General features: G+C 47.7%; 58 protein-coding genes, 2 tRNA genes, 1 rRNA gene and 1 riboswitch (1 of these 62 cut by a window edge). Of the genes, 41 read left to right on the top strand and 20 right to left on the bottom strand.

The window, feature by feature from the left end; translation table 11 throughout:
• The 14 genes from rrf to AC0YNT_RS29605 form a co-directional block, all read left to right on the top strand.
• Positions 1-96: ribosomal RNA gene (gene rrf, locus AC0YNT_RS29540) — 5S ribosomal RNA — on the top strand; the annotation flags it as partial.
• Between the two features lie 122 nt (positions 97-218).
• Positions 219-1,403: a GNAT family N-acetyltransferase gene (locus AC0YNT_RS29545; RefSeq protein ID WP_475807784.1), complete on the top strand. Its 1,185-nt coding sequence runs from the start codon at positions 219-221 to the stop codon at positions 1,401-1,403.
• Between the two features lie 166 nt (positions 1,404-1,569).
• Positions 1,570-3,027 (top strand): IMP dehydrogenase, encoded by a 1,458-nt coding sequence (gene guaB, locus AC0YNT_RS29550; RefSeq protein WP_167282930.1) that lies wholly within the window; start codon positions 1,570-1,572, stop codon positions 3,025-3,027.
• A 280-nt stretch (positions 3,028-3,307) separates the two neighbouring features.
• Positions 3,308-4,594 (top strand): D-alanyl-D-alanine carboxypeptidase family protein, encoded by a 1,287-nt coding sequence (locus AC0YNT_RS29555; RefSeq protein WP_475807785.1) that lies wholly within the window; start codon positions 3,308-3,310, stop codon positions 4,592-4,594.
• Positions 4,595-4,769: 175 nt separating this feature from the next.
• Positions 4,770-5,651, top strand: coding sequence for a pyridoxal 5'-phosphate synthase lyase subunit PdxS (gene pdxS, locus AC0YNT_RS29560; RefSeq protein WP_167282933.1), 882 nt, complete (start codon positions 4,770-4,772; stop codon positions 5,649-5,651).
• Positions 5,652-5,682: 31 nt separating this feature from the next.
• Positions 5,683-6,270: a pyridoxal 5'-phosphate synthase glutaminase subunit PdxT gene (gene pdxT, locus AC0YNT_RS29565; protein ID WP_167282935.1), complete on the top strand. Its 588-nt coding sequence runs from the start codon at positions 5,683-5,685 to the stop codon at positions 6,268-6,270.
• A gap of 36 nt (positions 6,271-6,306) precedes the next feature.
• Positions 6,307-7,590, top strand: a complete 1,284-nt coding sequence (gene serS / locus AC0YNT_RS29570) for a serine--tRNA ligase (RefSeq protein WP_167282937.1) — start codon at positions 6,307-6,309, stop codon at positions 7,588-7,590.
• Between the two features lie 80 nt (positions 7,591-7,670).
• A tRNA-Ser gene (locus AC0YNT_RS29575) sits at positions 7,671-7,759 on the top strand.
• 242 nt (positions 7,760-8,001) lie between these two features.
• Positions 8,002-8,346, top strand: coding sequence for a hypothetical protein (locus AC0YNT_RS29580; RefSeq protein ID WP_475807786.1), 345 nt, complete (start codon positions 8,002-8,004; stop codon positions 8,344-8,346).
• Between the two features lie 12 nt (positions 8,347-8,358).
• Positions 8,359-8,541, top strand: a complete 183-nt coding sequence (locus tag AC0YNT_RS29585; protein ID WP_167282941.1) for a hypothetical protein — start codon at positions 8,359-8,361, stop codon at positions 8,539-8,541.
• A gap of 25 nt (positions 8,542-8,566) precedes the next feature.
• Complete coding sequence (locus AC0YNT_RS29590; protein ID WP_167282943.1) at positions 8,567-8,716, top strand: small acid-soluble spore protein P; 150 nt, start codon at positions 8,567-8,569, stop codon at positions 8,714-8,716.
• Positions 8,717-8,836: 120 nt separating this feature from the next.
• Entirely contained in the window at positions 8,837-9,892 is a 1,056-nt protein-coding gene (locus AC0YNT_RS29595) for a hypothetical protein (RefSeq protein ID WP_475807787.1), read from the top strand.
• 22 nt (positions 9,893-9,914) lie between these two features.
• On the top strand, positions 9,915-10,640 hold the full coding sequence (locus AC0YNT_RS29600) for a DsbA family oxidoreductase (protein WP_475807788.1): 726 nt from the start codon (positions 9,915-9,917) through the stop codon (positions 10,638-10,640).
• Between the two features lie 38 nt (positions 10,641-10,678).
• Positions 10,679-11,104 carry a NucA/NucB deoxyribonuclease domain-containing protein gene (locus AC0YNT_RS29605; RefSeq protein WP_475807789.1) on the top strand — a complete coding sequence of 142 codons (426 nt, stop codon included), beginning with the start codon at positions 10,679-10,681 and terminating at the stop codon, positions 11,102-11,104.
• Between the two features lie 57 nt (positions 11,105-11,161).
• Here AC0YNT_RS29605 and AC0YNT_RS29610 read toward each other — a convergent pair whose 3' ends face one another.
• Positions 11,162-12,484: a nucleotide sugar dehydrogenase gene (locus tag AC0YNT_RS29610; protein WP_475807790.1), complete on the bottom strand. Its 1,323-nt coding sequence runs from the start codon at positions 12,482-12,484 to the stop codon at positions 11,162-11,164.
• A 132-nt stretch (positions 12,485-12,616) separates the two neighbouring features.
• On the opposite strand from AC0YNT_RS29610, the gene AC0YNT_RS29615 reads away from it, so the two are divergent.
• From AC0YNT_RS29615 to AC0YNT_RS29625, 3 genes are all read left to right on the top strand, one after another.
• Positions 12,617-13,381, top strand: coding sequence for a glycosyltransferase family 2 protein (locus tag AC0YNT_RS29615; RefSeq protein WP_475807791.1), 765 nt, complete (start codon positions 12,617-12,619; stop codon positions 13,379-13,381).
• A 97-nt stretch (positions 13,382-13,478) separates the two neighbouring features.
• A complete protein-coding gene (locus tag AC0YNT_RS29620) occupies positions 13,479-14,255 on the top strand; it encodes a methionine ABC transporter ATP-binding protein (RefSeq protein WP_475807792.1) in 777 nt (258 codons plus the stop codon).
• Positions 14,248-14,910, top strand: coding sequence for a methionine ABC transporter permease (locus AC0YNT_RS29625; protein WP_475807793.1), 663 nt, complete (start codon positions 14,248-14,250; stop codon positions 14,908-14,910). The genes AC0YNT_RS29620 and AC0YNT_RS29625 overlap by 8 nt, the downstream gene beginning before the upstream one ends.
• Here AC0YNT_RS29625 and AC0YNT_RS29630 read toward each other — a convergent pair whose 3' ends face one another.
• The 3 genes from AC0YNT_RS29630 to AC0YNT_RS29640 all read right to left on the bottom strand — a co-directional run bounded on the left by AC0YNT_RS29630 (position 14,911) and on the right by AC0YNT_RS29640 (position 16,919).
• Complete coding sequence (locus tag AC0YNT_RS29630; protein WP_475807794.1) at positions 14,911-15,429, bottom strand: DinB family protein; 519 nt, start codon at positions 15,427-15,429, stop codon at positions 14,911-14,913.
• A 376-nt stretch (positions 15,430-15,805) separates the two neighbouring features.
• The gene (locus AC0YNT_RS29635) at positions 15,806-15,982 is read right to left on the bottom strand and encodes a hypothetical protein (RefSeq protein ID WP_475807795.1); all 177 of its coding nucleotides are present in this window, start codon (positions 15,980-15,982) and stop codon (positions 15,806-15,808) included.
• A gap of 118 nt (positions 15,983-16,100) precedes the next feature.
• The gene (locus AC0YNT_RS29640; RefSeq protein WP_475807796.1) at positions 16,101-16,919 is read right to left on the bottom strand and encodes an SDR family NAD(P)-dependent oxidoreductase; all 819 of its coding nucleotides are present in this window, start codon (positions 16,917-16,919) and stop codon (positions 16,101-16,103) included.
• Positions 16,920-17,097: 178 nt separating this feature from the next.
• On the opposite strand from AC0YNT_RS29640, the gene AC0YNT_RS29645 reads away from it, so the two are divergent.
• Together AC0YNT_RS29645 and AC0YNT_RS29650 are read left to right on the top strand one after the other, a co-directional pair.
• Complete coding sequence (locus AC0YNT_RS29645; protein WP_475807797.1) at positions 17,098-17,673, top strand: TetR/AcrR family transcriptional regulator; 576 nt, start codon at positions 17,098-17,100, stop codon at positions 17,671-17,673.
• A 117-nt stretch (positions 17,674-17,790) separates the two neighbouring features.
• Positions 17,791-18,516 carry an MBL fold metallo-hydrolase gene (locus AC0YNT_RS29650; RefSeq protein WP_475807798.1) on the top strand — a complete coding sequence of 242 codons (726 nt, stop codon included), beginning with the start codon at positions 17,791-17,793 and terminating at the stop codon, positions 18,514-18,516.
• 192 nt (positions 18,517-18,708) lie between these two features.
• Here the strand turns inward: AC0YNT_RS29650 and AC0YNT_RS29655 are convergent.
• A tRNA-Arg gene (locus tag AC0YNT_RS29655) sits at positions 18,709-18,786 on the bottom strand.
• 284 nt (positions 18,787-19,070) lie between these two features.
• On the opposite strand from AC0YNT_RS29655, the gene AC0YNT_RS29660 reads away from it, so the two are divergent.
• Complete coding sequence (locus AC0YNT_RS29660; RefSeq protein WP_167282964.1) at positions 19,071-19,262, top strand: aspartyl-phosphate phosphatase Spo0E family protein; 192 nt, start codon at positions 19,071-19,073, stop codon at positions 19,260-19,262.
• Here the strand turns inward: AC0YNT_RS29660 and tadA are convergent, their stop codons facing one another.
• Positions 19,263-19,733: a tRNA adenosine(34) deaminase TadA gene (gene tadA / locus AC0YNT_RS29665; RefSeq protein ID WP_475807799.1), complete on the bottom strand. Its 471-nt coding sequence runs from the start codon at positions 19,731-19,733 to the stop codon at positions 19,263-19,265.
• A gap of 213 nt (positions 19,734-19,946) precedes the next feature.
• On the opposite strand from tadA, the gene AC0YNT_RS29670 reads away from it, so the two are divergent.
• Genes AC0YNT_RS29670 through rluF form a run of 3 tightly spaced genes read left to right on the top strand, consistent with a single transcriptional unit; the run spans position 19,947 to position 23,287 of the window.
• Complete coding sequence (locus tag AC0YNT_RS29670) at positions 19,947-21,815, top strand: ATP-binding protein (RefSeq protein ID WP_475807800.1); 1,869 nt, start codon at positions 19,947-19,949, stop codon at positions 21,813-21,815.
• Positions 21,816-21,832: 17 nt separating this feature from the next.
• Entirely contained in the window at positions 21,833-22,579 is a 747-nt protein-coding gene (locus AC0YNT_RS29675; protein ID WP_475807801.1) for an NAD-dependent epimerase/dehydratase family protein, read from the top strand.
• 6 nt (positions 22,580-22,585) lie between these two features.
• On the top strand, positions 22,586-23,287 hold the full coding sequence (rluF, locus tag AC0YNT_RS29680) for a 23S rRNA pseudouridine(2604) synthase RluF (protein WP_475807802.1): 702 nt from the start codon (positions 22,586-22,588) through the stop codon (positions 23,285-23,287).
• 55 nt (positions 23,288-23,342) lie between these two features.
• Here rluF and motB read toward each other — a convergent pair whose 3' ends face one another.
• Together motB and motA are read right to left on the bottom strand one after the other, a co-directional pair.
• Entirely contained in the window at positions 23,343-24,167 is an 825-nt protein-coding gene (gene motB / locus AC0YNT_RS29685) for a flagellar motor protein MotB (protein WP_475807830.1), read from the bottom strand.
• Positions 24,151-24,948, bottom strand: coding sequence for a flagellar motor stator protein MotA (gene motA, locus AC0YNT_RS29690; protein WP_167283042.1), 798 nt, complete (start codon positions 24,946-24,948; stop codon positions 24,151-24,153). Before motA ends, motB begins: the two co-directional genes overlap by 17 nt.
• Before the next feature lie 170 nt (positions 24,949-25,118).
• Here motA and AC0YNT_RS29695 point away from each other — a divergent pair, with 170 nt between their 5' ends.
• Together AC0YNT_RS29695 and AC0YNT_RS29700 are read left to right on the top strand one after the other, a co-directional pair.
• Complete coding sequence (locus tag AC0YNT_RS29695; protein ID WP_441896958.1) at positions 25,119-25,412, top strand: hypothetical protein; 294 nt, start codon at positions 25,119-25,121, stop codon at positions 25,410-25,412.
• Between the two features lie 24 nt (positions 25,413-25,436).
• Entirely contained in the window at positions 25,437-26,678 is a 1,242-nt protein-coding gene (locus AC0YNT_RS29700; RefSeq protein WP_475807803.1) for an EAL domain-containing protein, read from the top strand.
• Between the two features lie 5 nt (positions 26,679-26,683).
• On the opposite strand, the gene AC0YNT_RS29705 is transcribed toward AC0YNT_RS29700, so the two are convergent.
• Positions 26,684-27,202, bottom strand: a complete 519-nt coding sequence (locus AC0YNT_RS29705) for a GNAT family N-acetyltransferase (protein ID WP_475807804.1) — start codon at positions 27,200-27,202, stop codon at positions 26,684-26,686.
• Positions 27,203-27,305: 103 nt separating this feature from the next.
• On the opposite strand from AC0YNT_RS29705, the gene AC0YNT_RS29710 reads away from it, so the two are divergent.
• Positions 27,306-28,523: an MFS transporter gene (locus AC0YNT_RS29710; protein ID WP_475807805.1), complete on the top strand. Its 1,218-nt coding sequence runs from the start codon at positions 27,306-27,308 to the stop codon at positions 28,521-28,523.
• A gap of 127 nt (positions 28,524-28,650) precedes the next feature.
• Here AC0YNT_RS29710 and AC0YNT_RS29715 read toward each other — a convergent pair whose 3' ends face one another.
• The 3 genes from AC0YNT_RS29715 to AC0YNT_RS29725 all read right to left on the bottom strand — a co-directional run bounded on the left by AC0YNT_RS29715 (position 28,651) and on the right by AC0YNT_RS29725 (position 32,469).
• Entirely contained in the window at positions 28,651-29,118 is a 468-nt protein-coding gene (locus tag AC0YNT_RS29715; protein ID WP_475807806.1) for a C40 family peptidase, read from the bottom strand.
• A gap of 5 nt (positions 29,119-29,123) precedes the next feature.
• A riboswitch (cyclic di-AMP (ydaO/yuaA leader) is annotated at positions 29,124-29,280 on the bottom strand.
• 310 nt (positions 29,281-29,590) lie between these two features.
• Positions 29,591-30,412, bottom strand: a complete 822-nt coding sequence (locus AC0YNT_RS29720; protein ID WP_475807807.1) for a hypothetical protein — start codon at positions 30,410-30,412, stop codon at positions 29,591-29,593.
• 50 nt (positions 30,413-30,462) lie between these two features.
• Positions 30,463-32,469 (bottom strand): M1 family metallopeptidase, encoded by a 2,007-nt coding sequence (locus AC0YNT_RS29725; protein WP_475807808.1) that lies wholly within the window; start codon positions 32,467-32,469, stop codon positions 30,463-30,465.
• Between the two features lie 104 nt (positions 32,470-32,573).
• On the opposite strand from AC0YNT_RS29725, the gene AC0YNT_RS29730 reads away from it, so the two are divergent.
• The 5 genes from AC0YNT_RS29730 (at position 32,574) to AC0YNT_RS29750 (ending at position 36,164) form a co-directional block, all read left to right on the top strand.
• Positions 32,574-33,098: a YwhD family protein gene (locus tag AC0YNT_RS29730; protein WP_441896946.1), complete on the top strand. Its 525-nt coding sequence runs from the start codon at positions 32,574-32,576 to the stop codon at positions 33,096-33,098.
• Between the two features lie 61 nt (positions 33,099-33,159).
• Entirely contained in the window at positions 33,160-33,801 is a 642-nt protein-coding gene (locus AC0YNT_RS29735; RefSeq protein WP_475807809.1) for an RNA polymerase sigma factor, read from the top strand.
• On the top strand, positions 33,798-34,352 hold the full coding sequence (locus AC0YNT_RS29740; protein WP_475807810.1) for a zf-HC2 domain-containing protein: 555 nt from the start codon (positions 33,798-33,800) through the stop codon (positions 34,350-34,352). Before AC0YNT_RS29735 ends, AC0YNT_RS29740 begins: the two co-directional genes overlap by 4 nt.
• A gap of 34 nt (positions 34,353-34,386) precedes the next feature.
• The gene (locus AC0YNT_RS29745) at positions 34,387-35,535 is read left to right on the top strand and encodes a hypothetical protein (protein WP_475807811.1); all 1,149 of its coding nucleotides are present in this window, start codon (positions 34,387-34,389) and stop codon (positions 35,533-35,535) included.
• The gene (locus AC0YNT_RS29750) at positions 35,532-36,164 is read left to right on the top strand and encodes a hypothetical protein (RefSeq protein WP_475807812.1); all 633 of its coding nucleotides are present in this window, start codon (positions 35,532-35,534) and stop codon (positions 36,162-36,164) included. The genes AC0YNT_RS29745 and AC0YNT_RS29750 overlap by 4 nt, the downstream gene beginning before the upstream one ends.
• Positions 36,165-36,326: 162 nt before the next feature.
• Here the strand turns inward: AC0YNT_RS29750 and AC0YNT_RS29755 are convergent, their stop codons facing one another.
• The 7 genes from AC0YNT_RS29755 to AC0YNT_RS29785 all read right to left on the bottom strand — a co-directional run bounded on the left by AC0YNT_RS29755 (position 36,327) and on the right by AC0YNT_RS29785 (position 43,881).
• On the bottom strand, positions 36,327-37,055 hold the full coding sequence (locus AC0YNT_RS29755; RefSeq protein ID WP_475807813.1) for a peptidylprolyl isomerase: 729 nt from the start codon (positions 37,053-37,055) through the stop codon (positions 36,327-36,329).
• Between the two features lie 115 nt (positions 37,056-37,170).
• Complete coding sequence (gene cyoD, locus AC0YNT_RS29760) at positions 37,171-37,497, bottom strand: cytochrome o ubiquinol oxidase subunit IV (protein WP_167282996.1); 327 nt, start codon at positions 37,495-37,497, stop codon at positions 37,171-37,173.
• Between the two features lies 1 nt (position 37,498).
• On the bottom strand, positions 37,499-38,125 hold the full coding sequence (gene cyoC / locus AC0YNT_RS29765) for a cytochrome o ubiquinol oxidase subunit III (protein WP_475807814.1): 627 nt from the start codon (positions 38,123-38,125) through the stop codon (positions 37,499-37,501).
• Positions 38,126-40,102, bottom strand: a complete 1,977-nt coding sequence (locus AC0YNT_RS29770; protein ID WP_475807815.1) for a cbb3-type cytochrome c oxidase subunit I — start codon at positions 40,100-40,102, stop codon at positions 38,126-38,128.
• 24 nt (positions 40,103-40,126) lie between these two features.
• A complete protein-coding gene (gene cyoA, locus AC0YNT_RS29775) occupies positions 40,127-41,116 on the bottom strand; it encodes a ubiquinol oxidase subunit II (protein ID WP_475807816.1) in 990 nt (329 codons plus the stop codon).
• 222 nt (positions 41,117-41,338) lie between these two features.
• The gene (locus tag AC0YNT_RS29780; protein ID WP_475807817.1) at positions 41,339-41,647 is read right to left on the bottom strand and encodes a hypothetical protein; all 309 of its coding nucleotides are present in this window, start codon (positions 41,645-41,647) and stop codon (positions 41,339-41,341) included.
• Between the two features lie 140 nt (positions 41,648-41,787).
• Positions 41,788-43,881 carry a transglycosylase domain-containing protein gene (locus AC0YNT_RS29785; protein ID WP_475807818.1) on the bottom strand — a complete coding sequence of 698 codons (2,094 nt, stop codon included), beginning with the start codon at positions 43,879-43,881 and terminating at the stop codon, positions 41,788-41,790.
• Positions 43,882-44,033: 152 nt separating this feature from the next.
• Between AC0YNT_RS29785 and speE the strand changes: the two genes are divergently transcribed.
• The 4 genes from speE to argS all read left to right on the top strand — a co-directional run bounded on the left by speE (position 44,034) and on the right by argS (position 47,763).
• The gene (gene speE, locus AC0YNT_RS29790) at positions 44,034-44,861 is read left to right on the top strand and encodes a polyamine aminopropyltransferase (RefSeq protein WP_475807819.1); all 828 of its coding nucleotides are present in this window, start codon (positions 44,034-44,036) and stop codon (positions 44,859-44,861) included.
• A 169-nt stretch (positions 44,862-45,030) separates the two neighbouring features.
• Positions 45,031-45,558: a DNA-deoxyinosine glycosylase gene (locus AC0YNT_RS29795; protein WP_475807820.1), complete on the top strand. Its 528-nt coding sequence runs from the start codon at positions 45,031-45,033 to the stop codon at positions 45,556-45,558.
• Positions 45,559-45,637: 79 nt separating this feature from the next.
• Complete coding sequence (locus AC0YNT_RS29800) at positions 45,638-46,078, top strand: YwiB family protein (RefSeq protein ID WP_475807821.1); 441 nt, start codon at positions 45,638-45,640, stop codon at positions 46,076-46,078.
• A gap of 5 nt (positions 46,079-46,083) precedes the next feature.
• Complete coding sequence (gene argS / locus AC0YNT_RS29805; protein WP_475807822.1) at positions 46,084-47,763, top strand: arginine--tRNA ligase; 1,680 nt, start codon at positions 46,084-46,086, stop codon at positions 47,761-47,763.
• 643 nt (positions 47,764-48,406) lie between these two features.
• On the opposite strand, the gene AC0YNT_RS29810 is transcribed toward argS, so the two are convergent.
• Positions 48,407-49,537: a S8 family peptidase gene (locus AC0YNT_RS29810; RefSeq protein ID WP_475807823.1), complete on the bottom strand. Its 1,131-nt coding sequence runs from the start codon at positions 49,535-49,537 to the stop codon at positions 48,407-48,409.
• Between the two features lie 365 nt (positions 49,538-49,902).
• On the opposite strand from AC0YNT_RS29810, the gene rpoE reads away from it, so the two are divergent.
• The 6 genes from rpoE to AC0YNT_RS29840 all read left to right on the top strand — a co-directional run.
• The gene (rpoE, locus tag AC0YNT_RS29815) at positions 49,903-50,484 is read left to right on the top strand and encodes a DNA-directed RNA polymerase subunit delta (RefSeq protein WP_475807824.1); all 582 of its coding nucleotides are present in this window, start codon (positions 49,903-49,905) and stop codon (positions 50,482-50,484) included.
• Positions 50,485-50,858: 374 nt separating this feature from the next.
• Complete coding sequence (locus AC0YNT_RS29820) at positions 50,859-52,463, top strand: CTP synthase (RefSeq protein WP_475807825.1); 1,605 nt, start codon at positions 50,859-50,861, stop codon at positions 52,461-52,463.
• 132 nt (positions 52,464-52,595) lie between these two features.
• Positions 52,596-52,994, top strand: coding sequence for a response regulator (locus tag AC0YNT_RS29825; protein WP_132312442.1), 399 nt, complete (start codon positions 52,596-52,598; stop codon positions 52,992-52,994).
• Between the two features lie 288 nt (positions 52,995-53,282).
• Positions 53,283-54,542, top strand: coding sequence for a UDP-N-acetylglucosamine 1-carboxyvinyltransferase (locus tag AC0YNT_RS29830; protein WP_475807826.1), 1,260 nt, complete (start codon positions 53,283-53,285; stop codon positions 54,540-54,542).
• 97 nt (positions 54,543-54,639) lie between these two features.
• Entirely contained in the window at positions 54,640-56,004 is a 1,365-nt protein-coding gene (rho, locus tag AC0YNT_RS29835; RefSeq protein ID WP_441896913.1) for a transcription termination factor Rho, read from the top strand.
• Between the two features lie 24 nt (positions 56,005-56,028).
• Positions 56,029-56,935, top strand: the 5' portion of a protein-coding gene (locus AC0YNT_RS29840; protein WP_475807827.1) for a radical SAM family protein. It continues 347 nt past the right edge of the window; 907 of the gene's 1,254 nt are visible here — the first part of the coding sequence; the start codon lies at positions 56,029-56,031; its stop codon lies beyond the right edge, outside the window.

Consider the following 56,935-nt stretch of genomic DNA (forward strand, 5'->3'; position numbering starts at 1 on the left):
GAACCACGCGTTCCCATACCGAACACGACCGTTAAGCCCTCCAGCGCCGATGGTACTTGGACCGCAGGGTCCTGGGAGAGTAGGACGTCGCCAAGCAATAAAGAGCCTGTCACATTTATGTGGCGGGTTTTTTGTTATACTTTTTCTTTCGTTGCTCAGTCTTAGATAGCTGTGCCATAATGTGTATATTTAGAGGCTAATTCGAGAGGAGCACGGTGATGACGAAAGAGATACGTTTGCTAACGTTAGATCAGTATGAGGATATGATGGAACTAAGTCAATTTGCTTTTCAGTATGAGATTCCGCCTGCTAATTTTACAGATGCAAGGAATCGTTTTGAGCATGAGGAAGCAGAACGATGGGGCATTTACCTGGATGGTAAGCTAGCTGCACAGCTTGGGCTGCTTGAGTTCCATACCTATATTGGGGGTAAGCGTTTTGCAATGAGCGGCGTGGCCGGTGTGTCTACATGGCCGGAGTTCAGACGTCAGGGTCTGGTCGCGGAACTTCTCCATCATTCTCTTGTGCAGATGAAGGAGAAAGGGCAAACGCTATCTTTTCTTCATCCTTTTTCGGTAAGCTTTTATCGCAAGTTTGGATGGGAGCTCTATACAGATCTAAAGACTTATAAAATAGATACAAGCTTGATGCCTCCTAGAACATCTTACAACGGAACGATTAAGAGAGTTGCGATCGATTATGAATTATTAAATCCGATCTATCAGGTTTATGCAAAAAGAATTAATGGTGCCCTCGATCGGTCTGAGGCATGGTGGAATTACCGAATCAAGTCGAGTAAGAAGGGACAAACTGTTGTTTACTTCGATACAGCAGGTGAGCCGCAAGGATATGTCATTTATGTGGTGAAGAATAGGGAACTTCTCGTACATGAGTTTATTGATCTGACGGAAGAAGCACGCCTTGCTTTGTGGTCATTCCTCTCCCAGCATGATTCGATGATTGATCAATTGGAAATGAAGGTAGCTGCTGATGATGGACAAGCTTATTTGCTTGCTAATCCAAGAATTAAGCAGGAGATCATGCCTTACTTTATGGCACGGATCGTAGATGTGGAAGCTTTCCTTAGAGAATATCCATTTGAAGCAAGTGGAGAAGAAACCTCCATTGTGCTAGATATTCAAGACGAACATGCACCGTGGAATGAGGGGATTTATCAGATTTCGATTGGTTTAGATGGGACGGCGAATGTACAGCGTTTATCGGGAGAGAATAACCAGGAAACGATTCAGACAGGAATTGGAGCATTAGCTGCCATACTGACAAGTTATAAACGCCCGACAGAGCTGCTTCGTTATGAACAGATTCATGGCAATCGCCATTTTGTAGAGCAACTGGAGAGACGAATCCCGGTTCGTACAACGTTTCTACCTGACTTTTTCTAGAGCATATATTGTCGGATTACCTATAGCTGGGTATTAAAAGGCTTACTTTCCTTCTTAAGGGAACCATTCCACCTATAAACCTAACATCCTTGACAGCCCCTACCCCCTCTGATAATATTGCAATAATATGCGTGAGAGGTATCAAAATTAAGGGAGGAACTTACTCGTGTGGGAAACGAAATTCGCCAAAGAAGGCCTGACATTCGATGATGTACTGCTCGTACCGCGGAAATCAGTTGTATTGCCTCGTGAATCGGACGTATCTACAAAACTTAGCGAAGGCATCAAATTAAATATTCCGCTTCTAAGCGCAGGAATGGACACTGTTACGGAGTCGGCTTTGGCGATTGCTATAGCTCGTGAGGGCGGTGTCGGCATTATTCATAAAAATATGTCGGTAGCGCAGCAGGCAGAAGAAGTTGATCGTGTTAAACGTTCGGAGAGCGGCGTTATTACTAATCCATTTTCGCTAACGCCTGATCATCATGTATATGATGCAGAAGAGCTGATGGGCAAATACCGTATCTCTGGTGTGCCGATCGTTGACAGCGAACAAAAACTGGTTGGTATTTTGACAAACCGTGACCTACGCTTTGTTCATGATTATTCGATAAAAATTCACGAAGTAATGACTCGTACTGATCTTGTAACGGCACCTGTAGGAACGACTTTGCAAGAAGCAGAAGGTCTTCTTCAAAAGCACAAAATCGAGAAGCTTCCACTCGTTGATGAGAACAACATCCTTAAAGGTCTCATTACCATTAAAGATATTGAAAAAGCAATTCAATTCCCTAATGCGGCGAAAGACAAGCATGGTCGTCTGCTTTGTGGAGCTGCAGTTGGTATCGGCAAAGACACAGCTGATCGTGCTGATGCACTCGTACAAGCTGGTATCGACGTACTAGTGGTTGACTCGGCGCATGGTCATCATATTAATATTCTTGATGCGGTTCGTAAGCTTCGTGCTAAGTATCCGGATCTTACAATCATCGCGGGTAACGTGGCAACAGGTGAAGCAACTCGTGATCTAATCGAAGCAGGAGCATCCGTTATTAAAGTCGGTATCGGTCCTGGTTCGATCTGTACGACACGTGTTATCGCTGGTATTGGTGTACCACAAATTACAGCTATCTACGATTGTGCTACAGTAGCTCGCGAGTACAATGTACCTGTTATTGCAGACGGTGGCATTAAGTATTCCGGTGACATTACGAAAGCAATCGCTGCAGGAGCAAGTGCGATCATGATCGGCAGCTTGTTCGCTGGTACAGCTGAAAGCCCAGGCGAAACAGAAATCTTCCAAGGCCGTAGCTTCAAAGTATACCGCGGTATGGGCTCGCTTGGCGCAATGAAAGAAGGCAGTAAAGACCGTTACTTCCAAGAGAACGAAAGCAAGCTTGTTCCAGAAGGTATCGAAGGACGTGTTCCTTTCAAAGGTCCTCTTGCTGATACGGTTCATCAACTGCTTGGTGGTCTTCGCTCGGGTATGGGTTATTGCGGTACAAAAAATCTTGATGAACTGCGTAACGATACGCAATTTATCCGGATTACAGGCTCCGGTCTTCGTGAGAGCCATCCGCATGACGTTCAAATTACGAAAGAAGCTCCAAACTACTCGCTGTAAGACCCGATTAACGGGAAACGGCAGGCAAGAGACTTAGTCTCTTGCCTGCTTTTTTTATCGAAAGACATCGATAGATGTCTTCTAAATAGATAAGAATTTTCTAATTTCGACTATTAATAGTACTTATCCATTCCAATAAAACGCTGATCTGTCGCCCGAGGATGGCAAAGCCGACTCTATTTATACCAGAATGTAGAATCACCCCCCATCGGTTTAACTCTACCTCCCCCTGTGTTACAATGAAATTCAAACGACTTAGGGATGAAAAGGGGAGAAAACGTTGAAAGTATTGCCGGTAAGACTACGGTCGGTAGTAGTAGCTTTTGGAGCAGTTTTGGTAGCATTATCGTTAGGAACGTCCTCGGTAAATGCAGCAGGTACGCCGGGCGGCGAATGGGTGGAAAACTCCCTTGGCCTTGAGTTAAGTTCAGGCATCTTGATCGACGCAGACACTGGCCAGGTTGTATATGAAGTTAATGCGGACGAGCCTCGTCCACCTGCAAGTATGACAAAACTGATGACAGAGTATATCGTCCTGGAACAAATTAAGAATAAATCACTTTCGTGGGATGAAATGATCACTGTTAGTGAAGAAGCAGCAAGTACACCAAAAGACGGCTCACAGGTATATCTTGCGCAAGGTGAGCAGTATAAGGTGAAAGACCTTTATATGGCTATGGCTGTAGGTTCTGCGAACGATGCTACGATTGCCTTGGCTTCCGCAATTGGCGGCAGCGAGCAAGGTTTTGTAGAGAAAATGAATGAAATGGCTCAAAAACTCGGACTTACTTCCGCTCATTATACAAGTGCAACAGGTTTGGCTGATACAACATTGATTTCGGCGAGAGACCAGGCAAAGCTGGCTCAAACGATTATCAAGGATGATCCTGAGTTTCTGGAGTATGCTTCTACGACAGAATACCAGTTCCGTCCTCGTGATGACAAACCAATCGTTAATATAAACTGGATGCTTGCTTCTAACAAGAATAACACTTATCTGAAAGCTTTTGCTTATGACGGCGTTGATGGTATGAAAACAGGTTATATTTCGGCTGCCGGCTATACGTTTACAGGAACAGTTAAACGTGGAGACCAGCGTTATATTAGTGTAGTTATGAATACAAAGTCGAAGGAAGCACGTTTTAACGAGACGGCGAAGATGTACAACTACGCTTTTAACTCTCTGGAGAAGAAAACAATTATTGCAGCGAAATCTGTGGTAGAAAAAGCAGAATCGGTTAAGATTAAAAAAGGTGTAAAAAAATCGGTTCCGGTTATTACAGAATCCGACATTTCGCTTATTGTGAAAAAAGGAACTGAGCCAAAAATCGAGCTTGCTGGCTTTGAACTTAAGAAACCGGAAGAGCTTGTTGCTCCAATTAAAGCCGGTCAAGTTGTAGGCACTGCAACGTACAAATATACCGATGACCAAGGCAAAGCACTCGAGAAAACAGTCAATCTGATCGCCAGCAAAGATGTGAAGAAGGCAGGTTGGTTTAGCCTGATGTTCCGCGGAATCGGTGGCTTCTTCTCTGGTTTGTTTAACGGTATTGTTGATTTGTTCTAAACTCGCATCAGACTTGCTCTAATCTGTGGAACAGGCGGTAAATCAAGGGTTGTCGATTAATGGCCCATCCTGTAAAATTAATGGTTAGAGTAAGCGGCTATGCTTCAACTAAATAAGCGATTAAGCGCAAATACCCCATAGAGGGCTGCGCTCCATTTTGAGGAGGATTTCTAGCATGGAAACAGGAACTTCGCGCGTAAAACGTGGTATGGCAGAAATGCAAAAGGGCGGCGTAATCATGGACGTTATGAACGCCGAGCAAGCTAAAATTGCGGAAGCAGCAGGTGCTACGGCAGTTATGGCACTGGAACGTGTACCTTCCGATATTCGTGCAGCAGGCGGCGTTGCCCGTATGGCTGACCCTACAATTGTAGAACAAGTTATGAAAGTCGTTTCCATTCCGGTTATGGCGAAAGCTCGTATTGGTCATATTGTAGAAGCACGTGTTCTTGAATCGATGGGCGTAGACTACATTGACGAGAGCGAAGTACTGACTCCTGCTGATGAAGTGTTCCATATCAGCAAGAATGATTACACTGTTCCTTTCGTTTGTGGTGCTAAAGACTTGGGCGAAGCTCTTCGTCGTATCCAAGAAGGCGCAGCTATGCTTCGTACTAAAGGCGAGCCAGGAACAGGCAACATCGTTGAAGCTGTTCGTCACCTTCGTCTGATCAATGGCCAAATCCGCAAAGTGCAAAACTTGTCGAAAGATGAGCTATACCATGAAGCAAAAGTACTCGGCGTTCCTTATGAGCTGCTTCTTCAAGTTGCAGAGAACGGTAAACTTCCAGTTGTTAACTTTGCAGCAGGCGGCGTTGCGACTCCATCTGATGCAGCACTGATGATGGAACTAGGCGCTGACGGCGTATTCGTTGGTTCCGGTATCTTCAAATCGGACAGCCCTGAGAAATTCGCGCGTGCAATCGTGGAAGCAACAACGCATTACAAAGATTACAAGCTGATTGCTGAAGTATCCAAAAACTTGGGTACTCCAATGAAAGGTATTGAAATCTCGAAGCTGAATGCTAGTGAGCGCATGCAAGACCGCGGTCTGTAAGAAGCGGCATATATAGAAAGGCGTGTAGGCGATGAAAATAGGTGTACTTGCGCTTCAAGGCGCAGTAGCAGAGCATATACGCAGTTTGGAGGCGGCGGGCGCGGAAGCGGTCGCCGTTAAACGAATCGAAGAGCTTGAAGAGCTGGACGGTATCGTTATTCCAGGCGGCGAAAGCACAACAATCGGCAAACTGATTCGCAAATATGGTTTCCTTGAAGCTCTCAAAGAGTTCTCCAAGCAAGGTAAGCCACTCTTTGGAACATGTGCGGGTCTTATTGTTTTGGCGAATAAGATTGATGGTCAAGATGATGCGCATTTGCAATTGATGGATATGGTCGTTGCCCGCAATGCGTTTGGCCGTCAGCGCGAAAGCTTCGAGACGGATCTTCCGATCAAAGGAATTGAAGAAGCGATCCGTGCAGTGTTCATCCGTGCTCCCCTCATTAAAGAAGTTGGCAGTAATGTAGAGGTATTGTCCGTGTACAACGATGAGATTGTGGCAGCAAGACAAGGGCATCTGCTCGCTTGTTCCTTCCATCCAGAGCTGACGGATGATTATCGCTTGCATGCGTATTTTGTCGACATGGTGAAAGAAGCGGCTGAATCAATTACGAAGTAATTGTACTTCGGAAGCATAAGAGAGGGGTCTACTTTCGTGTTGGACGTGAAATGGCTACGTAATGAATATGAGCAGGTGGAGAAGGCGCTGAACAATCGCAGAGCCTCGCTCGACCTTATTTCCGCTTTTCCAGAGCTTGACGTAAAACGTCGTGACTTGCTCGTGGAGACGGATACTTTGAAAAACCGGCGTAATACAGTATCGCAGGAAGTTGCAAAGCTGAAAAAATCAGGCGGAGATGCTGAAGCACTGATCGTGGAGATGCGTGAAGTCGGCGATCGGATCAAAGAGCTTGATGAGGAAATCCGTATTGTTGAAGCACAAGTGGAAGAGCTTATGCTGTCGGTTCCCAACTTGCCTCATGAAACGGTTCCGGTAGGTGCTTCGGAAGAAGATAATGTTGAGATTCGCCGTCATGGTGAACAGACAGTGCTTGGCTTTGAGCCTAAAGCACACTGGGACCTCGCACAAGAGCTTGGGATCCTCGACTTTGAGCGTGCGGGTAAAGTAACAGGCTCACGCTTTACGTTCTACCGTGGCCTTGGTGCGCGTCTGGAGCGTGCTCTGATCAGCTTCATGATGGACTTGCACAGTGACCAGCACGGCTATGAAGAAGTGCTGCCGCCTTATCTCGTTAATCGTGACAGCTTGATTGGTACAGGTCAGTTGCCGAAATTTGAAGAGGACCTGTTCAAAATCAGCGACTCTGATTATTTCTTGATTCCAACAGCAGAAGTTCCGGTAACTAACCTTTATCGTGAAGAAATTCTGTCTGTGGATGAGCTGCCGAAATATTTCGTAGCTTACAGCTCGTGTTTCCGCTCAGAGGCAGGTGCTGCTGGCCGTGATACACGTGGTCTTATCCGTCAGCATCAGTTCAACAAGGTCGAGCTGATTAAACTGGCGAAGCCAGAAGAGTCGTATGATGAGCTGGAGAAAATGACGGCTAATGCAGAGAAAGTGTTGCAGCTGCTTGGTCTACCTTATCGTGTATTAGCGCTCTGTACAGGCGACATGGGCTTTACAGCGGCTAAAACGTACGACCTCGAAGTGTGGCTGCCAAGCGCAGGTACATACCGTGAGATCTCATCTTGCTCTAACGTAGAGGACTTCCAAGCTCGCCGCGCAGGCATCCGCTTCCGCCGTGAAGCGAAGAGCAAGCCTGAGTTTGTGCATACACTCAATGGCTCGGGTTTGGCTGTAGGCCGTACCTTTGCTGCGATCCTCGAGAACTACCAGCAAGAGGATGGAACCATTATTGTTCCGGAAGTGCTTCGTCCTTACATGGGTGGATTGGACAAAATCAGTCCGCGTAATTAAATAAATTTGCTACAGGTCAAAAATTAGGTTGCTTCTGGTTTTTGGCCTGTGGTACAATAACCTTTGTCAGTTCTTAATACGGAGAGGTACCGAAGCGGTCATAACGGGGCAGTCTTGAAAACTGTTAGGGTGCAAGCCCACGTGGGTTCGAGTCCCACCCTCTCCGCCAGTTTTTAATAAGCATACATACTTACGTCCGAGACTTGGTCTCGGGCGTTTTTTGTTGTCCTGGGGATAAAGAATTTGTCTCTAGTTGTATACCTGTGTACAAACTAATCAAACTCCTTATACACAATATTGTGAATAAAGTGGGTAATATGTGGATAAGTCTGTGGATAAGTTGGATAGAAAGTTATCGCATAATTCGATTCACAATTTCGCATCTTATAAGTTGTGGAGGTGCTTTTATAAATGGCTAATGAAGAGCTTCAAATTGATCAAAATCAGCTTGTAGCTGCATGGCAGCGTACCTTGCCTGAATGGATTAAAGATGCGGATAATTGCGAAGTATTCCCCGATGAGGCTGATCCAAAGGCTCTGCGCGTAACGATTAGTGCAGCAGGGCGCCAAACTTACTCCTTTGATTTTAAGGTTTGTTATGTGGATAGCCGTGAAGTGAAGGTAGAAATTAATGATGTAGATAAAAATAATGTATCAATTGATGAGCGAACAGATCCGATGCAGCAGCTTATTCAGGATTACACCCGTCACCTGCATGAATGTGCACAAGCACTTCAGCAGCTGACACATGCATAGGAGGAACGATTGATGACGAAAGCAAAAGGATCACTCGATAAAAATTTATCCAATGTGATTGATGATTTGGCACAAACGCCAGTCAACAGCCATCAAGCGCAGCAATTGCAGCAGGATGTTAATGACAGACGCCATCAGGATGCGTTAAATCATGATCAGCCGACAGATTTGACGCATCAACGCAGCAGCAGCTAACCTTTGTTAAAGGAGGCATACAGCTATGAGTAAACCGGATTCCTATCCTGTCCCTGAAGCACAAGAAAATGGAGGCAGACAGCGTCGAAGCCGCGGTCAACAGCAGGAGCCCTTGTCCGGCTCCAAAAAGGTAAAGCAAAGAAATCATGTATCACATAATAATCCTGAAGGTTAATGATATAACCATGAAATCCCGTTTCAGCTTGCTGGAACGGGATTTTGTTGCAATTATCTTCTAAATGGGCGGGTGATGTTATAGAATGAGTATATTGTTCAGAAGGGGGACGAACCTATTATGAAAAACGTACAACGATTAGCTATGCTTGCACTCATTGCTGTTCTACTAGTTGTCGCAGGCTGCAGCTCAGGCAGCACACCGCCGAAGCAAGCACTCCAAGATGCGATGAAAAATATGGAAAATATAAACAGCTACTCCGCGCAAATGTCTCTTGGTATTGATAACCTTGAGTTACCGGCTGGAGCTTCGCAAAACGGTATGGATGTAACCTCGGTCATATTAGGTATGCTGAAGGGCGCAAAGCTGGATATTAAGGCTGTCTACGCAAAAGAACCTCAGCGTACAGATATGGAGCTGAACCTCCAATTATCTGGGACAACCCTTACAATTCCGATGATTCTAACAGCGGAGAAGCTTTATATGAAGCTGCCTGCCTTGCCTATGCTGCAGCTGCCGGAATCAGCAGCGGGTAAATTTATTGAACTGGATCTGAAGACGCTTGCTGAACAGCAAGGCGCTGCTGCTGCGCTGGACACTGCCTCCGCACAGAAGTTTGCACAGGAGCTTGGAGCGGTTGTACTTAAGCATTTTGACGAGAAGACATATTTCAGCAATGTGAAAGCTAAGGATGTTAATCTGCCGGACGATGTAAAGGCGGAGCAAATCATTCGATTTGCCATTGATGACAGCAACTATAAAGAGTCTGTAGAAACAATCGTAAATGATATGCTTCCGGAATTATTAAAGGTTATGGCTTCGAATGAATCTTATCTGCAGCTGATCCAGAAGTCAAAGGAAGATGTAGAGAAAATGCAGACGGACTTGGATGCGAACAAAGCATCCATGATTGATTTCCTGAATCAAAATGTAAAAGTAAATGAGCTTTCGATTACCGGTGCGATTAATAAGGATAAGCAGCTCACTTATGAAGCGGGAAAAGTGAATGTGGAATATACCGATAAAGCAACGGGTAATGTGTCGAAGGTTAATGTTCATTTTGATATGAAATACAGCGATTTGAACAAGGATCCGAAGTTCCTATATGATGTTCCTACAGATGCAGTGAGGTTTGAAGATCTCATGAAGCAAATGCAGCTTCCCTTGGGACTATAAAAATTAAAGGATGGTGTTATAAATGAAAGTAGAAGTATGGTCGGATTTTGCATGCCCGTTCTGTTATATCGGCAAACGCCGTTTGGAGGAAGCACTAAGCCAGTTTGAGCATGGCGAGAAGGTTGAAGTGGAATTCCGCAGCTTTGAGCTGGATCCGAATGCAAAGGTTGATATCGGCTTTGATGTGTATGACTACTTGTCCACGAAATACGGGATGTCTCGGGAGCAGGCTATCTCGAATAACGTGCAGCTGACGGAACAGGCGAAAACACTGGGTCTCGATTATCATTTCGATACGATGATTCTGACCAACACCTTCGATGCCCATCAGCTAACTCATTTCGCTGCAAAGTATGGGAAGCGTGAAGAGATGGCAGAACGTTTGTTCAAAGCGTATTTTACAGATTCGAAGCATCTGGGGCAAAAGGAAACTTTGGCTGATCTAGCGGCTGAGCTTGGCCTTGATCGTGCGGAGGCGTTGAAGGCTCTAGAAGAAGGGGCTTACAAGCAGGAAGTGCGCTCTGATGAACAGGAAGCGGGAGAGCTTGGCGTACGTGGCGTACCATTCTTCGTCATCGACCGTAAATATGCGGTATCCGGTGCACAGCCAAGCGAGGTATTCCTTCAGGCCGTTACAAAGGCATGGGATGAGAGCAAGCCGCTTACCGTTATTGGCGGTGATGGTTCGACAAATGCTGCGGATGAGGCGTGCGCAGACGGCGTGTGCGCTCCTAATTCCAATAACTAACCTAGGTTAATGTAAAGTGCAGCAGGAGGTCGCAAAGCTTGAAGAAATTACTCGTCATCTTGCTTGCCGCCATTGCCATCTATATCGTACCTCGATTAGACGGCTGGCAGCAGCAGCATGAAGCAGCGCCAGCATCCGCTAGTGATTATACGTTGGAGTTTCCGGCTGACCGATATCCGGAGACGGCTAAACATATTGAGAAAGCTATGGATGCAGGCGAATCAAAGATCTGTACAATTGACCGGGACAATGCCGATGAGAATCGGAAGGAATCATTGAAGGATATCCCGACCAAGTCCGGCTATGACCGCGATGAATGGCCAATGGCGATGTGCAAAGAAGGCGGAGATGGCGCTGATATTGCATATATCCATCCATCTGATAACCGCGGAGCGGGTGCTTGGGTAAGCAATCAATTGGATACCTTCCCAGATGGAACTCGAGTGGAGTTTATAGTGAAGTAATGGAATAGGCCTTTGCAGTCCACGACAATCGTGGCTGCAAAGGCCTATTTGTTATTTTCATTGTGTCCCGTCCCCAAAGGTGACGAGTTTAGCCAACATGTCTGCAGGAGCGTTAAGTGAAAAGGAATGACGCGTATCGAAAATAAATCTGCTGTGGCTAGCTATGCGATCAACAGGCATAATATCGTGATTTGTACAAATAAGAACACAGTCGGCTTGCTCTAATCGTTCTTGTGTTAATTCCACACCTTGAAGCTGAGTACCATCATCCAGCTTAATTTGAGAGACGAATGGATCATGATAATGCACGACAGCCCCACGATGAAGCAGGCGGCTAATTAATGGAATGGCAGCAGACTCCCGGACGTCTGCAATATTAGGCTTATAGGTTACGCCATAGACGAGTATATGAGCGCCTGTAAGCTTTTTTCCATCAAGAAGCTCTTGCTCAATCCGGTCTGCAAGGTAAGATGGTATGCCTTCATTTACTTGCTGGGAAAGCTCAATGAATCGACTGTTTACACCTGCTTGTGCAGCCTTCCATTGCAGGTATAGCGGATCTACGGGAATACAATGGCCTCCTATCCCTGGACCAGGGTAGAAAGCGTTAAAGCCGTATGGCTTGGTAGAGGCGGCTGCAATAACCTCCCATACATTGATGTTAAGTCTGTCGCAGAGCTGGGCGAATTCATTAATGAACGAAATATTGACGAATCGGTAGCTGTTCTCGAGCAGCTTGGCAGTCTCCGCAGCCTCTGTAGTTGATACGGAGACTACTTGTTCGAACACTAGAGAATAGAGCTTAAGCAGCTGCTGTGCACAGGCTGGTGTTATGCCGCTGATAATTTTGGGAATGTCAGAGAAGGCCATACTTTTGTTCCCGGGATCAATTCGCTCTGGGGAATAGCCGATATACAACTCTTGGCCAACTACAAGGCCACTTCTTTCAAGCAATGGTTGTACGATTTCTCTGGTTGTGCCTGGATACGTTGAGCTTTCAATAACGACAAGCTGTCCGGAACGTAACAGCGGGGCCAGCTTGGTACAGGTATCGGTTAAGAATGATAAGTCAGGACTGTTGTCGGGCGACAATGGGGTAGGGACGCATATAATAACAGTATCGGCGCCGGCTAACGAAGCATAATCCGCCGACACCTGCCAGCGGCTCGTTTGGAGCGCTTCAGTTAGATCGGCATCGGATAAGTCCTGAATATAGCTTTTGCCATCCTGTAAGGCTGTTATTTTGACTGTGTCATAATCGATACCGATCACTTGAAATCCATTACGTATGAACATCATCGAGAGCGGAAGCCCCACAAATCCGAGACCAATAATCGCGACCTTCTTAAGCGGGACCTGTATCGTTTGGGCATCCTCCATAGATCTATCTATCTCCTTTCGCAAAACCGCGATCCTATTCTACTAAAATATTAAAAGGCTGCTTGAATGAGCACGACATAAGCCCGTATGTCATGTCCATTTTCAAGAGAATAATAGGAGGGTGCGAAGGCGATGAGCGCTGCAGACTCAAAAGGCGTTACAATCATCACGGCTACCATGCGGCCGCAATTGATTAATCAACTCTTTCAGAATTATTCCCGGCAGGATTGGGAGAATAAAGAGCTTATTATTATTTTGAACAAGGATAAGGCAGGGATGGGGCAATATTTAAATAAAGCCAAGTCCATTCCGAATGTCAGAGTGTTCCGGATGCCGGAGAGCTCGAAGCTTGGTGCATGTCTCAATTACGCTGCCTCCTTGGCGAAGTACGATTATATAGCCAAGTTTGATGACGATGATTATTATGGGCCGAATTATATTCCCGAGGCGATGGCCTTGTTCCAGACCAGTAAAGCGGATATTGTCGGGAAGCTGGAGATTTACTACTTTTTCCCTCATCGTTCCACGTTAATGCTTCGGAAAAGAAATGCGGCCTATTACTCGACTTGCAGAAAAGTAGCAGGAGCAACGATTATATTCCATAAGAGAGTGCTCGAGAAGGTCTCCTTTAATACCGAAGTGCGACAAGGCTCGGATGTCCGGTTTATCAAAGGGGCACTGGAGCAGAAATTTCGTGTCTATACGACCTCACCTTATAATTTCACTGCCCTTCGCCGGGCGGACCGTAGTTCCCATACATGGAAGATCACCGATCGTCACCTGCTTAGGTCAAAAAATGCCGTCATTACTCGTTCTTCCTACTTCCGGAAGCATGTACACCGCTCGATGCAGCAGCTTCGTGCTCTTGGACTTCGACGTCCCAGTACTAGCAGCTAGTACGCGCAAAGCTTTCCCGAGCAGGGGATCACTTGTCGTCCCTCCCGATGTTTGCTACCATTAGGGCAAATTGTTCACGGGAAATAGGAGAACGACCATGATCACGCTTAGAGAAGTCAGCAAGCAATATAAAGTCGGCCGCGATTGGGTGAATGCGGTTAAACCAACCTCGCTTCACGTTGAGAAAGGGCAGATTCAAGGGATTATCGGCTTTAGCGGAGCGGGGAAATCTACCTTGCTTCGAATGGCCAATCTGCTCGAGCTACCAACGGCAGGCGAGGTTTATATTGATGGACAAGAGCTTACGGGGCTTAATGCCGGGGAGCTGCGAGAGGCTCGGCGGTCGATCGGCATGATCTTTCAGCATTATAATTTGCTGAGCAATGAGACTTCTGCGGCCAATGTCGAGTTTGTGCTGAAAGCGGCGAGTGTACCGTCCAAGCAGCGTAAGAGAAGGGTAGAGGAATGCCTTGAGATTGTGGGGCTTGCAGATAAAGCGCGGCAGTATCCGGCGCAGCTTAGCGGCGGCCAGAAGCAGCGTGTAGCGATTGCAAGGGCGCTTGCGAATAATCCGAAGGTGCTGTTGTGTGATGAGCCAACCTCTGCGCTTGATCCGGTAACGACGCTGTCGATTCTGGAGTTCCTGGAGAAGATTAATCGGGAGTTCCAAGTAACCATTATGCTGGTGACACATGAGATACAGGTAGCGAAGCGGTTATGTAGTCAGATTGCGGTAATGGAAGGCGGAGTGATTACGGAGCAGCTTGATCGGAGTCTTCCGGACATCGTGCCGGTAACGCCGCTTGGAAAGTTTTTATTCGATACAACAAACTCATCCTCTGTCTGGTATAAAGGGGGAGAGCAGCATGAATAGTATTTTAGCTTTACAATCAGAGATTGAAAAAGCAATCGAGCAGACGCTAACCATGGTATCCATCTCGGTTGCAGCAGCAATTATCGTTGGCATGCCAATCGGAATATTGCTGTTTCTAACCGCACCCGGTAATCTGAAGGGCAATCGTCCCTTGTACAGTGTGGTGGGTTATTTGGTGAATCTCGTTCGTTCTTTTCCCTTTCTTATCCTGCTAGTCGCGTTAATTCCATTCTCGAGAATGATTGTAGGGACAGCGATTGGTCCTTTGGCGGCTTCGGTATCGTTGTCGGTTGCGGCTATTCCGTTCTATGCGAGGTTGGTCGAGCAGAGTTTACGGGATGTACCGAAGGGCGTTATTGAGGCGGCGGTAGCCTCAGGGGCATCGCTCAAGCATATTGTCTTTGGAGTACTGTTATCGGAAGCTCGTCCGGGATTGGTATCTGGTCTAACGGTAACGATTATCAGCTTTATCTCATACTCAGCTGCTGCGGGAACGGTAGGAGGCGGGGGGATCGGGGATTTGGCCATTCGTTATGGCTATCAACGATTCGATACGGAGGTTATGGTTGCCTGTATTGTTATTCTGGTTGTTATGGTTCAGCTTGTCCAATGGGCAGGCAGCTTTGCTGCTGCCCGATTAGATAAGCGTAAATAGTTAAGCGTTCAAGTAACGCTCCTGAATAATGGACAAATGATTCCGCTCGTGACCATAGATAATACAAGCTAAAGCACGTACGGTAAGCGGTGATTGATTCGCAATGCCAGACCGGGTAAAGGCTTCTGCAGGCAGCTGCTTAAGCAGAAGAATGGTCGCTTGGCGGACCGCATTATAATTTTCGAGAAGATCGGAAACGGAGAGGCCGCGGAATGGATCGCCTTCCATATAAGCGTCCTGGTCAAAGCCTGGAAGCGGGGTTGAATCGCCTCTTGCAATACGAAGCAAACGGTAGCTTATAATACGCTCCGTATCGGTCACATGCCCAAGCACTTCCTTAAGGGACCACTTGCCTTCGGCATAGCGATAGTCGGCACGTTCTGCAGATACCGCGGAGAAAATCCGGTTCGTTTCTGCCTGTTGCTCTTCTAATAGCGTAATCAGGTTTCCTTCTGGAACAAGGCTGATGTAACGGGAGAAAAACTCGTTATATTCGCTTGCTTGTGGACGTTCAAACATGGACAGCACCTCCTAGAATTAATTGGAGTATACAGCCTGTGTTGTTTCTTTTCAACTAAAAGAAGGAGCCCTGTTAGGGGCCCCTCCTCTGACGGTGTGTTGATTGTTTGAGACTTTACATATCACACTTCAACGTATTGATCACTCGGGCGGAGCTGCTCACGATCCGTTAGGGCGAAACGTGTTAAGCTCGCGTTAGAAGTACTCTGCGGCACAACCCCTCGCTTCCATCGCATTAAGTGGCTAGTTAAGATCCCCCAGCAGTTCTTGCTCCAAATGGGACAATGGAACCACACCTCACTTCACACCGTCACAAGTATTATGGTCGGTTTAAGGCATTGCTATGCATGCGGCAAAATTATTTTTTGTTCATGGCTTAATCCCAATCCCTTAATGCTAATCCGCAAACGCCACAGACACGGTCCGTCTTCCGCACCATATGGTTGCAGCCTGGACATGGTTCGAGATCTTCTTCGCTTGCCGCAGTCTCCTGTTCGGTACCTTTGCCAATTAGATAATTCCGAATGTCCTGTACAATTACGAATACAATCATTGTGTCACCTCGTTATCTTTAATGCCGTCCGGATGAGATTTATAAAGAGTATAGCATGAGCGGTTAACGGAGCGGGATATAAAAAGCACCGTATGCGGGCATACGGTGCTTGCTTCATCTATAACAGATGGCGAGTTCTCTCATACAACCGTTGAGCATCTGTTAAATCAAAAGATTTTAACGTTAAATCAACAGGTTTCGTTTGGTCCCAGGCGATCAGTGGTTGTGGCGGCGGATTATCCATGAGCTTAATAATCGGCTGAATGCTTTTCTCTACAGGCTGTGAGAAAAGTTTAGCCATTACGGTCATAACCGTTCGCATCGGCTGCTTCACATGATTGGTTCCGCTGTTGGTATAGCCGGGATGATCGAGTATAAATCGGATTTTGCTTCCTTTATGATTCTCCGCGAATGCCACACCCAGCAGATCATTTGCTCTGCCTCCTTGCAGCATTGATGTGATCATGCCGTAACCTGTCTGCAAAGACAAATCATCCCAGTGGATTTCTCCTTTGGTCATCCCGGTACCACCAAGACTTACGATTACAGGATTTGTACCTTGTTCCAGCAGTTCAGACAGCCCATAGCTTAATAAGAAACGGCTCACATAATAAAGCGAAAATGTACCCTCGAAATCATCTGCTGTCACTACTCGCTTGGGAAATGGCCTTATGGCGGTCAGTACAAGACCGTCCAGCGATTCGAAGCGGGCTTTAATTTCCTCAATAACACGTTTATTTTCAGATACCATCATCAAATCCGCCTGGATGAACGATGCGCGTTCCGCAGCGCCAAGCTGTGCTGCTTCGTCTAGAAATTGCTGCCCTCTTGCTGTTACGCTGCCAATAACCGTCACCTGATCCCCCTTGCGAAGGTAATGAATGGCCAGTCCTTTACCCATTCCACTTGTACCGCCAGCTATAATGAAATTTCTCATTTGTCCTACCCCCATAGCCATAATCGACATCAATTGACTAAGCAACACTTGTTAATTATTATGGTTGTAGAGCAGGAGATCATCAATAATCAAAACTTCATATGTTTCGTATAAGCAACAATAAAGAATAATTGATGCTTTTCTCTTTAATTCCGAACAGGTAAGGAGAAGCAGTTATATGGCTAATCATGTGAATCCAAACGATCCAAGAGTGAAGAAAACACGTAAGTACTTGCAGGATGCATTTATGGAATTGCTCATAGAGAAGGACTTCCAGGACATTACGATTAACGACATAACCAGACGTGCAGACATAAATCGTGCTACCTTTTATGGACATTTTCAGGACAAATTTGAACTGCTCGATGATACGCTTGATCGCTTATTTATCCAGACCATTACGGAATGGATTCCTCCTAACCAAGGAGAAGATCCTTCATTTATTGTCCGCCATCTGATGCTGGCGCTTTGTCACTGGCATACGGAGACGGGAGTGCGAATCAACCGGCGGCGTACCTTGTCGACATTTATTGAGGAGAGAACCAAACGACAGCTGTATGAAATCATCTATCAATGTTTCGTTCTGCTTGCAGAGATAGCTGACTTGAGAGAAATTGAACTAAGAGCAACCATAGTAAGCTGGTCAATCTGCGGCATTATTTTACAGTGGCTCGACAAGAAGCAACCCGAATCCGCAGAAGAACTTGTGGAGCGGGCGCTTCCGTTGATCATGGCCACGATTGAGATCAAATAGAGGCGATGCAGGAAATGGGGAAATAGGTTAGTCAATTCGCCGAATTGACTCGAATACAAAAAGAGATCTATACTCTACTCGTATGTTTATGATCGATTTGAGTGGGAGGTAGTTAATATGCGAATTGCAGATGGAATTGAAATGTTGGAGCTTAATTTTGGACCGATGACAATCTGTCCGACGATCCTTTGGGACAAGGATGAGTGGGTATTAATTGATACGGGGATGCCTGGAACGGCACCTGTAATTATAGAACTTGCCAAGCAAGCAGGCATTGGGGAAGTGCCGCTTAGTACCATTATTCTGACACATCAGGATATTGATCATATCGGGGGGCTTCCGGCGTTTGCGGCAGGCAATCCAGCACCTGTTGTCTACGCCCATGAAGGTGATCAAGCGGTAATCAACGGAAAACAGCCGATGCTGAAGGCAACACCGGAACGCATAGCTGGTTTGCTTCAGGCACTCCCGGAGTTGGCACGCAGCCAATTCGAAGCGATGTTCCTGCAGCCGACTAGTGAAAATGTGGATCGTACGATGATAGACGGTGAGGAGCTGCCTTTTGGCGGCGGCCTAACGGTTATTCACACACCTGGCCATACACCGGGGCACGTAAGCCTCTATCATAAGCCGAGCAAGACACTGATTGCTGCAGATGCGATGGTGGTGGAGAACGGGGAACTGAAAGGCCCTAGAGAGGCGGTTACGCCGGATATGGCGTTGGCGCTTCAATCGCTAAAGAAGTTTAGAGACTTCGATATCGAGAACATTATTTGCTATCATGGTGGACTGCTCCAAGGCGATGGAAATAAGCATATAGCAGCGTTGACGGAGCGGGTATAGGACGTTAAATAAAAGACGCGCAAATAGCCTGTAGGGCTGTTTGCGCGTCCTTATTTGTGAAGCTGCTGTCAAAATCATTTTGGTTAAAGGAATAATGGTGTTAAAAGGCGGCCAACTGGCCGCCTTTTTTATCCCTTTAATCAATATAAAAAAGAACCACATAACATTATGTGGTTCTGGAAGGTCATCTTATGGCGCGCCACGGCGGGATTCGAACCCGCGACGCATAGTTTAGGAAACTATCGCTCTATCCTGCTGAGCTACGGGCGCGCAGTATGGTTTATTTTAGCATGGGAGGCTTGGAACATGCAACGCCGTCATTTCGTCTATATTTATGTCAGAAAACTTATCAACAAATATATGAACGAGCATGAAACATCTAGACGACTCACACAAAAGATGGTAATTTAGTACTGTTGGTCTATTTCATGTCGAAACATGCCTAAAAATTGTGTTTTCTTGTCGACAGGTTTTTACAAACAGTCAAATGAAGAAAGCGTATAATAATTTTAATACCACATCTACGAATATAAGGAGCGTGCCCCAAAGCGATTATGGACAAAACAGACCTGCTTATACAATTGCAATCGCTGCGGCTGAAGCTTCATGAAGTAGCAGAGGCACGCGGTAGCTTGACCGATCCTGATGTTCTGGCAATCAGCGAAGAGGCTGATCAATTAATCGTTGCTTTGCAATATATGCAGCGTAACGAAGTTGCTTGTTCTTCCGTAAGGAGAAGCGAGTAATTATTTGTGTTTATTTCTCAAATTTCTGAAGAAGTTCGTCAGCAGTGCTGCGCATTCAGCCTGCAGAATGCCGCTGGTTACTTCAGTCTCATGATTAAATCGGGGTTCCTGAAGCAAGTTCATTAATGTGCCTGCACAGCCTGCTTTAGGATCTCCCGTTCCGTATACAACCCTTTTTACCCTAGACTGGACAATGGCGCCTGCGCACATCGGACAAGGCTCCAGCGTGACATACAGTGTACAATCCAAGAGCCGCCAAGCGCCAAGGCGCTCGCAAGCCTCTCGAATAGCAACCATTTCGGCATGTGCAGTCGGATCATGGTTAATCTCCCGTAAGTTATAACCCTTTCCGACAACTTCCCCGTCTTTCACAAGGATTGCGCCGATCGGTACTTCGCCTATTTGCTCTGCTTTTTTGGCTTCCTCGATGGCGAGCTGCATCCAGGCTTGATCTTCTTGTTCACGAATCATATTTTCCTCCAATTAACGATAAAAATCGAACATTTTCGCGTTTATTCATCGAACAGATATTCTGTTGTTAACATGTAGTGGATAAAATTGTGGATAACTAAACAAATGTCCACAAAACTACACACAAACTATTCTAGGGGCATGTGGGTAAGTTGTTGATAATGTTAATAACTTGTGGATAACATCTGCCGTACATAAAGGATGTGTTGAGCCATGTCATTCAAATTCAAGTTCTCCATCTACATAATTATGATTGTTCTGGCGATGTTCATCCTTATCGTTATTTTGGACCAATATGCCGTTCTTCGCAATATGAATCGAGATATGGAGCGTCTCATGCAGCAAGCTTCTAGCCAGTTATCTGCATCCTTCGAGCAGTATCCGGACTGGTCAGAATCAGCAGAGCTTCGTTCTGACCCGGATTTTGAGCCGAATGTTATGCAGCTGCTATTAAAAAAGCTTAACCCGGATCTAGAGGAAGTAACCGTCTTCCAGCCTGATGCCACAGGTGATATGTCTGATCAGCAGGTTATCTATGGTACCTATAGCATCCGTGAAGCAAGTGATAAGTCTTATGCCTCGCAGGCGGTCAAGTCCGGCTTTGAGGTGCGGGAAATTAAGCTGGATGGCAAGGAGTATGTGAAAAGCTATTACAGCGACGAGAGTATTGCTCCATTCGTCATTGGCATGGTCTATGATTGTGAGGAATATAACCAGATCATGAGCATGAAGCGCTGGGATGCGATTACCTATGCAGGGTTCATCCTTCTTTTCGTGCTAGTGAGCAGTTATTTGTTAGCTGGATTTATGCTGCGTCCGCTGAATGCGATCTTGTGGAAGGTCAATGAAGTATCGCTTGGCCGCTTTCAGACCGCAATCAAGGTAAGGGGCAAAGATGAATTTGGACTGCTTGCGCTGAAGATTAATGCGATGTCTCAGAATCTAAGCATCTATATGGAAAAGCTGCGGCAGGCATTTGAAGATAACCGGCAGATGAAGGAGTATTTGCAGTCCTTTATCGACCATACCAGCGACGCCATCCACGTGGTAGATCTGCAAGGCAAGACGATTCAAGTGAATAAGGCTTTCGAGCAGCTGTTTGGGTTTACGTCGGAAGAAGTCTTTGGGGAAGAAATCGAACTTATACCCGATACCCACAGGGGGGAAATGCGGCTTATCCTTAATTCTTTACAGGAAGGCAAGGTGCTTCCAGCTCAAGAGACTTTCCGAATGACCAAAAGCAGTGAGGTTATCCCAGTCAGTGTAACGATATCGCCGATAAGAGACACGGAGGGTGTCATCCAGGCTTTCGCAAGTATTACCAGGGATATGAGAAGCCGTAACCGGATGGAGGAGCTGCTGCGCCGTTCAGAGAAGCTGACGACCGTTGGTCAGCTTGCGGCAGGTGTTGCCCATGAAATCCGTAACCCGCTTACGACACTGCGCGGATTCCTGCAGATCCAGCAGCATACCGGAAAGATGAATCAGGAGCATACGGGGCTCATGCTGTCGGAACTTGACCGGATTAACTTAATTGTCGGGGAGTTTCTTATTTTGGCGAAGCCGCAGGCGACAAGGTTTGCGACAAAGGATGTCAGAGACGTCTTCCGCAGCGTCTTATCGCTGATCGACAGTGAAGGCCATTTGCATAATGTAACATTCAAGACTTCTTTTACAGAAGCAGCCTGCCTTGTCTCGTGTGAAGAGAATCAGCTTAAACAGGTATTTATTAATCTGCTCAAGAATGGGATCGAGGCGATGCCATCGGGAGGAAGAATACACACTCATATCGCTTCGAAGAATGATCAGATTACAATCTCGATAACGGACGAAGGAATTGGGATTCCCGAAGACATGATTCCGAAGATCGGCAATCCTTTCTTCACCGGCAAGGAGAGCGGTACAGGGCTTGGAATGATGATCAGCCAGCGGATTATACATAGCCATCAAGGGTTGATGGAGATTAAAAGTCAGGTTAACGTAGGAACGACCATTATTATCTCGCTTCCCGCTTTGAAAGAAGACAATGGCAGCGGTATACTAGTTGAAGGATTACTGGGTCAGAACACGAACGTCGTTTGAGGGGGAATTATCCGTCAATGGACAATAATGAAGGCATGGGTACATACAGCAGCTTAATTGCAGGGGCAACGGGACTTGTTGGATCAGCACTGCTGGAGCAGCTGCTGAATGATCCGGCATGCCATTCCATTACGGTATTAGCCAGACGCCCGCTTAGCCAGGCCCAGATGGAGCCGGCTTTTAGAACGAAGCTGCGAGTCATTATTGCGGATTTCGACCGGATGTGGGAAGCGCTTGATGATGTGTCGGTGGATGTCGTGTTTTGTACGCTTGGAACGACGATCAGGACGGCAGGCTCGCAGGAAGCCTTCCGCAAGGTGGATTATGACTATCCGCTAGCCTTGGCTGAATGGGCGAAACATACAGGTGCGAAGCATTACTTGGTTATTACGTCGATGGGAGCTTCATCCTCGTCGTCCTTTTTCTATAATCGGGTAAAAGGTGAACTCGAGGAGCAGCTGGTGCAGATTCCGCTGGACTCGGTGCGTATATTTCGGCCTTCTTTATTATTAGGCGCAAGACCGTCGTTCCGCCTGGGAGAAAGAATTGGCGCAGCCGTGTTGAAGGCAGTACAATGGGGAATGATAGGCTCGCTTCGGCAGTACCGTCCAATTGCAGGAGAACATGTGGCTAAGGCCATGCGGACAGCAGCGAAGCAAGCTATGATAGAGCAAGCCAAGGAGCAGAATATGGAAGGACAGCCTGCTGTCTACACGTATTCCTCTAATCGCATAGCGGAAATGGCAGCACAGAATACGGGGTGAACATTTGTGCGTATTAATAAGTTTATTAGTGAGACAGGATATTGCTCGCGGCGTGAAGCGGATAAGCTGGTTGACAGTGGACGTGTCACGATTAACGGCGAGAAAGCAGAACTAGGAAGTCAGGCTGAGCTTGGCGATGATGTGCGGATTGACGGCAAACGAATCGGCGAGCATAAGCATCATGTGTATATTGCGCTTAACAAGCCAATTGGCATCACCAGTACGACAGAGCTGCATATTCGCGGCAACATTGTGGACTTTGTTGGTCATCAAGAACGGATCTTCCCGATCGGCCGGCTGGACAAAGATTCGGATGGGCTCATTCTGCTGACGAATGATGGAGACATTGTGAATCCGATTCTTCGTTCGGAAGGCAAGCATGAGAAGGAGTATATCGTAACGGTTGACCGATCGATTACAGCAGAGTTCGTGAACGGCATGTCGAGTGGTGTTCGAATACTTGGAAGCATGACTCTACCTTGTCAGGTAACGAGAGTAACGGACCGCGTCTTCCGGATTATTCTGACCGAAGGCCGCAACCGGCAAATTCGCCGGATGTGTGAAGCATTTGGTTATCATGTACGGAAGCTGCAGCGCGTTCGGGTTATGAATATTCAACTGGGCCAGCTGCCAATCGGCAAATGGCGTGATCTAACGGAAGCAGAGAAAGCAGAGCTGTTCCATACGCTGGATTACAAGCCTTCTTAGGCTGCATATCCAAATGAAAATCCCCTGATCGAAATCGGTCAGGGGATTTTTCTCATCATTGTTTAGGTGTAGCAGGGACTTGCTGAACATTCGTGGCATCGACATATTTCCGGATAATCGATACTTCAACACGGCGGTTTTTGGCGCGTCCAGCGGTTGTATCGTTGGATGCCACCGGCCGGTACTCGCCATATCCAATGGCGCTGAATCGCTCCGGCTTCAGCTTGTTATTCTTGAGAAGTACATCCATGAACCGGATCGCTCGTGAAGAGCTGAGATCCCAGTTGGACTTGAAGGACTGCGTCCGAATCGGCTGATTATCAGTGTGGCCCGATACAATAATCTCATAGCCGATATAAGGCTCGAGCATCTTGGAGATGGCCGCTGCGAGCTCAATCGAATCCGATTTGAGGGCATCGCTGCCAGATGCAAATAACGCATTATCGCTGATGGTAATCATCAGTTGTGATTGATTCAGCTTTGTCTCCAGATCGGAGGAAAGGCCGTTTTTCTTAATATATTGATCGAGCTGCTTCTTCAGCTTTTCCAGGTCTTCCTGCTCTTTCTTCATCAGCTCTTGAAGATTCGATTCACTGTCATTTTCTTTACTCTCTGTATTGGTCTTCTTCGCATCATCAATTTTCTGCTGGGGCTGCTCTCCCGACTTAATAATCGCCGGGTTGTCCAGAATGCCGGCTCCTGAATTAAAGGCCGCGCTGAAGGCCTCGCTCATTTGCTCGAATTTTCTGGCGTCCGTGGAGCTGGCCGCATACAATACGATAAATAGCGCAAGGAGTAGTGTTAGTAAATCGGCATATGGGATAAGCCATGACTCGTCGATATGTTCTTCATGGTCGTCGTGCTTACGCTTTTTCACCAGCGCCAGCCTCCTTCTCCCTCATTGCCGCCCGTTCCGTTGGGGTGAGGAATACAGACAGCTTCTGATTAATCGCAATTGTTGATACGCCGGATTGGATGGACAGCAGACCTTCAACCATCATCAAGCGAAGCTGAACTTCTTTCTTGGATAGACGTTTCAATTTGTTCGCGATTGGATGCCAGAGCACATAACCGGTGAAGATACCAAGCAGAGTTGCGATAAAGGCACCTGCAATGGAATGAGCGAGAGTCTCCATGTCATCCATATGTCCAAGTGCACCAATCAGACCAACTACGGCACCTAGTACACCAAGTGTAGGAGCGTACGTACCAGCTTGCGTGAAGATCAACGCGCCAGCTTTGTGACGGTCTTCCGTTGCGGAGATATCTTCAAGCAGAACATCGCGGACAAAGTCCTGATCGTTGCCGTCAATAATCATACGCATGCCGTTACGGAGGAAAGTATCCTCAATATCGTCGACCCTTGCTTCCAAAGCAAGAAGACCTTCACGGCGTGTGATGGATGCCCATTCCATAAAGTTCTCGATGAGCTGCTCGCGCGGCATTAGCTGCTGCTCTTTAATAACAATTTTGAATAGTTTTCCAACCTTGGACAGCTCCGACATCGGGAAGGCAATCATAATAGCGGCAATGGTCCCGAGGACGATAATCATATAAGCGGCGGGATTTAACAGATTGCTTAGAGCGGCACCCTTCAGCGTCATGCCGACCAGTACCGCAACAAGTCCTAATACTATACCGATAATTGTAGAATTCTTCATCATGCACCCCGTCCAGTACGTTTTCGACAAATCTCTAGTTCTTATATCGACAAGTTATCGTATGGAAATTAGACTTTCAGAAATGATTTAAGAGAGAAGGCGTTAATTTTCGTTAAAATGCGGTAAAATGAATGTATAGCAGATAAATTTGGTAAAGGTGGTTAACAGCAATGGGCGTTAGGCACGCAAGGGAATATGCAGATATATTGAAAGAGCTGACGGAAGCCGTCGGCGAAGTGGAAGGCAGCTATACCTTTTTCGAGATGGAAGAAGAAGAGTGGGCCGCACTTGGTGATGATGACCGTCATGAAGTAATGGAGGCGCTTGCGGACGATGTGTTCTTCGGTCTTGGAGAACAGCCGATGATCGAGGTTGGCAAAGGATCAATTACGTACCATCCGAAGCATCATGTCATTGAAGTGTCCCAAGGAGATAACGTGACGCGCATGATTCGTTTGACATAAAGGTAGTAAAGGGAGAGCGTGAGCGTGACGAACGACTGCTTATCAAATACGACGATACCGCAGACATTAGAGCTCGAGGGCGAGCAGCTGTCTGCCTTCTATCAGCCGATCATCGCGCTTGATACGAGAAAAGTAGTTGGCTATGAGGTGCTTGGAAGAGCCTGCAAGGATGATGCTGTCCGCAGCTTGGGTCCGTTTTTTTGTGATCCAACGATTCCGTTAGAGGATCATATTGCAGTGGACCGCATTTTACGCGAGCAGGCTTTCCAGAAAATCGCGGCAACGGACCAGCCTCCAATGCTGTTTATTAATTTAAAGCCAAACTGGATGCATCACGGTATGCAATCCGGGGAGCTCTATACCCTCTCTCTGCTCGACAAATACCAGATCGACCCGAGCAGAGTTGTCATTGAGATTACCGAAGAAAGCTTTAATGGCGAGATGGAGGAGCTGCGCGAGGTTATTGATATGTACCGTGCTAAGGGCTGTCTTATCGCAATTGATGATGTAGGCAGCGGCTTTAGCGGCATAGATCGGATTGCGCTCATTCAACCGAATATCCTGAAAATCGACATGCATATGCTGAAACGAAGTGCGAACCACGACGGTTATCTTGGTACATTGCGCTCCTTCTCGGCGCTCGCTGATCAGCTTGGCGCATCGCTGCTTGCGGAAGGTGTCGAGACTAGGCAGGATCTGGCGAGAGCGATGCAGGCAGGTGTCCGGTATGTTCAGGGCTTTTTGTTTGCAAAGGCAGAGCCGGATTTCGAGCAGCCGTTTCGGTTTGCTTCTTTATTAGAAGAAGAGCTGGAGGCACATCGGCAGCTGCAGCTCTATTCGGAGAATTATTGGCGGTATTTGTCGGACAGGCTGGCAGGCAGGGTTGACCGGATTGGTCATCTGGAGGAGCTGGAAGAAGAAGATAACGAATGGATCGTCAGACTACTGCAGGAGCTGGACAGTAACTGTATCCGTGTCTACCTGTGCCGAGATGACGGCATTCAAATTTCGTCCAACTATTCCAGAAGGCCAGTTGATGGAAGCTGGCGGCGGGAGGATGAATATTGCGGAGCGAACTGGAGCTGGCGCCCGTATTTTGTTCCCAATGTGGTACAGCTTAGCGAGAAACGTCGTTCTATGGTATCACGAGCCTATACCGACCTCGATTCGAGAGCATGGATCAGAACCGTATCGGTATTGGCTAAACCCGGCATTATTTTATTTGTGGATATGAAAGATCCTGAGCCTGACTATTATCGCTTATAGGGATATTAAGGGGAGGACTGGTACACCATACAATGGAACTCTGCTGGTCCTTCCGGCGTCTGTCTTACATAAGTATCGTCAACAATGAAACCTGCTCGTTCATAGGTTCTAATCGCTCGAACATTCCAGGTTAGCACCTCAAGATCAATACTGTTCTTGGGAGCTCTATGAATGGCTTCAGTGGTAATCAATCGGGTGAAGTCCGTTCCTATACCTCTGCCACATAGGGCAGGGTGCAATCCAAGCCCGAGGCGTGTTACACCAACAATGGGGAAAAATTGTGCAAAACCAATGAGCTCCTGTCTGCGATTCAAGACGGCAGCATATTGCATGCGCCGCAGGACTGGATCGCCGAATTCGATTTCGTCCTGCTGCATGATGTCCCAGGAAGGCCAGTGGTATAGGTCATACGGCGATTCGTATTGCCATTCACAGATTTGTTTGGCATGCTCCATTTCCATTGGCTGGATAGTCATGTCCACCAAGGATCGTTTATAATAAAGCTCATCGGAAAAATTAGTCATTTGTATACCCTCAACATGAATCAATAAGTTTTTTTCCATTATAACATTCACTTATCGACTTCATTCGGATTTGGCTGAAGGATATCTAAGGAGAACTTTTACGATGCGCAAATTAATAGCACTTGGCTGTTTGTCTTATCTCGTCATTGGATTAGCTCATGTCGTGGGCGGCTCGGTCATGGAGCAGATGCTCGATAAGTACGACTTGTCTTATGATGACGGCGGGCAATGGATGATGAATCAGTTTCTTGGTTTTTTGGTGGGTGTCTTGCTCTCTCCATTTATTACGTCAAAGGTTGGCAAAAGAGGGGGAGTACTCCTCTCATTAGGGCTTCTGACCCTTGGTGAAGCAGCCTACAGTCTGACTCCCGATTCGTGGGGGCTGATGCTGTTTATCGCCTTGTTCGCAGGCTTTGGATTTGGGATGACGGAATCCGTTATCGGAGCAATGGTCATTGAATTGGCAGAGGAGAACGGGAAAGCTAATGCGATGACCCAGCTGGAAACGTTCTTTGGTATCGGAGCCTTCTTAATGCCGACCATGGCAAGTATATTGATCAAATATGATATTTGGCAGGTATCCTTCCCAATTCTATCTGCTCTTGCCGGCATAACCTTTATCTTATGGATGACGCTATCATTTGGATCGATAGATGACAAGATTGGTTATCATGGCAGAGCCAACAAGGAACATGTAGAGCGGGAAACCAGTGCACCGCGAACAAAAGGATGGTTTGGTTATAAGAGAGCAGCCCTTCCGTTCTTGCTGCTTTCTGCGTTGTTCTTCGTCATCTATGTTGGGGTGGAGATGAGCTTTTCCAACTATCTGCCGTCTATTATGATTGAGCGGTCCGGCATGACAGAGGCGAGCGCGCCTTCCACGTTAAGCCTATTCTGGGGCACGATGATTCTTGGCCGACTATTCGCTGGACGTCTGGCAGATCGTGTCGGCTACTTCCGATACCTGTTTGTCGCCATTGCAGGAGCCTGTATTATCATTCTTGCGATGGGAGCGGTCGGCCAGTTAAGCGGCATGCTGGTCCTTGTCGGATTAAGTGGATTGTTCTTCTCCGGTGTATTCGGCATTGCACTTGTATTTGCGAATGGACTTATTCCAGGCATGACAGAGCGGACGACCAGCCTGCTTGTTGCTTGCGGCGGGATAGGCGGTGCGATCTTCCCGAAATTGACGGGATGGATGATGGACAGCTATGGTGCAGACCGTACGGTCTGGATTCTCGGAGCGTTTATTATAGCGATGTTTGTCGTCTTGCTTGCGATGCTGGCGTTAGGCAGGCGGCAGGCGACGGCAGTGTCCTAACAACCTAATCCGAATAGCAACAAACAAACAATAAAGCCGCAAGCGGTTTGTCCAGTTGGACAAGCAGCATGCGGCTTTATTGTAGGAATTTTGCCTGCCGCTTCAATTGAAGCGGGCCCGCTCAATTCTATTGTTCGTCGGCATATTTGGTGAAAGTAGTAGGGTCCATGACACGTCGAGCAGTCACATACCGATTTACATAATAGGAGTCGCTGAGATTGCTGATCGTAACGCCCTTGCTGGACGAAGCGTGAGCAAACTGGCCATCTCCTACATAAATGCCGACATGAGATACACCACGACCGTTCGTGTTGAAGAACACGAGATCTCCGGCGATCAGATCACTCTTGGCGATCTTCTTACCTGTTTGTGCTTGCGAAGCGGATGTACGAGGAAGATCAACGCCCATTTTCTCGAATACAAACGAAGAAAAACCAGAGCAGTCGAATCCTTTCGATGATGTTCCGCCTGCAACGTACGGCGTGCCAATTAAATCACTGACAATGCCGTCCATTTTGGAGTCTGCGAAAACGCTTCCAGCTTGGAAAGCCAGCATTAGCGCAAGCCCAAGAATAAGTGCAGTAACCTTTTTCAAAACGGTGAAACTCCTTCCAATGCCGACGAGGTTAGCTGTGGGGTTCGGTTGAAGGATCCCTATGACTTCTCAGGCGCCGATCTTCATAATCGGACGTCGAAGTCAATTCACCCAGAGGTGGTTCCCCCGTTTCCAGTACAAGGAATTTGGCAGTGTAAATTATGTACTTGGTAACTATTCGGTAATTTTCGCTTATCTCCTCCCCAATCTGGCAAATTCTAATAATTCTCATGGAACCTTTTGGCTAATCTAAGCGGAAAAATGGGGATCTTGCGGTTGGCCGCATCTTTATAGGACGCACAGACTAGCAGATTAGCACTATTCCGATTTACTAACTCTTTACTATGTGTTTTTTCTAGCAAATATGTTGATTTATTTGGAGAATGAAAGACAAGCCTTCCCGAAAAAACGCGAAAAACCCGCGCTACGACTAGGTCGCAGGGCGGGCTGCCTCTATAATTATGAGAAAATTTTAAACTTCTTTTGATCTCAAAATGTCGTATTGGGAGGCTAGAGTCCATACTTTCATCAAGGTACGGACAAGATGGTAACCCTGATGGACAATCAGGGCAATGAATCCGGCCCATACAAGAGAAAAGCTTGTGACAAACAATCCAATTCCCGAACCAATAGCCCACATTAAGAGTGATAAGCCGGCGAAAGGCAGCAGATGCTTGATCGCAACACCAAGCGATTGGAAAATGCCGCCGCCTTTCTCACTTGTAGCGCCAAATTGCATGGCGAGGAAGAGGAGATGGAGCAGGATACCCCAAATCAACCAGCCTCCCGCAGCGGGAAGCAGCTGCTGCAGGAGATCTCCGATTGAACGACTGTGAAGTAATGCATCCAGTCCCCTAGGTGCCAGCCACCATGCAGGAGCAAGGGCGAGTAACGTCTCGATCCAGTAAAGCAGCGTTACAGGCTTCCATGCTTTTCGAATGCCCTGAAGGAACTGTGTACCTCCGGATTCTGAGGCATGCTGCAGAGAGTATAACAGTCCTGCGTTAAACAAAGGGGAGAGGAGCATCCTTGCTGCGAATAAGCCGCCAAGCAGCCATAAGTATGGGGTAAGCAAATCCGTCTTCATGATCTGGAATTGAGCTTCACTCATAAATAGCTGAATCGCTGAATTCGCAGGGGAGTGATCCGGGAATCGCTGCAGCAGCGGCGAGACAACCGAATCGATAAACCGGTACAGGAAGAACCCCCACAGCAGCTGGTATAGGAACAGCAGTATGACAATATAGAAGTGCTTGATCGCGAGCCGCCAGCCTTGCATCATATGATTTTTCATTGCAAACCTCCTTAAAAGAATTGTGAAGCAATTCTACTTCGAAAGCATGCCTACCAGCCCAGTAATCCGAGCAGTCCCTGGATAACGTTAGAGGCGCCAAGACTCCAGCGCGTACGTGTAACTTCCGATAAGTCCGCCTTCAAATAATCGTTAATATGTTTGTTGTCGAGCACGTTTGTATGCTGTGGATCAATCGCCACCCATTCAAGCGGGGAGCTATGGACCACTTTGTATTGGATTTGAGAGTCTTCCGGATCCCAAGTCTTCGGAATGGTTGTGCCGTCCTTGAACTTCAGAACTACCGGAATCGGCCCGTTGTAGCCGCCATTACGCTGGATAAGCACCACTGATTCGTACATGGGCGCTCCATCCTGTTCAACGGGTCGTACATTAATAGATTCTACTGAAATGTCTGCCATCTGATTGTTGTAGACATATTGGTCGAAGTAATTGGTCCATTTCTGCTTCGTGACCATTTCGACAACCCGCTGGAAGTCAGCGCTTGAGGGATGCTTGAACTTAAACTTTTGGAAATAAGTGCGCATGATCTTCTGCATCATTTTTTCGCCAACCTGGTTCTCAATGCCGATAAGTACGAGCTTCGCCCGCATATACACATTCTCCGCATAGACGTTATTGCTCGGATAAGCCCAGGAAGGCTGCTTCAGAGGAGCGGGAGCGGTCATGTAGCTGGCTTCCAGAGGCAGATTCGCTTCAACACCATATTCGCTAGCCATCACTTTATCCTCTGCATAAGAAGTGAAGCCTTCATCGAGCCATGCTTCTTCGAATTCATTCGAGGCAACCATACCGTACCAATATTGATGACCAACCTCGTGAATGACCGTTCTCTCAAGGCTGTAGCCAGGATTACTCGTCTCTGCTGCGAAAGCAGTCACAAGCGTTGGATACTCCATCCCTCCGGAGCCATTCGCCCCTTTAGGTGGGACAACAATGGATAGGGTGGAATACGGATACTCGCCATACCATTGTCCATACTTAGAAAGCGCGGATTTAGCCGCATGCATATAACGGTCCTTCAGCTCTGCATGCGCGGGATCGAGATACAGCTTGATCCGGACACCCGGTATACCCGGCCCAGATAAGGTATCTTCAAAGTAGATAAAATCCGGAGAAGCAGACCAGGCAAAGTCATGGACATCATCGGCGTAGAACTGATAGATCGCTTTGCTGTCCTTTTTCTCCACGGCTTTGGTCTGGAAGCCTGTAGCTGCAACAATGTAGGAATCCGGTACTTGAATACGAACGGAGTAAATACCGAAGTCGCTGTAAAACTCGGAGTTGCCATGATACTGGTGAATGTTCCAGCCTTCCGATGTCCGGCCTCTTGTACCCGCTGTCTCATAAACGGCCAGCTTAGGGAACCATTGTCCTGCCATCACATAGTTGCCGGAGTAGCCCATACGGGCGAATACTTCTGGGAGCTTCACTTCAAAGCTCATCTGTAAGGTGACGGACTTGCCTGGCGCTACTGGTGCGGGAAGTTTAAGCTTGGCCAGCGTGAAGTCGTTCGGATTGTTGTCATCTGGTTGTACATAATGCAGCCGTGGAAGCAGGCTTTCCCCTTCCGTCGTTTCCAGTGTCTGCAGCTTCATATAGCCCTGACTGGCTTCTGTTGCCTTGTCCGAGCGCAGCTTGCCGCCAGACTCCTGCATAAACGTGGTTTTGTCCGACATGAAGGCATTCGGATAGAGATGGAAGTATAGCTCGGACACCGTTTTTTTGCCTGGGTTGGTCCAGGTAACGGTCTGCTGTCCGTCTAAGTACCGAATATCATCGCGAAGCGCAACGTTGATATGGTACTCGGTGACCCTTTTGCTAAGAGCCTGCGGCTTAGGCGCTACCTGGTCAGGTTGGGACGAGGCAGGCGGCTTGGCCGATTTTGGTGCAGAATCGGTCGCTGCTTTGGCGGCGGGGGCAAATGCATAAGTATATTGAGATTGCCAAGCGCGGCCGAAGCCCTGCTGGATAGAGAGGCCGAGCAGGACGGCGGTAAGCGTAAACAAGAGCAAACGTTTGACGTAGCGTGGAGACATGATACATTTCCCTCCCGTTGACAAGCATCTACAGCATGTATATGTTTGCTTTTCGCGGATTATTAGCTAAAATGGAATTATTGTACGGGGAAGGTGGAAGAGCTATGACAGAGCAGCAAGGACAGCCGGAACAACCGGAAAAGAAAGAAAAGAAGTCGCTCGCGCTTAACGTAGTGAGCAACAAACAACATAAAGGCTTTGGAGCCGGAACGATAGATTTAAGTGCAGTATCTTGTGTCATCATTGATGGAGGCGTTGCTTATATCGATGACGGCGCGATGCATGCGAAGAGTAAGGTGGAGCGGGGTATCAAGTTCACTCCGAACAAAGAAGACTGCCCGAACGGCCGGAAGTGCTGGATCGTATGGACAGCTGTAGAGCGTAATGAAGCAGGTGCTACTTATTATGCAGGGGCAACAGCTTGTGAGATGTGGGTCGATACAGAAGCACGCCGCGGGTGGAAAATTCTCGCTGACCACGTGAACAAGCTTGATGCGGCAATTAAGCGTAAGTACAAGCTTGAGGAGCTTGATGCAGAAGAGAAAGCGGCTTTCCGTAAGCTCTTGATCGAGCATAACGAAGAATGGTGGAACAACTCGCCGGAATCGCTTAAGGAAGCACTGGCTTAGAAGGAACGTCATAAAACCGGGGGTCGTAAGGCTGGATGCCAAGCGAATCTCCGGTTTTTTTATGGGAAAAAATAATATTTTCGCAGAAGTGCAGGGGAGGGCGGTTAGACCGTCGTCTATTCTATCGGGAAGGGAGGAGAGCGAGATTCAAGACGAACAATGGATCACGGCCATCAAGAACGGCGGTCCTGAGGCGTTTCAATCATTTGTCGACGAATATGGGCCATATCTGTATCGAACCGTGTATGCGGTCATCCGTTCGCCGCATGATGCGGAGGACGTGACGCAAGAAGCGCTGTTGCAAATCTATCGCTCCCTCCCGGAGTTCCGAATGGACGGCCTCAAGACGTGGATTACCCGGATAGCCGTCAATAAGGCGATTGATTGGAAAAGAAGCCGAATGCGAAAGCCTGAAGAGCTAATGGAAAGTATAACTGGGCTGGAAGCAGAGGGCATAATGACGGAACTTGGACTACCTGTTGAAGCTTCTGTTATGGAACGTGAAGAGCAGCGCCATGTGCGAGAGCAGGTGGAGCAGCTGCCTGATAACTATCGTGAAGTCGTAACCGCTTATTATATGGAGAACAAATCGTATGAAGAGATTGCTGCACAGACCGGCCTGGAGAAAAAAAGCGTAGAGTCGAGGCTTTACCGGGCGCGTAACTGGATTAAGCGGCACTGGCGAAAGGAGGATTTCGAATGAGCATGGAACAATCGTTCGGATTACATCTTAGGGCAGCGGATCTGGAAGCTTATGTCCGCAATGAACTGACTGAGCAGGAGCGGGATGGGGTCGAGCTGCACATCGCGGCATGTGAGCCATGCCTCATGCTGTTAATGTCAGCGGTAGAGGCGGAAGAAGCCGAAGGGTCTGGAGCCGCAGAGGCAGGGGATACATCGAAAACAACAGTAGATGTCCCCGATATGAAGAAGCTTGGGAAGCGGGTCATCGATATTCTGTTTGCAGAAGCGGCGAGGAAGAAGCCTATTATGCGTGCAGAGCCTGCCCGCCGCCAGTCGCTGCTGCAGCGTCCGGCGATTCACTTTACGGCTGCCGCAGCCATTACGCTGCTACTGCTGGGTACAGGGACGTTCAGCGGTATTTCTGCGAAGCTTGGTGAGCTTGACTCCCATTCTGTTCCTGTCGAGCAGACGATTGAGAAGGAGCAGCCGCAAGGACCAACCTGGTCAGACCAGATGGTCAATCGTACATCTTCGTGGTTCGATAAGCTTGAGAAGGACCGCTTCAAATAAGTAGGTATATATAATGAAAGAGAGGAAAGACGAAATGTCAAAAAATCCGGTTGTCGCTTTATTGTTGTCTGTTATTCCAGGCGTCGGGCATGCCTACTTGGGGCGGCCGTTCCGCTGCCTGCTATATGGAGGGGCTTTCTTTGGTTCCTTAATGTTTTTATTCCTAGCTGTACAATCCGGAGATGGGGGGGACATAGGCATCTTCTTCCTCTTCACTGCCGCTCTCAGCTGGCTTATTAATATGGTTGATATGGTCGTGACGCTGCTGTCATCTAAGCCTCCCGCTGGACCGTACACCGAACGGGGAGATATCCCGTTTGACCCTGGATATATCGCATTCGAGCAGCAGCGGGAGAAGACAAGTACAGTACTGCTGTCCCTCATTCCGGGACTTGGTCATATGTCACTTGGCCTGATGCAGCGTGGCATCACATTCCTAGTCGCTTTCCTAGGGCTGTTCGCGATCGTTATCTTTATTGGCGTCGTTACCAACACCAGTGCTTTCCTCATCTTCTTATTAGGACTGCCAGTTATATGGATCTACAGCATCTTTGACGCGATTCAACAGCTTCACCGGAAGCAGCGCGGCGAAGAGCTTAACGATCGTCCATTGTTCGAGGAAATCGAGAACCATATGGGCACTGGGAAGAAAAACAAGGTGCTTGCCGCTATTCTGTCGTTGTTCCCAGGAGCGGGTCATCTGTATCTCGGATTGCAAAAACGTGGCCTGCAGCTAATGGGCGGCTTCCTGATTGCTATTTATTTAATGGATTCGCTGCGATTGTCGATCTTCCTATTCCTGATGCCGCTGCTCTGGTTCTATGCATTCTTCGATTCGATGCAGCAAATGTCACGTTATGAACGTGGTGAGCTTAATGATCAAGCGGTTGTGGCGCAGCTTGCTCCGTATCAGAAGTGGATTGGCATTGGCCTGCTCGTACTTGGCATTTATTATTTGGGTGATCGGGTGATGGGTAACTATATCTCACAAACCTGGCCAGACATCTATGCGGAATATGTAAAGCTTAAGTACAACCTGCCAACGGCAATTGTCGCTTTCCTGATGATCGCCCTTGGCTTCCGGCTCGTATTTGGCGGCGGCAGCGGCAGCAGGTCTTATACAGCTCCTGAGCCTCTTCCTCAACATCCTTCGGAGTTTACAGAGAAGGAGGGGGAACGATGAGAGAATGGCGCGTAGGCTCATTATCGATGGGAATCACCCTGCTCCTGATCGGAATATCCATTGCTATATCGATCTGGAGTGGAACGGATGCCCTTCGTATGCTGCTGTGGGTGACGCCCGTCGTCTTCATTTTACTAGGAGCGGAGCTCTTGATTCACTTGAAGCTTGCAGGGAAGAAGCAGCCGGTTATGCGGTACGATTGGATGAGTATGTTCTATGTGGCGGTAATTGGGGGCGGCAGTTTAATGATGGCGGCCTTTTCTTCAACTGGACTGCTCGATGAAGTGCGTGATCAGCTGCAAATGACGGAGCGTACAGCAATTGTACAGTCAGAGCCCGTAACCGTGCCGGCAGGCGTGAAGAAGATCGTGGTACAGTCGCTTCGTCCAATTCAGCTGGACCAAGGAGAAAGCCGCGCTGTTCAGCTGCTTGGACAGGTGCAGTACTGGTCACCAAAGCCGCTGAAGCAGCCGGAACAGATGGTTGCAACGAATATGGTGGGCAGCACGATGTATGTGCTTATTAATGGCTTTGAGCATAAGGATGGGGCGATTGGTTCGGAGAATATTAATCAGGAGCTGACCCTTGTTCTCCCGCAGGAGATTGAGGTCGAGAAGCGGGGCTTCTAATATAAAAAAGGCAGTTCACTCAACTTGAGGGAACTGCCTTTTTTGAATTTCCACAATAGAATTTATAAGTTTCGAGAAACTGAAAACTGAAATTCTATTTGGCGATAAAGCCAACCTCTAAACGCGGTCGCCCACCTTAGAGACGCTTCGATAGTGGTTTTCTTACTTTACTTTTTCAGGCTCTGCGAATGTCAGGCCTTTCAAATCTACGGTTGCCTTCTTGATTGCCATTGGTTTAACAGGAGTGGAACCTTCTCCTGTTTTCAATGTTTCTTGATTTACGATTTCATCAACCGTTTCCATGCCTTCAATTACTTCGCCAAATGCCGCATATTCGCCGTCCAGCGATGGCGCATCCGCAACCATAACGAAGAATTGGGAGCCGCCGGAATCAGGATCACCTGAACGGGCCATCGAAATGACGCCACGTGTGTGCAGCAGATCGTTTTGGAATCCATTGCCAGTGAACTCGCCTTTAATGGCATAGCCAGGACCGCCCATTCCTGTGCCCTCAGGATCGCCGCCCTGAATCATGAAGCCTGGGATGACGCGGTGGAAGATCGTGCCGTCATAAAAGCCCTTTTGCACGAGTGATACAAAGTTGTTGACCGTATTAGGAGCGATTTCTGGATATAGCTCGACTTTAAACGTTTTGCCGTTATCCATCTCAACTGTTACAACCGGATGCTTCTCGGAGCCTAGCAGCTTGTCCGGCTTAGGAGCTTTCGTTGCTTCAGGAGTTGGCGTAGCTGTCGCATTAGATGCGTTGGAGCCACTGGTGTTGTTCGTATTTGTGCTTGTTTTGCTGCCGCCGCCGCAGCCGGCGATAACAACAAGTACTGCTGCAGTGAGCAGTACGAGCAGCGGCAGGCGCATATTTCGTTTCAACATCGTAAGAATGCCTCCTCAAGGGTAGTTGTACTAAAGAATATCATAACATAGCGGTCAAAATGAAAAAAAGCCCAGGCGCTTCTCGGAAGGAGAAGACCCGGGCTTTGTACGACAATCAACCTACTGCGTTGTAAGTCATAATCCAGATCGACCCTGCAATAATGGTGACCAGAATGACAAGACCAAAGATCAAAGCCATTACATTGTAGCGAGGTTTCTTATCTTCGCGCAGATGCATGAAGAAGAAGAGCTGGATAACGAATTGCAGAACGGCCATGATCAGAATGAAGATGATCGTAGGCGTTTTGTCCATCATGTCGTTCATTACAACAACGATCGGCAGAATAGTAAGCACAATCGAGAGTACAAAACCAATGACGTAGGATTTCAAAGAGCCGTGGGACTCATGTTCGTCATGTGCATGCGAATTATGGTTGGCCATCCTACATCACCCCCATCAAGTAAACGACTGTGAGAACGAAAATCCACACAACGTCGAGGAAATGCCAGTACAAGCTGATAATTGTAACTTTACGTTTCGTAACCGGATTAATACCACGTTTGCCAATTTGGATCATCAAAGCAATCATCCAGACCAGACCGACTGAAACGTGCAATCCGTGAGTACCAACAAGAGTGAAGAACGACGACCAGTAGCCGCTGGTGCTAATCTTGACGCCCTCATCAACCATTTTCAGAAACTCGGATACTTCAAGGAAAATAAACGATGCGCCAAGCAAAGCAGTAATAATCAACCAGCCAATCAGGCCTTTTTTGTTCCCCTTATGCATGCAGAGAACAGCGAGACCACTTGTAAAGCTGGATGTTAACAAGATAAATGTCTCGGCGATAACGCCAGGCATCTCGAACATCTCATGCGGCGTAGGACCGCCGTTTGTGCTGTTATGAAGCACGGAGAATGTTGCAAACAAAGTACCGAACAAAATAACGTCGGTTATAAGAAACATCCAGAAGCCAAGCACCTTGATCGATTCATGATCATGGTGATCGTCATGGTGGCCGTGGTCATTAGGACCATGGCCGCCATGTGGCGCTGCTGTGTGTGCCATTTAACGTACCCCCTTTAATGCTGCTTCGGTACGTTCAATCTCATCAACCGGAATGTAGTAGTCCGTGTCGTAATCGAAGGAACGAGCGAGCAAGCAGCATCCTACACCGATCAGGCCCGGAACGAGCATCCATGTCCAGTGCCATACAAAGCCGAAGCCGGCAATGAAGAAGAACACAGACATGATGAACGGAATTCCCGAGTTTCTCGGCATATGAATTGGTTCAAGCGGTGCCAATGGTTTTGGTTCGCCGCCATTTGCAAGACGCTGCTTTTCTTCCCACCATGCATCTGAGCTCGAAACCTCAGGAAGACGTGCGAAGTTATACATTGGTGCAGGCGATGGAATCGACCATTCGAGTGTACGGCCGTCTCCCCATGCGTCGCCGCTTTTTTCTTTCTTCAAGAACTTGATGCTGTGTGCAATTTGCCACACTTGGAAGATAAAGGCCAGACCCATGATGAAGGCACCAACCGTCGATACGACGTTAAGCGGCTGCCAGCCCATGTCGAAGTTGTATTCGTTGAAACGACGTGTCATACCCATCAGACCAAGTGCATATTGCGGCATGAAGCACACGTAGAAGCCGATATTCCAAAGCCAGAATGCCCATTTGCCAAGACCATCATGCAGCTTGAAGCCGAACATTTTTGGCCACCAGTAGTAGAGGCCAGCGAAGTAACCAAATACAACGCCACCGATCAGTACTTGGTGGAAGTGGGCGATCAGGAAGTAACTGTTGTGGAACTGGAAGTCAGCAGGCGCAACGGAGAGCATAACCCCCGTCATACCACCGACGACAAAACATGGTATGAACGCTATCGTCCATAGCATTGGCTGGCTGAAGGTGATCCTTCCTCGGAACATCGTAAACAGCCAGTTGAACACTTTTACACCGGTTGGTATCGCAATAAGCATCGTCGTGACCGCGAAGAACGCATTGACGTCGGCGCCGGAGCCCATGGTGAAGAAGTGATGAAGCCAGGTAAAGAAGGAGAAGAAGCTGATCGACATAAGCGCAAATACCATTGATTTGTAGCCGAACAGTTTTTTCTTCGAGAAGGTTGATACGACATCCGAGAATACCCCGAAGGCCGGTAATATAACGATATATACTTCCGGGTGACCCCACATCCAGATGAGATTGACATACATCATCGGGTTGCCTCCACCGTCAAGGGTGAAGAAGTGAGCACCTAGGTAACGGTCGATAAAGAGCAGGAAGAGCGTTACTGTCAGAATCGGGAATGCGAACATAATGGTAATCGAAGACGACAGAACGGACCAAGTGAACATCGGCATTTGCATCAGCTTCATGCCAGGTGCGCGCATCTTCAGAATGGTAACAACGAAGTTGATACCGGACGCCAGGGAACCGATACCGGAGATTTGAATCCCCCAAATATAGAAGTCTTGACCAAGGCCAGGACTGCCTGACAGCTCTGACAGCGGCGGATAAGCCAGCCAGCCTGCATCAGGTGAACCACCGATAACGAACGATACGTTGAACAGCATTGCCCCAAAGAAGAAGAGCCAGAAGCTGAGGGAGTTCAAATAAGGGAAAGCGACGTCGCGAGCACCAATCTGGAGTGGTACGACGATATTAAAGAGACCAAACATAAGTGGCATCGCCATGAACAAGATCATGATAACACCGTGAGTTGTAAAGATGGCATTATAGTGTCCTGCATGCAGGAACTCTAGATTTGGCAGCGCAAGCTGTGTCCGAATCAGCAGGGCATCGACGCCCCCGCGGAACAACATGAGAAGCGCTGCGATAACATACATGATACCGATTTTCTTATGATCGACAGTTGTCAGCCATTCGGTCCACAGCCAGCGCCATTTCTTAAAGTAGGTAAGTGCGATAACAATTGCTACCATGGAAAGACCAATCGATACCTGCGCGCCCAAGATGAGCGGATCGCCGGTGATGAAGAAGTCATTCAGCATGAAGTCCATAAAATCCTTAAACATAGTGCATCTCCTTTCCTTGCGTTATTATTCTTGATCCGTTTGGGAAGAGTGGTCCATAGCTTCCATGCCATCCATATCATGATTCATGCTGGAAGTGTCATGGCCTCCACCTTCCTCATCTTTAACAGGACCGGATTTTTCACCATGATGAGGAGCAAGAGCTCCGTTTTCACCAACATATTGCATAACTACTTGATCGAACAAACCTTTAGGGAATGCCGAGAAGAACTGCTGATCCGAAGATCCAGGTTGTTTCAACTGCTCAAAGCCTTCTTCTGTCAGAGCAGGTGCAGATGATTTGACACTTTCGACCCAGGATTTGTAGTCGGCATCAGAAGTAGCCTTTACATCAAAGGTCATCTTCGCAAATTGCTCACCTGTGAAGTTTGCACCCGAACCGAAGTATGTGCCAAGCTCATCGGCTTGGAGATACAAGGTCATGGCCATGCCGGACATCGCATAGATTTGACCGCCAAGCTGCGGAATCCAGAAGGAGTTCATCGCTTGGTCTGCCGTTACGCGGAAGCGAATTGGCGTATCTTCCGGAATCTGAACGTAGTTGACGGTCGAGATTCCTTCTTCCGGATAAGTGAAGAGCCATTTCCAGTCAAGCGAAGTTGCTTCGATCGTAATCGGCTCCTTAGCCGACTCAAGCGGTTTGCTTGGCTCTAGATCGTACGTGTATTTAATAGTAACCGTCGCTAGGATCGCGATGATGATGATTGGAATTGCCCACCAAATCGTCTCCAGCTTTGTGCTGTGCTCCCAGTTTGGCTGGTATTGGGCTTTGTTGTCCTTCTTGTCACGGTAACGCCAGACAATATAGGCAGTCAGGATCAATACAGGAACCAGAATGATCGCACACAGCCACACCGTAATCCAAATGAGATCCTTTTGTGATTCGCCGATCGGTCCTTTTGGATCGAGGACGAGATATTGATCGCCGCAGCCGGATAGCATGACGGCCATTAGCATAATCATCAACGGAACCAGATAGCGGATAGACTTTCTCATTTTTTGTTTCAACTCCTCAAGATTGCTTCTTGCTATTAAGATTAGCAGAAGTCGCTCAGAATAACTGCTGGCTTAACAATTACGTCAACAATTCGTCTTTTTTCTGTAATAGAATTTTCACCATATTGACAACTGTGGTTATTTTCCTTGGAAATCAACACACAAAAAAACCGCTCCTCGTCAATATTGACGAAAAAGCGGGTCGTTAAAAGCAATTTTGAATTACAAAATATGGTTGGAATGATCATCGTTCTGCTGATCTTCCATCGCCTGATGGATTCTTGCATGTACGAGGCTGATCGCTGTACCAATTACATAAATGAACACGCTGCCGACAAGGCAACCGATACCAACCATTAACGTGGTGTTCTTATCACTAAAGTGGCTGATATTGATGAGACATAACAACACACCCACTGTCAAAGCCGTCCAGGCAAAAACCGTCATTAAAGTAACAAGTCGCTTCACGTTTGCTGCTGTTGCTTCCGCATCCGACTTTACATTGCTTACCGTTGCTGTTTTTGTAGCCATCTTAAACACTCCCATAAAGTTTGTAAGTGCTTACTTCTTGATCCTACTATACCACAGTTTACGGCTAATGTTCAAAGAATTTTCACTTTTTGATCAAAATTTAGACAAATTCATCTGAATTCATGTGGTTTTCTTTTCAATTAATTCTTCCACCAACGCTTCAAGTCATTCCACCAGGTGCCGCCCTCTTCTTTGAGCTTGTTGTCCGCTTCGGTATCTTGGCCCGTCGGCCCGCCGCATACTTCGGTTGGTTCCGTTCCTGATACGAAGGACTCCAGCCGTTTGTTCGCACAAGTAGCTGCTGCTAGCTTGCCGCTCGTCGGATCGATGTATACGTTCACGACACCATCTGGGATCGGGAAGATCTTAGGTGGGATGGCGGATAACGCCTTCTCCGTGTATTGGGCGAAAATTGGAGCCGCGCGATGAGCCTCAGTTATGGTCAGCTTGCGATTCTTGTCATAGCCTACCCATACGGCTGTTGCCAGTTCCGGTGTGTAGCCAACAAGCCAAGCATCTGTAGATGTCGTGCCGGTTTTACCGGCTACGGGTCTTTTAATGAAGGAAGACACTCGGTTTGCTGTACCGCCTCCTTCGAAGACACTCTCCATCAGACTGGTCATCACGTAGGCTTCGGATGGATTGATGACTTGCTCTTCATGCCGCTCCGCTTCATATATAATATGTCCGTTTCGGTCTGTGATGCGTAAGATCGCAACAGGCTCGATTCGGATGCCATTATTAGCAATGACCGCAAATGCGGAGGCCATCTGGAGTGGACTGACTGGGAAAGTACCAAGAGCTAAGGAAGGAACCGGATTCATTGGACTTGTGATACCAAGCTTCCTGGCCGTTTCAATCACGCGGTCGGCGCCCACTGTCATAATGGTATTTACAGCATAGATATTATCCGAGCTTGCTATAGCTGTACGCATATCAATGAAATCGTTGAAATACTTGTCATTGTAATTGCGCGGCTCATAGGTTTTGCGTCCTTCATCATAAGTGAAGGAGGTTGGTTCGCTCTTGAACCGGGTGACCGGCGTCATAAATCCGCTGTGCAGCGCGGTCAAATATAGGACTGGCTTAAAGGAAGAGCCCGGCTGCCTGGTTTCGGCGAGCGCTCGGTTGAACTGATTTGTTTTATAATCCCGGCCGCCGACCATCGCTTTAATGTACCCGTTGCGGGGATCAATTGAAACAAGTGCCGCCTGTTGCTCTTCACTTCCGGCAAGCCCGTTCTTGACCGCGTCCTCCGCAGCACGCTGCGCAGTAGGATCAAGTGTTGTATAGATCGTTACTCCGCCTTCATTTAATAGCTGTTCATTAATACCAAGCTTATCAACGGCAATGTAGCGAATATAATCGCGGAAATAGGGGGCAAAGCCCGCCTGCTCCCCGGAGCCCAGTGGCTGGAATGTTAATACTTCCTTGTAGGCGGCGTCGGCCTCATCCGGTGTAATATCGCCGGCTTCCGTCATTGCGCTTAATATGGTCAGCTGGCGGTCTTTTGCATTTTTCATATCCATAAAAGGGGAGTAATATTTCGGTCCCTTCGGGATGCCTGCAAGCATAGCACTTTCGGCTAGCGTTAATTCGGAAGCATGTTTATGGAAGTACAGCTGTGCGGCCGCTTCGATGCCATAGGCGCCATGCCCGTAATAGATCTGATTCAGGTAGAGACTGAGAATCTCGTCCTTCGAGTAATTCATCTCGAGCTGAACGGTATACATAGCCTCCTTCAGCTTACGCTGCCATGTTTTCTCATGGGTGAGATACAGGTTGCGAGCGAGCTGCTGGGTTAATGTACTGGCACCTTGTTTGGCGGACATGGTCTCCACGTTAACCAATACGGCACGGGCCATGCCTTTCATATCGAACCCATTATGTTCATAGAAACGGTGATCTTCAATCGCCAGTGTCGCATCCACAAGATAAGGTGAGATTTCATTTAGCGGTACAGAACTACGGTTCTCGCCTGTATGGAACGTATCAATCACTTGTCCCTGCAGGTCGAGCATGCGGGAGGTCTGACTGATTGACGTTACCGGCAGCGACTGGAAGCGCAAATAAAGAAACATGGACACAGCACCTAGTACCAGTACGGCGGCAATGGCGGCGGTCCATCGTAAGCTTTTTTTGAACCTCATAACATGAGGAAGAAAACGTTCGGTTATAATAGGAAAAGCATATTTGCGGCGCGGCTTGCCCGGCCTGATCTGCTGCTTTTTCATGATGGTGCTCCCTTCGCAAGAACGACCTTTTCCTTAGTATGGAAAAAGGTGGGGAACGATATTCATGTATGGAAGCTAGAAAAGGTTGATTTTTCGCTCCGAACTACTATAATACATGGAGAACCATTGACGGAAAGAAGGGATTTATCGATATGGAATTGTGGTATACAGAAAAACAAACCGAAAACTTCGGCATTACAGCGAAGATTACTAAGACTTATGTAGACGAACAAACTGATTTCCAAAAGCTCGATATGATCGAAACGGAAGAGTTCGGCACGATGCTGGTTCTCGACGGTATGGTCATGACTACAGTTAAGGATGAATTCGTGTATCACGAAATGGTAGCCCATCCGGTACTCTTCACGCATCCGAATCCGGAGCATGTGCTTGTAGTAGGCGGCGGAGACGGCGGCGTTATCCGTGAAATTATGAAGCATTCAAAAGTGAAAAAAGCCGTGCTCGTTGATATTGACGGCAAAGTTATTGAATATTCCAAGAAATACCTGCCGACAATTGCAGGCGAACTGGACAACCCTCGTGTTGAAGTTCAAGTAAACGACGGCTTCATGCATATTCATGATCATAAAAATACGTATGACGTTATTATGGTTGACTCCACTGAACCTGTTGGCCCTGCGGCGAACCTGTTCACACGCGGCTTCTACCAAGGTATCTACGAGTCGTTGAAAGAAGACGGTATCTTCGTAGCTCAAACCGATAACCCTTGGTTCAAGGCTGACCTGATTCAAAGCGTTAACAAAGACGTGAAGGAAGTATTCCCGATCGTTCGCGTGTACGGCGCTAACATCCCAACTTACCCAAGTGGTTTGTGGACATTCACAATGGGCAGCAAGAAGTATGATCCGCTTCAAGTGGATGAAGCTTCGATTACTGAGATTGAAACAAAATACTACACACCACGCCTTCACAAAGCGGCATTTGTTCTGCCTAAATTTGTAGAAGACCTCGTGAAGTAATGAAATAAGCGGCATACTCGCAGATGAGAATTGCCGATGGAAGAGGCGTCTTTGTGTCACCAAAGCTTTCTGTAAAGCCGAGGTGATATGAGGCGTCTCTTTTTTATTTCCAGCGCGGCTGGTGTAAAATACATAGTACGTGATTTTTTTGGCTGAGGAGAGGATTCGAGTGGAAGAAGCAGAGCGCATTTTTTCTTTTCCGCCGGTAATTGACGAGCATGCCCGTGTATTGGTGCTCGGGACTGCGCCAAGTGTAAAGTCGCTGGAGCATCAGCAGTTTTACGGTCACCCACGTAATTACTTCTGGGGGATGGTATACGGAATTTTTAGTGCCGGAGCGCCGGATGAGAATTACGAGAGGCGTCTCGCTTTTCTGCAGGAGCATCATATGGCGGTGTTTGATGTAATTGAATCTTGTGAGCGGCCAGGGAGCCTTGATGTGAACATTAAGAACGAGCAGCCGAATGACCTGCCTGCCTTGCTGGCGAAGTACCCAGGCTTGAAGTGTTTTGCATTTAATGGAAGCAAGGCATATGATACATTCCGCAAATATTTTCGCGATCATCCGGCATTTCGGGAAGTTACCCTTCTGAAAATGCCTTCAACTAGTCCGATTCCCACGCAAAAGATGCGAAACTTAGAGGACCGGATCGAAGCATGGCGTGCGATTCTCCCTTACCTGGATTTATCGGAATAGCTTACAATCGTTGAAATTACGGGCCTTCCTGTATATAGTAGTAACATACGAGAAGACTGGAGATATAGGAGTTTTTGTTATGCAAGATAGAATAGCGGTTAAGATCACGCTGACAAGCACCCAGGACGGAGAGTCCGTCGTACAAACGTACAAAGGGGAATGGTTCCGTAAGGAAAGATCGGTGTATATCCGTTACGAAGAACCGGTGGAAGGCAGCGCTGATCCTATTCGGACGCTGGTGCGCTTCCGCGCGGACGAGCTGTCGATCACACGCCGCGGCGTTGTGGAGTCGGAGCAGTTGTTCGTTCCGGGAGAAGTGAGACGAAGCGGCTATTACCGCTCTCCGTATACTTCGTTTCAGATGGAGACGGCTACAGCGTTTGTTGCGGTGAAGGGTGATGACGGCTTGGAGCTGCCATCAGCAGTGCCGCCTTTTACGATTGAATGGCAGTATGAACTATGGATGAATGAACATTTGTCGGGCCGGTTCCATAATCGGCTCCATATACAGGAGGAGTAGGAGCAATGAGTACGAACGTGTTGGAACAGATGTATGAGAAGGTAAAGGAAGCGATTGCTGATGCAGCAGTAGCAGGTGGACTGGCTGCACGCGAGGAGCTGCCGGCATTCGTGCTGGAAGTTCCTAAAGACAAAGCGCATGGCGACCTGGCGACTAACGCAGCAATGCAGCTGACTAAACTGGCGAAGAAAAACCCTCGTCAAATCGCAGAGACGATTATCGCGAACCTGAACGGTGAGAAGTTCGGTATCCAATCCGCTGAGATCGCAGGACCTGGCTTTATTAACTTCCGCATGGACAAAAGCTATTTATATTCCGTTATCGGTGAAATTACAGCTGCAGGAGATAATTATGGCCGTACGAAGGAAGGGGCAGGTCAACGTGTAGAAGTCGAATTCGTCAGCGCGAATCCGACAGGCAGCCTTCACCTTGGACATGCTCGTGGCGCAGCTGTTGGTGATGCCCTTTGCAACGTTCTGGATTTTTCAGGTTATGAAGTAACTCGCGAATACTATATCAATGACGCCGGCAACCAAGTGAACAACTTGGCTCGCTCGATTGAAGCACGTTACCGTCAAGCACTGGGTCAAGAAGCTGAGATGCCGGAAGACGGCTATCACGGCGAAGATATCGTAGGCTTCGGTAAGCTGCTTGCGGAGCAGGAGGGTGACCGTCTGCTTTCGCTTTCCGATGAAGAGCGCTTCACTTTCTTCCGCCAATTCGGTCTGGAGAAAGAATTAGATAAAATCAAACGTGACCTCGGCCGTTTCCGCGTTGGTTTCGATATTTGGTACAGCGAGACATCGCTGTATGAGAGCGGTCAGGTTGAACAGGCGCTCGACACGCTGAAGGAGAAAGGCCAAGTGTATGAAGAAGAAGGCGCGACATGGCTTGCGACTATGCCTTATGGCGACGACAAGAACCGCGTCCTTGTGAAAAATGACGGCTCGTACACGTATTTGACACCGGACATTGCATACCACCGCGACAAATTCAGCCGCGGCTATGACCGGATGATCAACATCTGGGGCGCTGACCACCATGGTTACATCCCTCGTGTGAAAGCTGCTATGGCTGCCCTTGGCAATGACCCAGACAAGCTGGTTGTGCTGATTGCGCAAATGGTAAGCCTGTTCCAAGACGGCGAAAAAGTGAAAATGTCCAAACGTACCGGCAAAGCCGTTACGATGCAGGATCTGATGGACGAAGTAGGCGTTGACGCGATTCGTTACTTCTTCACGATGCGCAGCATGGACTCGCATCTTGATTTCGATATGGACCTTGCGATCTCGACTTCGAACGAGAATCCGGTCTTCTATGTACAATATGCGCATGCGCGTATTTGCAGTATCTTCCGTCAGGCGGATGAGCAAAGCATTGCTCTCTTGCCTATTAGCGACATCGACTTCAGCAAGCTGAACTCCGAAGCTGAATTCGACCTGATGCGCAAACTCGGCGAGCTGCCGCAGGAAGTGTCGGAAGCTGCGGCTCAATACGCACCGCATCGCCTTGTACGCTATGTGTATGAACTAGCTTCGCAGTTCCACAGCTACTACAAAGCAGAGCGCGTCATCACTGAAGACGCGGCTCAAACACAAGCGCGTATCGCCTTGCTCGGCGCTGTGCGCACAGTTATCGCCAATACGCTCCGCCTTATCGGCGTATCGGCTCCAGAGCGGATGTAATCGTTCCGCTCACACGGCGGCTCGGCATTCGCTAAACCGCCAATCTTGACCGCTTAGTTTGCTGACCGCATTTATGTGGCTACGTGCTTCTCTATAACTGCCTGGTCTGCCTATGATGTATTTAATGCAGTATAATCGGTCCTTTTAGCTTCACTTAGCCGGTTATATTGCATTTTCTGCAGTATAGCAGCTCTGGTAAGGCATAAAAACGGCTATTACAACCCCGCTATCCTGCACAAACTACAACATAAGTCTCAGCATCTGCCGAAAGGAGACCAATAACCAATATCCTGTAAAAAATACAGCGTAGCAATACGCTTACCGCTACAAACCAAAAGAAACCGTTCCAAGGGAAAGGGGGAATACCCCTCCCGAGAACGGTTTCTTTCTTTTTCTCCCAAACGGACCGATGAGGTGCGGGGCAAGGGCAATGTATCTCCTGGAGGAGTGTTAGCGCCTGCCTTTGACGACTGAGAAATCTCGTTACAACGAGTATATTCAAATTTCTCAGCGTCAACCGCAGCACCGAATTGCAATTAGTTATATTACCCATTTGCAATTCGATGTACCGCAAGGAGATACATTGTTCGCAGCCAGCCCCATCATCGCCCAATCCGCGAACTTGCCCTTTAGCCGTCTTTACCTATCGGTCCGCCGCCCCCAACATCTTCATCACATCAAGCTCCCCCGTATACTTAGGAGCTTTTGTACTTCGAAGCGGCAGGTACGACTTCTTCAGGATCGCCTTAATCTCTGCGGGAGTTAATCCCGGCCTATATGCGAGCAGCAAAGCGATGGCTCCACTGACATGCGAGGTAGCCATCGAAGTTCCGCTCATTTCGTGATATTTGCCGCGAAGCCAGGCAGAGAAAATTTTGTCGCCAGGCGCATAAATATCGATGAACGTTCCCCTGTTGCTGAACGGGGCAATGCGCCGAAGCTTATTTGTAGCCCCGACGGATATCGTCTGCGGATATCTCGCTGGATAATCGACCGAGCGTCTTTTGCCATCATTACCTGAGGAGGCAACGACAATAACGCCAGCATTATAAGCGTTGTTTATTGCGTTAAGGAGGGCTTTACTGCGTGTTTTCATGCCAAAACTCATATTAATAATATGGACCCGGTTGCGCACGCACCAATCGATGCCAAGAATAATGTCGGAGACAAAGGCGCTTCCGTTATGGTCGAATGCTTTAACAGGGAGGATTTGTGCTCGAGGAGCAATGCCGATCATGCCCTGTACTTGGTTGGCTGCAGCGATGGTTCCGGCGATATGTGTGCCGTGTCCATTATCATCATGAGGCAGCATGCTGCGGTTAAGCAGGTTAATGCCGCGAGACAGCGACTGTCGAAGATCGGGATGGCTGAAGTCTACGCCGGTATCGATGACGCCGATTTTAATGCGATGTCCTGTCGTTGTGCTCCATGCTAGTGGAGCTTTAATTTGCTGGACGCCCCAGGGGATGCCTTTTTCCAGAGGAATGGTTTTGACTGCTGTGTGAACAGTAATACGGCGGTCGTTCTCAATCCATACGCCGCCGGAGAAACCAGATAATGTTGCTTCGACAGGGAGCTGACAAGAAATTGCACGAATGATGCGCATTTGCTTAACCGATTTGAGCTCAGGGGCAGTTGTCGATGCTTCAGACCACTCTTGCAGAAAGCGTCGATAATCCCCTTGCTGTTGAAATCGGATAATCCGATTTTTTGTCGTTTGGCCCGTGCAAGCCATCGTGTCCTTCAACCAATGGAGAAAAGCGGTGATGTCCAATTACGCGTCCCCTCCCGACGGACGATGCTGAACTATTGTATGAAACGAGGAGTTCGGCCGCATGAGCAACTTGCCTTTTTTTAGATAATTAGGCTTTGAGCCGTGTCAAAACCGGATGGCAAACATAGGATGAAGTAAGAGTTCTTAAGGACTCTTATCGCTCCGGTCCGCATTACTCATGCGCTGTCCGGATGGATACAGTCAAAGCGAAGGGACAGCCCTTCGCTTTTTTCTGTTTCAGGGCAAGATACGGGGACTTCATACAGCCGAGGGACGGCTTGCTTTTTTGAATAAAATAGGTTTTACTATACTTTGATAATGGTTAAGATTATGAAAGTGAAGATAGCAAGAAGGGATGTGTCCATATGAGCAGCGGCAATATTACATTGAAGCTCGATCCTGAGCGGATTAAAGAAATGCCTATGGTAGACTTGGCGTTTGAATTGTTGAAATCGGCCAATACGCCTTATTACTACCGTGACCTGATGATGGAAATTGCGAAGGTTCGCGGACTGTCTGCGGACGGAGTTAACCAAGTAATCGCTCAAGTATATACGGAGATTAATATTGACGGCAGGTTCGCTTGCGTAGGAAGCAATATGTGGGGATTGAAACGCTGGTATCCAGTTGAGAAAAACGAGGATCCAATCACGAACGCGAAGCGTCCTCGTATCATTAATGACGAAGATGATGATGATGATCTGTTCGCGGACGAAGAAGAAGAAACGTACGCAGGTGACGAAGAGGATTACGATGTATTTGATGAAGATCGTGAATTCGGCGAAGCTGAGACAGAAGAAGAAGTTGATGAAGAGGTTAGCATCGAAGACGAAGAGATTGAGGAAGACGCGGTTGATGAAGAAATCGACGCTGACGCTGAACTTGACGATGAGGATTCTGATGACGAAGATTTTGAAGACGACGAGGACGAAGAAGAAGAGAAATAATCGTCTTAAGCTGGGTCTTCTTTACGCTTGACAGTCGATAGACGGGCAGAGTAAACTATTGCATGGGCTTTAAGATTCGGTTAACGTACCGCACAAGCAGCAATGGCTTACCTTTCTTTTTTGAAGGATGAATGCCTAAGCGGAATATAGCTTTCGCCGCTCTCTTGCGGGTTAGCTAACGTTTAATAATATGCCAAATGAAAAGTGCCCCGTGAAGACGGGTGTCACTTTTTTTGTTTGTAGAAGTAAATTTCAGTAACCAGATTTAGGAATCCATAAACTGGATAGAGGGGTACAGTGCCTGCTAATCCATGTTTATTGTACAAATGGGAAAACCTAAACATAACCATAGGAGCTTGGAGGGTATTAGCAAAGTGACAAAATATATTTTTGTAACCGGTGGTGTCGTTTCTTCGCTCGGCAAAGGGATAACGGCTGCATCACTCGGTCGTCTGCTTAAGAACAGAGGTCTTAAAGTAACGATCCAGAAATTCGATCCCTATATTAACGTTGACCCGGGAACGATGAGCCCGTACCAGCATGGTGAAGTATTCGTAACGGATGACGGTGCGGAGACAGACCTTGACCTTGGGCATTATGAACGGTTTATCGATATTAACCTGACGAAGTACAGCAGCGTAACAACGGGTAAAATTTACTCGAACGTTATTTCCAAAGAACGCCGCGGTGAATACTTGGGCGGAACGGTGCAGGTTATCCCGCATATTACGAACGAGATCAAAGAGCGCGTGTACCGCGCTGGTAAAGAAGCCGGCTCGGACGTTGTTATTACAGAAATCGGCGGAACAGTAGGCGATATCGAAAGCTTGCCTTTCCTAGAAGCAATCCGTCAGATTAAGAGTGATATTGGACGTGACAACGTGATGTACATTCACGTAACACTGATTCCATATATCAAAGCAGCGGGCGAAGTGAAAACAAAGCCGACACAGCATAGTGTAAAAGAACTGCGCAGCATTGGTATTCAACCGAACGTAATCGTATGCCGTACCGAGCATTCGCTGTCGGAAGATCTGAAGCGCAAAATCGGTCTGTTCTGCGACATCGACGCTAATGCGGTTGTCGAATGTCTTGATGCATCGACATTGTATGAAGTACCTCTTATGCTTCGTGAGCAAGGTCTCGACGATATTGTCGTTAACCACCTCAAGCTGACGACGAACCAACCGGATATGACGCAGTGGGAAGAAATGGTCGAGCGCGTGAAGTCGCTGCATAAAACGACTGAAATCGCCATTGTCGGCAAATACGTTGCTCTGCATGACGCATACCTTTCCATTGTAGAAGCTCTTGGACATGCTGGTATCGACGCAGATTCCGAAGTGAAGCTTCGTTGGGTGAACGCGGAAGAGATCGACGACGAGAATGTCGGAGAAGCTCTGAATGGCGTACATGGTATTCTTGTACCGGGCGGCTTTGGTGATCGTGGTATTGAAGGTAAAGTGACTGCAATTCGTTATGCTCGTGAACAGCAAATTCCATTCTTCGGTATTTGTCTTGGCATGCAGGTGGCTGTTATCGAATACGCGCGTAATGTAGCAGGCTTGTACAACGCAAACAGTGCAGAGATCAATCCTTCAACGCCATATGCAGTTATTGACCTGCTTCCTGATCAAAAAGATATTGAAGATATGGGCGGAACGATGCGTCTTGGCCTCTATCCTTGTAAATTGAAGCCAGGTTCGCTTGCTTCTGTAGAATATAATGATGAACTGGTATACGAACGTCATCGTCACCGGTATGAGTTTAACAATGAATATCGTGAGCGTATTGAATCGGCAGGACTTCGCATTTCTGGTACTTCCCCTGACGGCCGTTTGGTCGAAATGGTGGAGCTGCCTGAGCATCCATGGTTCCTTGCTGTTCAATTCCATCCGGAATTCACATCCCGTCCGAATCGTCCACAACCGCTCTTCCGCGGATTTGTGCGTGCTGCTTTGAAGTACTCTGGACAATAAGAACACCCGTTCTAACAAGGAATGTTTCAATTTTTTTATTGGAAAAGCAGGATAATGTGCCTCTCCGCGCGAATATATTAACGATTATGGAAGAGTTGACCAGTTGTCGCTCGAGTCGCGGGAGGTAATATCTTGGAGAAGAAGAAGCTATTGATCGTTGATGATCAGAATGGCATCCGAGTGCTTCTAATGGAAGTATTCAGCAGTGAAGGCTACAATACTTTCCAAGCTTCAAACGGTAGGCTGGCACTGGAAATTGTGAAAGCTGAGAATCCTGACCTCGTTCTGCTCGACATGAAGATTCCGGGGATGGACGGACTTGAAATTTTAAAGCATGTGAAAGCCATTAATCGTGAAATTAAAGTCATTATGATGACCGCATACGGCGAGCTCGATATGATCAAGGAAGCGACTGATCTGGGTGCTGTGATGCATTTCACGAAACCGTTTGATATCGATGAAATGCGAATCGCGGTTAATATGCAGCTTCACGGCGGCAATTCCAACAACCGCTTCGCGGTAGGGTCCTAAGGGACCCTTTTTTTCTGCCCATCTGGAAGACTTTCACATGGTATCCCTGCTTCTGTAAGGGAAATACCATTCCCTGTCCCGTTATGGTATAATAGCTCAGAATATAAAGTCTAATAGACCTGATAATAGCTTTGTAATCAATACAAATTCGCTTCCGTACTTTATGAAGCGTACTAAATAGGAGCATAGGATGACGAACCGCTTCATCACGGCGAGTGTGTTAGTATAAACCTCGCACGCTAGGCGGTTTTCCTATGTTTCTTCCTAGTCACGGGAGGACTACATTTGATGGAGAAATTGATGATACGTGGTGGACGTCCACTGCGGGGCACCGTCCAAATAAGCGGAGCAAAGAACAGTGCCGTCGCTCTGGTTCCGGCTGCTATATTGGCAGAATCAGAAGTGGTATTGGATAATTTGCCCCATTTAAGCGATGTTGTCGTATATAGTGAAATCCTGGAGGACCTGGGCGCTGTAGTAAGCTGGCAAGGCGATATTATGAGAATTGATCCTTCCCGCCTTGAGTCAAAGCCGATGCCTAACGGTAAAGTGAAGCTCCTTCGTGCTTCTTATTATTTGATGGGCGCCATGCTGGGGCGTTTTGGGGAAGCGATTATTGGATTACCAGGCGGCTGTAACTTCGAGCCAAGACCAATTGATCAGCATATCAAAGGCTTTGAGGCACTAGGAGCAACCGTAACAAATGAGCACGGCTCCATGCGTATTCACGCAAAAGAGCTGCGCGGAGCGAAGATTTATCTTGACGTTGTTAGTGTTGGAGCAACTATTAATATTATGCTTGCGGCCTCGCGGGCCAAAGGCTCTACAATTATCGAAAACGCGGCAAAAGAGCCTGAAATTATAGATGTAGCAACACTTCTTAATTCGATGGGAGCTCGCATCAAAGGGGCCGGCACGGAAACGATCCGTATTGAAGGGGTCGATAGCATGCATGGCTGCCGTCATTCCATTATCCCTGACCGCATTCAAGCGGGTACGTACATGATTGCTGCTGCTGCCACACGTGGTGATGTAACGATCGATAACGTGATTCCGAAGCACATGGAAGCCATGACAGCAAAGTTGGAAGAGATGGGCGTAACGGTTCATGAGATGGATGAATCGATTAGAATTATTGGCGCGCCAGAATATTCAGCTATTGATGTCAAGGCACTTGTGTACCCGGGCTTTGCAACGGATCTGCAATCGCCGATGACGACGCTTCTGACACAGGCAAAAGGCGTAAGTATCCTGAGCGACTATGTATACAGCAACCGTTTCAAGCATGTACCAGAGCTGAACCGGATGGGCGCGGATATTCGTGTTGAAGGGCGTTCAGCTATTGTCGAAGGCGGAGAGTTGTTTGCTGCAAAAGTAAAAGCTGCTGATCTGCGGGCTGGAGCAGCGCTCGTTATTGCTGGCCTTACCGTGAAGGAAGGCATTACAGAAATCACCGGTGTAGAATACATTGACCGCGGTTATGACAATCTTGTTGATAACCTGCGCCGTTTAGGTGCAGATGTTTGGCGAGAGACAGAGGAAGGTTAATTCCAGTATTTATGCGCCTTCTATGGGTCAAGACGAATAGAAGGCGCCATTTCGGGTATATAATGATAGCTAAAACTGAATACAAAGTGGTGAGAATATGACAGATCTTCAGATCGCTGATCTCGAAGAATTGAAGCTGACCGAATTATACAAATTAGCAAAGCAGTATCAAATTCCGTACTATGGCCAGCTGAAGAAGAAGGAATTGATTTTTGCAATATTACGTGCACAAGCGGAAAAAAGCGGCCTCATGTTTATGCAGGGTGTACTTGAAACCTTACCAGAAGGATTTGGCTTCCTTCGGCCGATCAACTATTTGCCTAGCAAAGAAGATATTTATATCTCTGCTTCGCAGATTCGAAAGTTTGATTTACGTACCGGAGATCTTGTATCTGGCAAATGCCGGCTGCCGAAAGATTCGGAGAAATACTTTGGCCTGCTCCAGGTAAATGCAGTAAATGGCACAGATCCTGTACAAGCGGCCGAAAGACTTCATTTTCCCGCTCTGACCCCTCTTTATCCACAGAAAAAACTCGTGCTGGAGACGGCATCTTCCAAACTTTCTACACGAATTATGGATTTGCTTGCACCTGTTGGTCTTGGCCAACGTGGACTAATTGTAGCGCCGCCGAAAGCGGGCAAAACCCTGCTGCTTAAAGAAATTGCGAACAGTATTTCGACTAATCATCCGGATATCGAGTTGTTTGTATTGCTTATTGATGAACGCCCAGAGGAAGTAACGGATATGCAGCGTTCTGTGAAGGGCGAAGTTATTGCCTCTACGTTTGATGAAGTGCCTGAAAATCACATCAAAGTGGCCGAGCTTGTGCTTGAGAGAGCACTGCGTTTAGTGGAACATAAGAAAGATGTTGTTATATTGCTCGACAGTATTACACGACTTGCACGTGCTTATAACCTTGTTGTTCCTCCATCTGGCCGTACGCTTAGCGGCGGTATTGATCCTGCAGCTTTCCATCGTCCGAAGCGTTTCTTTGGTGCGGCTCGCAATGTGGAAGAGGGCGGCAGCCTGACAATCCTCGCGACGGCCTTGATCGAGACAGGCTCGCGTATGGATGATATCATTTATGAAGAATTTAAAGGTACCGGCAATATGGAGCTGCATCTTGACCGGAAGCTTGCAGAACGTCGTATTTTCCCTGCACTTGATATCCGCAGATCGGGTACAAGGCGTGAAGAGATGCTTTTAACGAAAGAAGAACTGGATAAATTATGGGTTGTGCGCCGTAATATGACCGATACACCTGACTTTGTTGACGGGTTCCTGAAGAAGCTTGCTGACTCTAAGACCAACAGTGAGTTTTTGATGTCGCTTGATACAATAGAGGAAAAGTCAACGCCGAAACCTCAGCAGTCGAGGACAAGCACGGGAACAGGTACGGGAATCAAAAGCAGCGCAACAACTGGAAGGCGGCCAGCGCCGCGCACAACGCACGGCTCTTAGCGCTGCTGGAAGGAGGACATCAAGATGAATCTCGTATATGCGGATGAGCAAGGCAATGTGTTTGATCATCCTGACTATATTGCGCTTGGGCGCAGTGGCGATATGATCGTCGAACTGATGGAGGAAGAGCTGATTCCATTGCCGCGGGGGGCTACCCTAGTAGGACTGCCGCATACGCGGCCGGTCTTTATTGAGCCTGACACAGGTGAGATGAAGATGCTCTCCGGCAATTATCAGGCGGTTGGTGCTTTACTGCCGCAAGGGTTTACCCGGCTGGCTCTGCCAGGCTACGTGAAGACGGATAAGAACGAGAAGTTTCCGTTATTCGGCTATACTTCAGTCGTTTGGAAAGACGGCGGATTTTATGTAGCGGCGGAGCAGAGCGATGATCCGTATAAGTGGGATCCGCTGAACTGCGACCGTGGTGAAGTTCGCAGACAGGTGGAGCGATTAACTTCGAAATATCCGGAGAATCGTTTGTACAAGCATTTATCTAACTGCGCGCTTGGTTATGAATGCTTAACTTCGTCGAATACGTTCCTGCAGCGCTGGGAGGGTGGCGTTCCTGTCTCCTATTCCTGTAATGCTGGATGTTTCGGCTGTATTTCCGAGCAGCCGGACGACAGTGGTTTTGTTGCACCGCAGACGCGTATGAACTTTAAACCTACGGTGAATGAGATCGTGGAGATTATGCTGGAGCATCTGAAAACGCCGGAATCCATTATCAGCTTTGGCCAAGGCTGCGAAGGTGAGCCTTCGACGCAAGCCAAAATTATTGTGGAAGCGATGAAGATCGTCAGAAGCCAGACGAAGCTCGGCTACATCAATATCAATACAAACGCAGGTCTGACTGATTTCATGCGCGCGATCGTAGACGCAGGACTTGATCTTATGCGGGTCAGCACAATTAGTGCACTTGACGAGCATTATA

It is taken from the genome of Paenibacillus sp. J22R56 (assembly GCF_056269375.1).

Bases quoted from the DNA above. Each gene is read 5' to 3' on its own strand.
- AC0YNT_RS29545 (WP_475807784.1), top strand. From the start codon at position 219: ATGACGAAAGAGATACGTTTGCTAACGTTAGATCAGTATGAGGATATG.
- pdxS (WP_167282933.1), top strand. From the start codon at position 4,770: ATGGAAACAGGAACTTCGCGCGTAAAACGTGGTATGGCAGAAATGCAA.
- pdxT (WP_167282935.1), top strand. From the start codon at position 5,683: ATGAAAATAGGTGTACTTGCGCTTCAAGGCGCAGTAGCAGAGCATATA.
- AC0YNT_RS29580 (WP_475807786.1), top strand. From the start codon at position 8,002: ATGGCTAATGAAGAGCTTCAAATTGATCAAAATCAGCTTGTAGCTGCA.
- AC0YNT_RS29585 (WP_167282941.1), top strand. From the start codon at position 8,359: ATGACGAAAGCAAAAGGATCACTCGATAAAAATTTATCCAATGTGATT.
- AC0YNT_RS29590 (WP_167282943.1), top strand. From the start codon at position 8,567: ATGAGTAAACCGGATTCCTATCCTGTCCCTGAAGCACAAGAAAATGGA.
- AC0YNT_RS29595 (WP_475807787.1), top strand. From the start codon at position 8,837: ATGAAAAACGTACAACGATTAGCTATGCTTGCACTCATTGCTGTTCTA.
- AC0YNT_RS29600 (WP_475807788.1), top strand. From the start codon at position 9,915: ATGAAAGTAGAAGTATGGTCGGATTTTGCATGCCCGTTCTGTTATATC.
- AC0YNT_RS29610 (WP_475807790.1), bottom strand. From the start codon at position 12,484: ATGGAGGATGCCCAAACGATACAGGTCCCGCTTAAGAAGGTCGCGATT.
- AC0YNT_RS29615 (WP_475807791.1), top strand. From the start codon at position 12,617: ATGAGCGCTGCAGACTCAAAAGGCGTTACAATCATCACGGCTACCATG.
- AC0YNT_RS29620 (WP_475807792.1), top strand. From the start codon at position 13,479: ATGATCACGCTTAGAGAAGTCAGCAAGCAATATAAAGTCGGCCGCGAT.
- AC0YNT_RS29625 (WP_475807793.1), top strand. From the start codon at position 14,248: ATGAATAGTATTTTAGCTTTACAATCAGAGATTGAAAAAGCAATCGAG.
- AC0YNT_RS29630 (WP_475807794.1), bottom strand. From the start codon at position 15,429: ATGTTTGAACGTCCACAAGCAAGCGAATATAACGAGTTTTTCTCCCGT.
- AC0YNT_RS29635 (WP_475807795.1), bottom strand. From the start codon at position 15,982: ATGATTGTATTCGTAATTGTACAGGACATTCGGAATTATCTAATTGGC.
- AC0YNT_RS29640 (WP_475807796.1), bottom strand. From the start codon at position 16,919: ATGAGAAATTTCATTATAGCTGGCGGTACAAGTGGAATGGGTAAAGGA.
- AC0YNT_RS29645 (WP_475807797.1), top strand. From the start codon at position 17,098: ATGGCTAATCATGTGAATCCAAACGATCCAAGAGTGAAGAAAACACGT.
- AC0YNT_RS29650 (WP_475807798.1), top strand. From the start codon at position 17,791: ATGCGAATTGCAGATGGAATTGAAATGTTGGAGCTTAATTTTGGACCG.
- AC0YNT_RS29660 (WP_167282964.1), top strand. From the start codon at position 19,071: ATGGACAAAACAGACCTGCTTATACAATTGCAATCGCTGCGGCTGAAG.
- tadA (WP_475807799.1), bottom strand. From the start codon at position 19,733: ATGATTCGTGAACAAGAAGATCAAGCCTGGATGCAGCTCGCCATCGAG.
- AC0YNT_RS29670 (WP_475807800.1), top strand. From the start codon at position 19,947: ATGTCATTCAAATTCAAGTTCTCCATCTACATAATTATGATTGTTCTG.
- AC0YNT_RS29675 (WP_475807801.1), top strand. From the start codon at position 21,833: ATGGACAATAATGAAGGCATGGGTACATACAGCAGCTTAATTGCAGGG.
- motA (WP_167283042.1), bottom strand. From the start codon at position 24,948: ATGAAGAATTCTACAATTATCGGTATAGTATTAGGACTTGTTGCGGTA.
- AC0YNT_RS29695 (WP_441896958.1), top strand. From the start codon at position 25,119: ATGGGCGTTAGGCACGCAAGGGAATATGCAGATATATTGAAAGAGCTG.
- AC0YNT_RS29705 (WP_475807804.1), bottom strand. From the start codon at position 27,202: ATGACTAATTTTTCCGATGAGCTTTATTATAAACGATCCTTGGTGGAC.
- AC0YNT_RS29710 (WP_475807805.1), top strand. From the start codon at position 27,306: ATGCGCAAATTAATAGCACTTGGCTGTTTGTCTTATCTCGTCATTGGA.
- AC0YNT_RS29720 (WP_475807807.1), bottom strand. From the start codon at position 30,412: ATGAAAAATCATATGATGCAAGGCTGGCGGCTCGCGATCAAGCACTTC.
- AC0YNT_RS29725 (WP_475807808.1), bottom strand. From the start codon at position 32,469: ATGTCTCCACGCTACGTCAAACGTTTGCTCTTGTTTACGCTTACCGCC.
- AC0YNT_RS29730 (WP_441896946.1), top strand. From the start codon at position 32,574: ATGACAGAGCAGCAAGGACAGCCGGAACAACCGGAAAAGAAAGAAAAG.
- AC0YNT_RS29735 (WP_475807809.1), top strand. From the start codon at position 33,160: ATGGGAAAAAATAATATTTTCGCAGAAGTGCAGGGGAGGGCGGTTAGA.
- AC0YNT_RS29740 (WP_475807810.1), top strand. From the start codon at position 33,798: ATGAGCATGGAACAATCGTTCGGATTACATCTTAGGGCAGCGGATCTG.
- AC0YNT_RS29745 (WP_475807811.1), top strand. From the start codon at position 34,387: ATGTCAAAAAATCCGGTTGTCGCTTTATTGTTGTCTGTTATTCCAGGC.
- AC0YNT_RS29750 (WP_475807812.1), top strand. From the start codon at position 35,532: ATGAGAGAATGGCGCGTAGGCTCATTATCGATGGGAATCACCCTGCTC.
- AC0YNT_RS29755 (WP_475807813.1), bottom strand. From the start codon at position 37,055: ATGTTGAAACGAAATATGCGCCTGCCGCTGCTCGTACTGCTCACTGCA.
- cyoD (WP_167282996.1), bottom strand. From the start codon at position 37,497: ATGGCCAACCATAATTCGCATGCACATGACGAACATGAGTCCCACGGC.
- cyoC (WP_475807814.1), bottom strand. From the start codon at position 38,125: ATGGCACACACAGCAGCGCCACATGGCGGCCATGGTCCTAATGACCAC.
- AC0YNT_RS29770 (WP_475807815.1), bottom strand. From the start codon at position 40,102: ATGTTTAAGGATTTTATGGACTTCATGCTGAATGACTTCTTCATCACC.
- cyoA (WP_475807816.1), bottom strand. From the start codon at position 41,116: ATGAGAAAGTCTATCCGCTATCTGGTTCCGTTGATGATTATGCTAATG.
- AC0YNT_RS29780 (WP_475807817.1), bottom strand. From the start codon at position 41,647: ATGGCTACAAAAACAGCAACGGTAAGCAATGTAAAGTCGGATGCGGAA.
- AC0YNT_RS29785 (WP_475807818.1), bottom strand. From the start codon at position 43,881: ATGAAAAAGCAGCAGATCAGGCCGGGCAAGCCGCGCCGCAAATATGCT.
- speE (WP_475807819.1), top strand. From the start codon at position 44,034: ATGGAATTGTGGTATACAGAAAAACAAACCGAAAACTTCGGCATTACA.
- AC0YNT_RS29800 (WP_475807821.1), top strand. From the start codon at position 45,638: ATGCAAGATAGAATAGCGGTTAAGATCACGCTGACAAGCACCCAGGAC.
- argS (WP_475807822.1), top strand. From the start codon at position 46,084: ATGAGTACGAACGTGTTGGAACAGATGTATGAGAAGGTAAAGGAAGCG.
- rpoE (WP_475807824.1), top strand. From the start codon at position 49,903: ATGAGCAGCGGCAATATTACATTGAAGCTCGATCCTGAGCGGATTAAA.
- AC0YNT_RS29830 (WP_475807826.1), top strand. From the start codon at position 53,283: ATGGAGAAATTGATGATACGTGGTGGACGTCCACTGCGGGGCACCGTC.
- rho (WP_441896913.1), top strand. From the start codon at position 54,640: ATGACAGATCTTCAGATCGCTGATCTCGAAGAATTGAAGCTGACCGAA.